Genomic DNA, 57671 nt, shown 5'->3' on the forward strand with positions numbered 1-57671 from the left:
GCTACGGTGAAATGCCAGTAGGTCGCGCAGATTCAAATCTGAGACACCATCTCCCCAGGTCAACATGAAGGTTTCATTATTCATGTAGGGAATTAACCGCTTGATACGACCACCTGTGTTGGTATGTAGTCCCGTTTCAATGAGTTCAACATTCCAATCGGGTTTGTTGTCACCACCATGCATATCAACTCTACCACTGCGGAGATTAATCGTTAGATTACTGTTGAGGGAACAGTAATCAACCATATATTTCTTAATGACTTCGGCTTTATAGCCTAGGGCAATGACAAAGTCTTGCAAGCCATAGTGATAGTAATGTCTCATGATGTGCCAAAGGATAGGCTGTCCGCCAACTTCCACCATGGGTTTTGGCTTACTTTCTGTTTCTTCGGCTAGGCGGGTCCCCAAACCACCGGCAAGCAGTCCAACCTTCATAATTTAATCCTCCTAAACTTTGTTTTTTGGGATCGTTGACTGTAAGTAGAAAACACCTGAAACCCTCTACTCAACTTTTTGGAGCTACTGGTCGTCCATTAACCGTTCTGCAATATAAGCTTTTAAGGGTGCAACCCTGTCACTTGAGAGCCAGTTAAAAACTTGATTAATGCCTGCTGGAGAAGAATCGATTCTAAGGGCATCTTGAATTAGGTAAAATGCGCTATCCAGTCTGCCGACGTCGACAGGTATCATGGCTCTGTCCAAACACCACTTATTGTGAAATCTGCGAGAATTCTTGGTGATTTCGTCGCGCCAATCAGCAGGAAGATAGCCTTCGGAAATTTCTATCGCGCGCTGATGTCCAGCTCCAGGAGAGCCATCTTCCTTATCCTCAATAATGAGACTTCTGGTCATGCTATTGGAATGTTGACGGTAGTGGGTGAGAATGCCAGGCTCGTACCACCAGTCATAGAATGATGCGACTCGTTTATAAAATTCCCAGTCACAGGCATAGAGAAAATCAAGGCAATATCCGCCTAATTTCTCATAGGCATCCCGTCGGATCACCATGGAAGGTGGACCTAGGGAGCAAGAAACCCCAAGTCTTTTAATCCAATCCTTCACCACACCCCGAAAATGTTTGAGATTATGCTCTTGTCTAAAGATGACTTTGCGGTTTTCATTGATATTTTCATAGCCAGTAAAGGCTGCTCCAACAGAGTCAGGGCAGGTTTCCAAACTGGTTTTTAATCGGCTATAAAAACCAGGTAAAACATAATCATCATGTTGTAAGAGATGAATCCACTGGCCTCGACAAAGAGAAACAAGAGTATTCCAATTTGGTTGCAAAGGAATTGTCTTGGGCAATCGATAGTAGCGAATAATGCCTTGTCCCAGGGCATTGACAATGTCAAACAGTGGAGGGTCACTACCATTATCCAGAACAACAATTTCCATGTCATCATGTCCGTTCCACTGAGCTAAGACGCTAGCTAGACACTCGGGAAAATATTCTGGGCGGTTTACAGCAGGAATGGCTACACTCCAAAAAGGTCGTTTGCCGGTATCCGGTGGTACTGGAGGAATGGCAGGAAACTGATGTCCGCCAATCTCAACCGGTTCAAAGGTGATCGTTGGAGGAGCAAAATCTTCAAAGTTGGGATGACTAACCTCGGCTTTTTCAGAGCAGTATTGAGCTAAATAACCTGGGTTGATCAGACTCACCGCCTGATGAAAAGCCTGTACCGCTTCGTCAATGCGCTTTTGGATTTGGTAGGTGCGGCCCATCTCCATATATGCAGTAGATTCTAGGGCACTCCCTTCCTGATCGGGCTTGAGTTTTATGGCTTTCTCAAAACAAACCAATGCCTCCTCCAGTTGACCCTGTTCATTCCGTTTAGCGATTCCCAATCCCAAGTGTGCCTCTGCCAGGTTTGGGTCGAGCACAATCGCCTGTTGAAAATAGTCAATCGCAGATTTTAGATTTTCTGCCTTTTTCTGAACAATGCCCAATTTATAATTCAGCTTGGCATAGTGTATCCATTTATCATCTGGTAGCTCTCCATTTAGATGTAGGGCGTTCGCGTGATGGACATCAATTTCTCGGGAGTTGGGTTCGAGGCTCAATGCTTGACGATAGTATTTAATTGACTCGTCTAGTTGACCATTTTGTTGCAAAACATAAGCCAGGTTATTGTAAACCGGCACTAGATCAGCGCGAAGTTCCAGAACCCGCTGATAGGCTTTGATGGCATCATCTAGCCGACCTTGCCCTTGCCAGAGATTTCCCAGAGAAAACCAGGCGGAGAATAAATCAGGTTGAACTTTAATGGCCCGATTGAATAAATCTTCGGCAATCTGCAGTTGTCCATTCTTTTGAGCAAGGGTAGCCAGTCCCACCAGTGCTCTGGGTTGATCTGGTTGTCTAGCAATCACTTGCTGATAGATTGTCTGAGCTTCAGTTGTTTTCCCTAATGCCTGTAATTTTTCGGCACGATCAAGCGCTGTCTCGATCTCTGAGCTGTTCCCTGAAGCGCTAAGTTTTTTAGATTTGTTCACCAGTTTTAACAAAAAGTCTTCGAGGCCCCTGACGGATTGCAAATCTCGATATAAACGATGCTTGTTTTGAGCAATCTGAAGGGATATGGTTTTCCGGTATTGAGGATCTTTTCCTAATCGAGCTGCGATTTCAACATAGTCTTCCTTACTGGAGGCAATTGTTGCCTCAACATCCATCATTTTGAGAATGGCATAGCTGTGACGCCCCCGCATAAACTCCTCTGGCAGTGTCACAATGGGGAGATCAAAGACTAGAGATTCCAGGGCAGAATTATGACCTGACCAACCAATGCTGTCTAGAAAAATATCAGCCAGGGATGCAGTACCAGCAAACTTTCTCGGATTCATCCGAGGTACAAATCGACAAAACTCTTGGTAATCTAGCTGAAACTGGCTGAACGCATCACGTAGACGCCCTTTAAAAATGTCCGTCACGTGCTGAGTTCCATGCTCAATAAAAACAAACCTGGCTTTGTCTAGCTGACTGGCGATTTTTGGAAAGACATCATCGTGCTTGGGTAGGTACTTAAAGAGAGACTGACAGCACCAGAACATGACATCATCATCAGTCAGATTAATCTCTTGTCTGGAAACAGGATGCGGATAATACTCCAGGGGAGTATAGTAAATAGAGAGATTGGGCAGGCGAACTAACGTCTCAGTATAATGCTCCTCCGCATTCTCAGGCTCCATCAACTCACAGCTCAAGAAATAATCGATCGTGGGCAAACCACTTGTCTCAGGGTGTCCGGCAGCAGCCAGTTGAATCGGTGCTAGTCTCAAGCTACCCAGTTCTAAAGTAGTGGGATCCATGCCAAACTCAGAAAAGATGAGCAGGTGCAGTTTGTCATCAATAATTCTCTGGCACCATTGCTTGATGTCTAGCGGCCCCTGTACAAATTTTTTGAAAGACTTTCTGGCCACCAATGTCTCTGGATCTTGTCGGCATCCGGTGTGATAACCAAACAGCTCAAATTCGCCAGCATCAAGGTTCTCAACCCAGCCTTTAAGGGGGATTTTCCAGACCGAATGTTCTCGAAAGAAGCCGGAGACAATACCGACCCGAATTTTCTCTTGGGGGCGGATCTCAGGTAAGGAAATGGGCTGACTCCACTGAGGATAGCGGGCAGCCATCAGGCGACTCATAAACTGGCCAAAATCTTGCTGGAGTTGTCGATCGTTAAACCCTTGATAAGGAAGCAGGTAAGGTTGAGAAATGCCGACTATTGCGGCAGCATCGGCCAATTCTTCCACCGATGCATCATTATAATCCTGGATAAATTGCTCCAAACATTGCTGATAATTCCGGCGATTTTCAACAATTTCTTGGGAGTTTTGATAGATGATGGGTAGTTGACAAAAAATCCGAGAGAATTTTGCTTGCACACAGTCAGGGTCAATCTCTAAAACTTTTTCGTATACTCTGGTGGCTTCTCCATATTTAGCCTGCCTTTCTAGAGTATAGCCAAGGTTGATATAGGCCTCTATTAAATCTGGCCGGAGTTCGATGGCCCGTCGATATACGTCTGCAGCCTCATCATGCTTACTGCGGTTCCTCAGGATAGTTCCTAAGCAATTGTAGATAACTGCATTATCAGGATTTAACGTCAGAGCCTGCCGACAAGCGAGCTCGGCTTCGGTAAATCGACCCCGTTGCTTGAGGGCAAGCCCTAAGTTCGTGTAGGCCCAAGCAGACTTCGGATTAAGGCCAACGGCTTCTTGAAATGCGTCAGTTGCCTCAATCAATTGATATTGCTTCATAAAAGCAATGCCAAGGGACGTCAGCACGTTTGCTCTAGTATCTGGAACCAATTCATGGGTTAGTGCCTTTCGATACAATTCAACTGCATCATCCCAACGTTGTTGGTTAACTAATAGATTTCCTAAGGTACTGAGAGCAGCTATATAATCTGGATGATCTGGTCGGATTTGTAGAATTTCCCGGTAGAGTTGCTCAACATCCCTGGGGCAATTAGATTTTCGGGCAAGATCTGTCTTTTGCTGAAGTTGTTGAACTGTTTGGAGCTGACTCACCACTGAATCTCCTATTTTTTAAATCATTTCGAGCATTTCGAGATGCACCGAAGCTCTAGAAGCCTGATGAATCAGCATGCTAAGCCCACAATCGAGCGACAATTAAAATTTGTGTTCAGATGAATGTATTTATCTTTTGAAAGATTAAGCATTAGCAACTAATAACTGTTGCCAAAATGGCAGATTCATTCGTTAAGGTTTTTAACAGATTTCTCGTTTTCTTTGAATTTCAACTCAGATGTTGCCTGCCTAAACTGCATCTGGCAGGGGTAAGTTGTTGTTTTGGAGCGCTAAAAGGTATGCATCATTAATTAATTTGCAAGGCATTGGTCTGTCACGATGGCGCTTATAGCGATGTCGGTCAATAGGTTGTACTAGTAGATAGCTTTTGAATTAGATGGATGATTCATGACAGCTGTATTCAATTAAATTGAGTGGGTTGTTATTCCTAGGATGAATTTTAGGATTGTTTCGTTTCCTCGGTTTCTTGCCAAGAGCTAACTATCTCTGAATTGATGAATTCGAGTGGGTTCTTTAAAGAGGCTTTCGGAAGCCTCAAAGACTAAGGGCATGGGACTCAGAGACTGAAATTATGTTCTTCTTCTTTTTAATGCCAGAATGGCAACACATAGACAATCAAACTAACTATATTGATATTCAACAGCCCAATAAAGGTTGTTATTCAGATGGTTTACTCTACAAACATGGAGAAATAACAATGATCATTTCTGATCTTAACTACATGGAAACTGTTGCTACTGACGTTCAAGGCGCTGGTGGCGTTACCTTTAATAGCAACATTGACAAGGATGTGAACATTGATGTTGATGTTGACTTTGACATCGATAAGGATGTTGATGTTTTTGTTAATATCAAGGGCAACCTAGCTACTGCTGAAGCTTCCGCTGATGCTTTTGGCGACAACACATTAGCTGAGACTGAAGCGTTTGCTCAGACTAGCTATAACTTCTCTGAGGCATTCTCTTCTGCTACTGCTGCTACTTACTAATAGTATTGGTAGCTAGATGTCATCTTTAGTAGTTTAAGCCTTAGGGTTTTAACAGGTCGTCTAATAAAGCCGAAAGTTGTATAAACTTTCGGCTTTTTCGGGTTGTCCTACGATAACTGTTGTCCCTTGTTAGGATGCGTTGATAATAGATGGCTTTTATTAGTTGAGCATGATCAAAGGCCAACAGTTTTAGAAACAAAGTTTACAGATGATTTTTGAAGTTCATTAAACCGACAAAATTATCAACCTAATGTAAAGAGTTCATATGACTTCTCCGTCATCTGCCAATTTGGCAGAAATAAATTTGCGAAAACAAATAACCTCACGATGTTGGCAAAATGCGGTTTTGCTTCAGGTTTATCTAGTTATTGGCAAAATACGATTTTGTTCAGGTTTATCTAGTCAGTTTATTAAAGGGTTAATTCATGGCTTTTATTCGATTACGTTTGGGCGACGATCCGTTAGTTATTGGCACTAATCAGGATGATACTATCCTTGGCCTTCGGGGTAGAGATAGGAGCACTGGTCAGCCTCTCGAGCAGAACGAGACTCTTGTTGGTCTTGGTGGAGATGATTTTATCAGAGGGTACGGTGGGGACGACCTCATCTTTGGCGATGGCGATGGGGTTAGCAACGGTGCAGATAATCTTTTTGGTGGGGATGGCAATGACACGCTCTTTGGCGGTGATGGCAATGACTTCTTGGACGGGGACGATGGTGACGATGAACTCGATGGAGAAGACGGCAATGATACCCTGATTGGCGGTCGAGGAAACGACTTGCTTTCAGGGGGTGCTGGTGATGACTTTCTGAGTGCTGGTGATGGCAGTGACACTCTAGTCGGGGGAAGTGGCAATGACGATCTGATTGGCAGCCGAGGAAATGAAACCCTTGATGGCGGCAGTGATAATGATTTCATCTCTGGTAGCGACGGCAACGACCTACTTCTTGGCGGTGATGGAGATGATGAAATGACTGGCGGTCGTGATAACGACTTCCTCTTTGGTCAAGCAGGGAATGATACAGTCCTGGGATCTACTGGAGAGGATACCCTGTTCGGGGGCTCGAACAACGGTTCTCCCAGCGGTAATGATGAGCTCAATGGTGGCGAAGGCAACGATCTCATTTTCGGTGAAGATGGCAATGACAACTTAACCGGTGGCGTTGGAGTGGATACCCTGATTGGGGGAGCCGGTAATGATACCCTGGTTGGCGGGATAGGTGGCGAAGTTGACCTCCTTATAGGTGAGGGTGGAGCAGATACCTTCGTTTTAGGAGACGCAGATAATGTCTTCTATGTCGGTTTTGGCGACAACGACTTTACTCAGATCCAAGACTTTCAATTGAACGTAGATGTCATCCGACTTAATGCAGATGACTTAGGCGGGTACGGCTTTGCCAATGATGCAGGTGGCAATGGTTTGATTTCCTTCAATGGCGATCTTATCGTTAGATTTGTCGGAGTAGATATCGGATCTGTTTTGGGTGCACCTTCCTTTGAATTCGTTTCTTAATCATTCAAAGGCATTTAAGTAGGTGGCCAAAAGTCAATATCTCAAAAATCGCCAGATAGACATCTCAATGATCTAGATCTGTGTTTATGATGGCCACCTACTTAAATGCTGTGCCAGGATGTTTTCGGCCATAAACTTAAACCGGGAAATTTCCCCAACGGTAGAAGTCAGGAGCCAGGAGCCAGAATCCAGTTCTTTTCTGACTCCTGACTTCTGACTCCTGGATTCTTACCCAGCCTTGATTTCCCGGTTTAAGTTGAACGCCATGTCTTCTATTTAGGAATTACGACTTTTTCTAAGTAGAGAGATTTGAAGACTCTCTTTGAGTCAGTAATGGAGAGTGATGTAGCTCACTTTGTGAACGCAGGATTGAGCGTCTTTGTTGTCCTTTGAATGTACGGCTCTTAATTAGTGCTGGGTTTGGAATCCAACGTGGATTTAAGTCTCATAACCAGCATCGGTGCAAGAGCTTAGTTGTAGTCTGGAACTATTTTGAAACGAGCGACCAGGAGAGAATTATGAAAATCACAGATCTTGATTATGTAAGAGACATCGATACAGTCAGCAATGGTCCCAAGGGAAGTGGTGTCACGTTCACAGAAACTTATGCTATCACCCAGGTGGATAATGACTTTGCCTTTGCTGAGGCAGGTGCCTTTGCCTTTGGTGAAAATACATTTGCTGATACCAATACAGCGGTATACGCTAAAAAGAGTAAAAGTAAAACCAAGTTCCTGACTAAAACAACGTTTGAAGGCGCAGCATACGCGGAAGCAACTGCGATCGCTACGGATAGTGATGGGAGTAGTATCAAAACCTCTAAAAGCTATTCGAAAAAATCTCACAAGGGCTACTATATCAGTGCTGGGTTCTAGAGACTTGGTTGTTATCTGTTTTCGATCGTAATCAACCAAGCATTGATGGAAAGGTCCCCTAGAAGATAGAATTCTGTTCTAGCTCTTTTGCTATGGGCGTACAATATGGGTGTAATGCCGTGATGGGATAAAAAGCATCCTAACCGACCCATTTATGAAAACCCTCTTTATTCATCAGAATTTCCCAGGGCAGTATAAACATCTAGCACCTGCTATTGCCCAACAAGGACATCAAGTATTTGCCTTGGGAGAGTCAATAAATTTAGAGACCAAAGCAGATATTCCAGGTGTCCAGCAATTTGGTTACGATCCTCCAAAAAAGTTAGATAATCCTGAAACCCATGTATATCTACGATATTTTGAGGGCCAGGTGCGGCGAGGGCAACAAGTTGCCCGAGCACTACTAAAACTGAAACGCCATAACATCATTCCAGATCTTATTTTGGGTCATCCTGGGTGGGGAGAGATTCTTTATGTCAAAGATATCTATCCAACAGTTCCCCTCATTGGACTGTTTGAATTCTACTACCGTAACAAAGGACATGATGTTGGCTTTGATACTGAGTTTTCATTAAGATCAGATCTTGCTTTGGATCAGTCATGTAGTGTTCGTACAAAAAATATTAACAATTTGCTAGCATTGGAAGCTGCCGATGCAGGCATTTGTCCAACGACCTATCAAAAATCTGTCCAACCGCCAGAATTTCAGCACAAGCTATCTGTGATCCACGATGGCATTGATACAACTGTTGCTCAGCCTAATGCGAAGGTTGAGTTAGGCTTGGATAATGACCTTGGACCACTGACGCTGAATCAACAGCATGAAGTGATTACCTTTGTTAGTCGTAATCTTGAGCCCTATCGGGGATACCACATTTTCATGCGGGCATTGCCTCAACTGTTGCAGCAGAGGCCCAATGCTCATGTCATAATTGTCGGAGGAGATCATGTCAGTTATGGTTCATCTCCTCCCAACGGAAAAAGCTGGAAAACCATCTTTTTTGAGGAAGTCAAGGACGACCTCGACTTAGATCGCATTCATATATATGATAGGCTGCCCTACAAAAAGCTCATCAAGATATTACAGCTTTCAAGCGTTCATGTTTATCTGACCTATCCATTTGTTTTATCCTGGTCTATGCTGGACGCGATGAGTTGTGGTTGCTTGGTGGTCGCCTCTAAAACTCCGCCGGTAGAAGAAGTCATTCGTCATGGTGAGAATGGACTGCTAGTTGATTTTTTTAGCCCTGATGAAATTTGTAATTGTGTTAATCAGGTGCTTGAGCATCCCACCAGGATGCAACATATGCGAGCAAAGGCGCGCCAAACAGTGATTGATAAATATGACTTAAAGCGAGTTTGTTTACCAAAACATCTGGAACTCATTCAAAAGACGTTTCAGAAATTTCAAGATATTAAAAATTCATAGCGAGTTTAGTCGTATCTATCCTTCACAGGGGCTACTGCGCTAGCGCATGTCATACAGCTACAGATCTGGATTTATAGTTTCTGCCAATTTGGCAACAGTATAAAAGTAAATTTGTATACCATTTACAAAGGTTATCGTTAGGCTGCGATCGCATTTAGGTTTTCTGCAGCTAAGTGCGTAAAGAATGCACTTGTTCATTAACTATGGGAAATTCACTATGGACAGGTCTTATTTGACACTTATGTCATTGGAAAATTCTAATTCCGCCTCATCTTTAACGGGTGCTTCTAGTTCAGCTAGCCACTCTACAGCTTCGTCTGGCGCTTCTAGTTCAGCTAGTTATTCTGCAGCTTCGTCGAGCACGTCAGGTTCGAGCAGCACTGGCAGTGCTGCATCTTCGAGTAGCGCCAGTGGGTCAGGCCAGGGGACTGCTAGCAGCGCTACAGCTACTGCCAATGCAACCTCTAGCAATACTTCAACTAATATTCCCTCAAGCCCATCGACTCCTGATAACTCTACGCCTACCACCAGCGGCGGCAGCAGCAGTAGTAGTAGTAGTTCCACTGCGTTTGTGGATGAAACAGGCGCAGGTGGTAGTAGCACAGCGACTGCCACCTCCCCCTCTGGAGAGACGAGTAGTAGTTCACAAGAGGTGTTTGAGCCCGGTGCCACGTCTAGCCAAAGTAGCGGCAGCGCTACGGCTACGACCGATGGAGCCACGACCGAGACCGACGTCGCCGTCCCGGCAAACAATGCTGACCAGAGCTCTGAACCTAGTACAGATGCAGAGACCTCAGCAGATCATTCCAATCAACTTATCTTTCAGATTGGTAGCGAGCACAACGCAGTACTCACTAGCACGAGTTACCAAGACATCATGATTGGTAGTGAGGGCTCTAATACCTTTGAGTTATCCAATACGGGTAAGGCCTCCATTCAGGAGGCCGATGTTATTACTAACTTTGATATTAATAACGATTATCTGCAGTTATCAGATGGGTTAACAGAAGAAGATCTGGTATTCGAGAACGTTGATCTCAATCATGACGGAAATCACGAATCTACAGTTATTCGCTTAGGTGAGGCTGGTGATATCCTTGCCGTTGTTCTCAATACTGTCTTAACTGATACGACTGTTCTGATTAAGGCTACCTCTGATAACACTGACGATAATGGAATCGCGACATCAGTTGAGCCTGAAAGTCTTTCTAGTAGTCAAAGTGAATCTACAGCATGGGTGAACGATGATGGTGCCGGGAGTCGTGCTGCCGCCCAAGCAACGTCTCCTTCAGGCGAAACCAGTAGCATTGAAGCTGAGACGTTTGATCCTGATGGTAATTCAAGTCAAGCCCAAGCCACGGCCATCGCAACTCCAGAGGGTGCCAGCACCAGTGCATCAACGATTCCTTCGTCAGAAAATCCTATCGATTATCTGATCGGAACGGCTAGTGCAGATATCCTAATCAGTGATGGTGGACCAGATATCTTAATAGGAGGGAGTGGGCCAGACACATTTGTAGTAGAGAAGACTACGGCGTGTGCATCTGGATGTCCTAGCTTCATCACTGATTTTAATCTGGAAGAAGGGGATAGGATTCAGCTTGGTGCCGAATTTTTTTTTATGGATGATATTGTGCTGGAACCTCATGATCTCGACAGTGACGGCATCATGGAGAGTACCGCAATTCAGCTGGCAAGTGGTGGTATTTTAGCCATTGTCCTAAGCACCGTTGATCCTCTGGGGAATACTGTCTTATCAAAGGATGCAATTACTCCCTCCCTCCCCCCCAGTCAAACACCTGCAACTCTTGACTTCTAGTAGTTATGGGGATAGTCATTTTTATCCCTGTAAGAATCCTGATTCCAATGCTTTTTTTCTGAGTCTCAGACGTGATTAGTTTTGGCAACTTAAATTTAGAGTCAGACCAGCTTATTTCTTTCCTCAAGCAAGAATTGAGGGTTAAAGATTTGTGCAGGCAAATAATTTGCCGCCAAATTGTGAATGCAGCGGCTGAGGATAAAGGCATCATCCTCAGCGAGGATGACGTCCAGGAGAAAGCGGATCAAATGCGTCACCAGATGAAGCTTGAGAGTGCAAAAGATACTTTGCAATGGTTGGAAGATCAGTGCATTACCCCCGAAGATTGGGAAACTGGTGTGCGGGAGCGGCTATTACAAGAAAAGCTGGCCGAGCATTTATTTAAACAGGAAGTCCCAGCTTATTTCACTCAAAATAAACTCAACTATGAGAAGGTCGTGCTTTACCGGTTCATGGTCCCAGAGGAACCCCTGGCACAAGAGCTTTTTTACCAAATTACTGAAGCTGAAACCAGCTTCTATCAAGCGGCTCACCAGTATGATATGAATGAACCACGACGGCTGTGTTGTGGCTATGGGGGGACCGTGTTCCGCTGGGCTTTAATACCTGACTTAGCGGCTCAGATATTTGGCAGTCAACCTCAGGAAGTTTTAGGTCCTATCCAGTTTGAGGAGGGCTATGAGCTGATGATGGTTGAAGACTTCTTGGCAGCAGAGCTCACGGATGACGTTCATAAACGGATCTTAAACCAACTATTTCAGGAATGGTTGGACCGTGAGTTAACCTATCTTATGCATAAAGACTAAATCATAGCTAAGATTTTTGATTGGGGTGGGACTATTATTCCACCCCTTTTTGCTTGCTTTTAAGCAAACATCATCTGACTACGCCCTCGCCAGTAGTTCTACATCTATGTCCCTGTCCAAAACGGCCTCGTTGTTCTCCGCTAAGTCAACGGCGACCTCGATTTCAGTTTTAACTGGAGCTGCTGTGCTCGGAGTGTCTTCTATCAGGATACCTTCTTTGACTAAACCGGCCAGCAATGGCAAGACCATGGTTTCGAGATCACAGTCAGATAGCTGTTGGGCTACGTCTCTAATGGTAAATGATTCTTGACTAAACACGTTTTTGATCAGAGTATCTATCACGCTGGGTGGTAGATCTTTGAACTTCATTGTCTTTTGTGGAGTAACTATCAAATACGTTCCTTCGTCAAGAGACTCTACCTGGATAGGTTGATACTTACGTTGTCTTAAACGTGTATCCAGCTCCTGCTCAAAAATATTAAAGCCAGCCTGGCTAGGCAAGGATATTTCTGGGACAAGGGTCATTGTCATTAATTGAGAAGTTGCGAAGTCATGGGCAAGCTCTGTTTTTTCACGCTCCCATGCAATCGATAAATCATCAAATATCTGTTGAACATGCGCTTCAAGTAGATGGGTTTGACCGTGGGGCATCAAGGGTAAATTTTGGCGCAAGCCTTCGTCTGACTGTAGTTCAGCTTGTAACTTTTTGAATAGCCAGGTCAGAGCATCTCGCCCCGTAAAGCAACGGATTCCTAACGTAACGTGTAGGGATGGTTGTTCTCTAGCAATAGCACAGTGCCAGTGCCCACGGGGTATGTAAAGCAGATCACCTGGATTGAGGACGTGGTGTATATAAGGTTCACCGTTGGGTGGGGTGTAATTATCTGAATTCTCTTCTCTAAAAGGATATTTGTGAGTATCTTCAAATACAAACCATTCCTTTTGGCCCTCAATTTGCATCACAAGTACTTCGTGGGCATCAAAGTGCTTGTGGAATCCTTGCTGGGACGGCCAGGAGCAATAAATATTGGCATGCACAGCACTATGGCCCATTTCTTGTTGAATCGCCCAGACCAAATCTGTGAGTTCTGGAATCCGATTATCAACATGGCTAAGGACTAAACTTGCGCCTGTCTGGCACTGTGTGATCCAATGTTTTGGATCACAGGTGGGTAGAACTTTGCCATTCAGAACAAAGCGGGGCTCAAGCTGGTGGAAGTTTAATAAGTGATTGAGATGTTTCCAGGAAAATAGATGCTGAAATTTATCAGAGCATTCACCAGGGATGATAATTCCCTGCTGGGCCCAGTTTTCGGATAAAAACTTTTCTAGGGAGTAAGGCCGTAAGATTGAGGTTAGGGTTGATTGCATCATTAAAGGCAATAAGTAATGAATTAGAAGCGGAAACAACCTGGGCTTGATCGCATACCCCTGAAAGGGATGATGCCAGTAACGGTCTATGGTGTTCTCAAGTGATCAAACAGCCTTGTCTCACAAGAAGTCTGTTCAATTTATAGGTACCTTTTATTCAATCCCATCTTTAAGGGGCTTTGTTGCCGATTTGGCAGATTGGGTGACTGTATCGACAGACTGCATTGCCGATGTCAATCTTAAAGTGCTGAGAATTTCAATTGATAGTAAAGTGAGAACTGAAATCGATCAGGCCTGCACCTAGACGATATTCACAGTGGGTTCTGGCCCGTTATTTTCTGCAGGATGTCTCTTTATTATCAGACTTGCGTCCCGGACCGACTGGCCCTGCCCAACTTCGCTAGAGTATTTTGCTGTTTAATTCGAGGTTGTTCAATCTAATCCTGTACAAAAGAACTGACCTAAGTTTTTGCCAGTTTGGCAACCTTCTATCCCAGGAACTTCATAGACTCTTCATATCATTGCTAATGACATGAAAAGTCTATGAATAAAACGCATCCATTTGAGTTGGCGTCTTCAGAGTTACATCTGCTCAATTTAGACTTGATTAAGTGCTTAACGCTTGTGGCATCGGGCATGGTCGCCAAAAGCCTTGTGATCGAAGCGTTCTCAACCTTCAATTTAGAAAATAATCTTGACCATGCCGATCTTCAATGTGATGCAGTGCACAAAATCAATACTCAAATAAAAACGCAGTAGCCATCTTTTTGAGATTCAAAAGCTTTGAATAACGCGGCAGATTATCTGAGTGTGGATATGTGGAAACCTTGGTGGGGCAAACGTTAGCTGTGAGGAATTATTAGGCAAGGTCTGCCTCTTCAGCCTTGTCACCTGAGTTATTACCTTCCCTCAGACTACCTATGAATATTCTGATATTAGGTGACGGTTCAGACGAAGATGCTGCCTATCTTAAGCACAAACTTGAAAATGCCGGAGCCCTTGTCGACTACTGGGATAGTCAGTTGTTTCCTGTGCACCTACAACTAACATGGCAACCCCACACCCATGACGGCTGTTTGCAGTTACCCACGGGCAAAATAATTCACCTCAACAAAGTTCACAGTATTTTCTGGCGAACTTTGTATCCCGTAGATGTGCCCTCACTTCCAGATTCCCACCAGTATCAAGTAGCGGTGACTGACTCTACCAGTATATTGCGCTCTTTGATTCGAGGCTGTTCGGCCCATTGGGTTAATTCATGGGAAGCCTATCAGTTTCATCAAGAGAAGCCCTTACAGCTCTCTACTGTTCAAGCCCTGGGGGTGACTATTCCAAAAACCTTGGTAAGCAACAATGCTGACCATATTCAAGAATTTGCAGCCGCTGTTCCACAACTTATCTTTAAACCAGTCTATCGCGGTGCTCATGCCAAATTATTGCAAAGTTCTCATCTTAAGCAAGAACGATTGCATCAGGTTCTCCGACTGTCCCCTGTTACCTTGCAAGAATATATACCCGGAACTAATATTCGATGCTATGTGATTGGCCAACAAGTTTATGCTGCGGAGATTCGTAGTTCTTACCTGGACTTTCGAGAGGACAGACAAGCGCGATTAATTCCAGCTATCTTGCCAGAAGCGGTTCAAACAACTTGCCTCAAAGTTTCCCAAGCTTTATTTCTAGAGTGGACAGCGATTGATTGGCGTTTGTCACCCCAGGGGGAATTCATTTTTCTAAAGGCTGACCCTAGTCCAATGTTTAAGTATTTTGAACAAGTAACTGGTTTTCCTCTTGCTGAAAAATTAGTTCAGCTGCTGCTGAACTAATCGTAAGGTGTTTCTACGCTACATATACAAGTGTCAGCCGCGTGGGAACAGTTCTTTTGCTGGTGCGGGTCATTTCTCTAAAAAAAAATACTTCTCTACTAAAAATACACAGAATTTTTAGTAGAGAAGTATTAAAACGATTCATAATAAAGAACCATATATTTATCCTGTTTTGCATATATCTGCTGCATGATGCATATATGTAAATGTGTAGCTCGCTTCTGCCCTAAGTAGTGATGTTAGCTCCCTTACCTAATTGCCCTGGCTGTGGTTCAACCTGTGTTGTCAAAAATGGCAAGAGTCATAATGGCAAGCAGAACCATAAATGTCGTAACTGCGGACGACAATTCGTCGCTGAGCCAACCAACACTTTTGTTTCTGATGAGACGAAGGTACTCGTTGACAAGCTTTTGTCTGAAGCAATCCCTGTAGCCAGTATTTCTCGAATTACAGGTGTGTCAGAGACCTGGCTGTATAACTATCTTAAATCTAAACTGAGGTCCCATCATCCCCTGATTGAAGATAAACAGCACGATGAAGCGTCTTGATCATTGGCGATCAGAGCTAAATTTCTAGGTGGAGATTTAGAGCTGATATTTGAAGGGGGAAGGGTATTACCCCTCCCCCTTCACCTTTTTCAGTAGGTTTGTTTTGACAAACACAATGGGAATGCAGTTCTCATTGATTAGAGTAGTCTCTAACGGTTACTACATCATATATATAGTAACCATTGGGTTCATACTGACGATCCTGATGTTTTATTTGAATATTTTATAACTACACTTCTCCGTGTGATCCTGGATAGGTTTAGGGCTCAAAAGCATCCTTACTTGTTTAGAAGATTTCCTGCTGAAACTAAAATTATGGATTGCGATCGCAAAATAGAAACCACTGATCACACTCTAACAGAAGGATTCTTGGCGATTTTCAATATCATTACCAATGGTTTTTTCAGGTAAGGATTCTACCAAAAAAAAATACTCAAAATGATTTTTTTTGCCAGGTATTCGCATGTAACGGATTTATAAACAGCTTTGCAGTATGTAAGATTCGATCGTATAACTAAAGATGTTTGAAAGTACACGCGAAGTATTGAGATCCAGCGATATTTTCCAATGTAGTAAGTTATCCTTAGTATCGGAATTCTGGGAAAGGCTTCTAACGTACTTAAGTTTTTTAATTTAAATTGAGATTTCCCTCTAAATATAAGAGGGAGTTTTTACTAGCCCCCTTTAAAACTTTGAACAATGCTCTTACCTTTTAGAACAGCAAAAAATAAAAAAGGCTACAAAAGAGATAGATCTACTTTTTCAAGGCGAAGGCTAGCTTAAGTGTCGAAAAAGATGAAGGCTTAGGCGATTTAGCAGACGTTAATCTCAGCTGTCTGAGCTGGTGTTGCTCTAGCCAATGATCTAGAAGTTGCAAGATTAGCGCTTGTGATGTTGTGCCGACGACAGACATCCACACAGATTTTGCCTAGTATTACTTCTAACTAGCCCCTTGATTGCAAGCTGCAATATCAATCGGGGTACTAAGCGTTTCTGTCCTTGAAAAGGATTTTCCTTCGCCTAGAATCTGTTAAGTAATGCAGAGCAAGTTAGTTCCTGTTTCGTTAAAAATATTGTTGTCCAAACGCTTCAATAGGGTAATTTTTTAACCTGTTAGACCTGTAAGCATTGGATTTCTATTGTTCCAATCTGTATGGCTGCGCTTAAATAAGTTAGTCTTCTTCTACAAAAGTCAGTACTGCTACTTTACGAGACTTAGGTGGTTATGAATGAAGGACTCAAGGTGCTGAATGGTCAATCTTTAAAAAAATCCGATAGCTTACAGACCGATATATCCAAATTACTCTGGTATCGGATTCCAGCTAATTTAGATTCGACCGTTTTCTCTACTCTTATCTCTAATGCCAATTTTATAGATTATCGATTGGGTGATGAGATTATCAATACATTACCGGCTAACTCGTCTGATTTCTGTAATCAAATTGGCAATTCAGGCGATATCTCAAGCCTATATTTTGTCTGCCAGGGTCAGGTCAGATTGCTTTGTTTTCTGTCTGGGCAAGTCCGCCCAATAACTGCGCAGTTAGTCTCCGCAGGAGAGACATTTGGTGCAGATAATTACTTTATCAACAACAGCTCGGCCTATCGTGCAGTTGCTGCCAGCGATGTCCAAGTTGCTCAGATTCCTCTATCTGCGCTTGATACCTTGTTGGAAACTTGCCCTCCCCTAAGACAGCAGTGGACCAAAGAAGCTCAGCAGCGAGAGCGGCTTATCTTTTTTAGAACGATGACTTCACTGAGGTCTATCCCTGCTCATCAGTTGCGAGCTTGGGTCCCTTATCTTGAGGAAACGTGGGTCGAAGCCGGAACTCATCTTTACTTTTGTCAGGAGATGTTCTCCTCGGAAGCAGGGCGATTTTGGCTAAAGCAAGGTGAAATTGAAACTCAGCAGGGCTCAAGTCAGCTTGTGGAGATCGGTACCAGTTGGGGTTACCCTGGCGAAACCCCTGCTGATTGGGCTGCCCGTACAAGTTTACAAGTTTACTGTTTGCCAAAGAGTGCCTGGGAAATTTCGAAAACGTTACTACCGGAGTTGGAAACTAATTTCTCCCGTGAGTATCTGCCTGCGCCAGACAAGGTCTCACCCAATGGTAATGGGCATGCACCTTTCTCTGACTCTAAAACCAAAGATCGACCAGCTCAGGTACCAAAAACAGAGTTGTTGACATCGGAGCTGGCCAGTTCGCCTGACGATCAGTCCCAAACTCGGGTCATTATTTTACCTAAACCAGTCAAACGTCTTTTACTTGACTGGGTGCACCATTATCCATGGATAGAGCAACAGAGTTCTTCTGATTGTGGGGCAGCTTGTTTGTCAATGCTCGCTCGTTACTGGGGGAAGCGATTTCCAATGCATGCTCTGCGAGAGCGCGCCAATGTAGGTGTTTCAGGGGCTTCGCTTAAAGGATTGGCAACCGCTGCCGAAAGTTTGGGTTTCCACGCTCGACCAGTCAGGGCTAGTTTTGGCCGTATGGTTGATCAAAAAAATCCCTGGATTGCTCATTGGGAGGGCAATCACTTTGTCGTGGTGTATGCAACTCAAACTGCTCAGGTCACGATTGCCGATCCGGCCATGGGTGTGAGAACAGTTTCTAGCCAGGAGTTTTCACATCGATGGACCGGCTATGCTCTTTTAGTAGAGCCGACTGATCGTTTACGCGAGACAGACATAAAGCAGAAAACCTCGCTTTGGCGATACTTTCATGCGCTAATACCCTACCGATCGCTGATTTTTCAAATCATCGTGGTCTCTTTTTTGATTCAGGTCTTTGGCTTATTCTCGCCCCTATTTACTCAGATCATCATGGATCAGGTGGTGGTGCAGAAAAGTGTTAGTACCCTGAATATGGTTGCTATAGGCATGCTTCTGTTTGGCCTATGGAAAATTTGCATGTCATCGGCCCGCTCATACCTACTCGGCTATTTTTCAAACCGCCTAAACTTGACGCTGATAACCGGCTTTATCAGTCATACTGTGAGCCTGCCACTAAACTTTTTCGAGTCAAGACGGGTTGGCGATATTCTTACTCGGGTCCAAGAAAACTCTAAAATCACTCGATTCCTAATTGGTCAGATAGTATTAGCCTGGCTCAATTTACTGACGGGTGTGGTCTATCTCGGACTGATGCTCTATTACAACTGGCAACTAACGTTGCTTGTATTGGGATTAATTCCACCCATAGTCATCCTAACATTGGGATCAACCCCTTTTCTTCGGAAGATTTCTAGAGAGATTTTCAAAGAGGCTGCCGACCAAAACTCTTCTCTAGTGGAAATGATCAATGGCATCGCCACGGTTAAGTCAACAGCCACTGAGCGAGAGGTGCGGTGGCTGTGGGAAGATCGAGCAACTAGACTGACCAACGTCTCCTTTAAGGGGCGAAAGTTTTCGATTGGCCTAGGAGCCTTAAATGGTTTGATCAACTCTATTGGTGGAGTGGTTTTACTTTGGGCAGGGGCCTATATGGTGATCCAAGATCAGTTAACCATTGGTCAATTAGTGGCCTTTAATATGATGATTGGCCATGTCATCAGCCCGGTCCTGGCGATGGCCAACTTGTGGGATGAACTGCAGGAAGTTTTAATTTCCGTAGAGCGTTTAAATGACGTATTTGAGACGGCTCCCGAAGAGTCCCCTCAGCATCCCCTATTACTGCTTTCAGCCATTCAGGGAGCCGTAACATTTGAAGATGTTACATTCAACTACAACACAGATGAAGAGAGAAACACTCTGCAAAATTTAGACTTTCATACAGAGGCTGGTCAGACTATTGCCATTGTTGGTCGCAGTGGTTCGGGTAAGTCTACGTTAGTTAAACTTTTGGAAGGTCTTTATCATCCAAACAGAGGTCGGGTACTGGTTGATGGCCACGATATTAGCCATATATCCCCCCAATCTTTGCGGACTCAACTAGGGGTGGTTCCCCAGGAATGTTTTTTATTTTCGGGCACGATTTTAGAAAATATTACCCTGTTTCGCAATGAGTTTACCCTAGAGCAGGCCGTTGCAGCAGCTAAACTGGCTGAAGCCCATGCCTTTATTCAATCCATGGCTTTGGGCTACTACACTAAGGTGGGTGAACAGGGCTCAACCCTATCGGGGGGGCAGCGTCAACGAATTGCCATTGCTAGAGCTTTATTAGGTGAGCCCCGGATTTTAATCCTGGACGAAGCGACAAGCTCTCTAGATACAGAATCTGAGCGTCGATTTCAACAAAATCTGACGCAAATAAGTCGAGATCGTACCACCTTTATTATTGCTCACCGACTTTCTACTGTTCGTAATGCTGACCGTATCTTGGTTTTAGATCACGGTGTACTTGTAGAACAGGGAACTCACGCAGAGTTAATGGCGGCTGAAGGTTTGTATCATCATCTCGCACAGCAACAACTTGACCTGTAGATGGAGCAAAAAAATGTTAGAGCAATCAAATACAACTCAATTATCTGATAAAAAATCCTCTAATCAAACCCAGTCTACAGCCCTGTTGCATGAATGGCAGGCTTCAGCTGAAAAATCTCAAATCAAGCCAGCCAGTGATCAAATCACTGGTAACCACAACAAGTATACATCCCAAGAGATTCAGCCAGTTTCCGCCAGGAATGCAACAGTTCCCGCTACGGCCCCAGACACCTCTAACTGGAGCGATGCCCTCCAAACAACGCTGGATCATCCGCCTGCCGCCTTGCCCAGATATATGATCCTGGTTGGTTTTCTTTTTGCCTGTATGTTTGGCACTTGGGCTTGGTTTGGGACGATGCAGGAGGTCAGCCAAGCCCAAGGGCAGTTGCTCCCAGAAGGAGATACCTATAAAATCCAGCCAATTGTCACTGGTGAAATTTCTAAGATTTGGGTGAAAGAAGGAGACACGATTCAATCAGGACAGGTCGCCATAGAACTCGACACTGAGGTCTTAGAATCAGAGGTTGAGCGCTTATCTCAAAGTCTCAAAGCCTTAACCACTCAGCTTCAAAAAACCCAAGTACTGATTGCCCAAACACAGTATGAAGCGGCAGCCCAGCAGACTATTGCAGATGCTGAAATTCAGACTCAAGAAGCAGCCATCATTGAATCTCAAGCTAATATTAGCACCAACCAAGATTTAGTCTTTCAGCTGACCACCGATCTTGAGGCAAATCAGGTCCGATTAGAGCGACTGGGATCTCTTCTCGATGAAGGGGCAATTTCGAAAGAATATTTGTTTGATGTAGAACAAACATTGAGAGATCGCCACCGAGCCATGACTGAACGTCAGGGACAAGTGCAGCAAGCCCTGGCTCAATCAGAGCAGCTGAATGCCCAGCTAGATCTAAGACGGGCTGAGGCTACGAAACGTGAACTTGAAGCTCAAGAAAAATTGAAAAGATTGCAAATTGAAGCTGATGACCTAGAGGCAAAACTGGCTGAGACTAATACGCTTTTAAAGGCCGCCCAAACCAACTTAGACCAAATGTTCCTGTATGCTCCAGTCAACGGAACAGTGGCATCGGTTAATATTAGTAATATTGGTGAAATCATCCAGCCTGGACAGACAATTATCGAAATAGCACCAGCAGAAACGCCTTTAGTACTATCTGCACTGATACCCAATAGAGAAGTGGGACTGGTTGAGACAGGAATGCCGGTCCAAATGAAGTTTGACGCATTTCCATATCAGCAGTATGGCATTGTCTCAGGTAAGGTTACATCCATTTCACCAGACTCGAAACTAGATGAGACGATGGGAGCTGTCTATGAAGTGGAGATTGCGTTGAATCGCGATCATGTCATCCATGAAAAGAAAGTAATCCCCCTCAAAGCCGGGCAAACAGCCAGTGCAGAAATTGTCATTCGAAAACGTCGCGTTATCGATTTTCTACTTGATCCTATTCGGCAACTGAAAGAAGGCAGCCTCAATGTTTAATGAGCTTTTCAAAAAGTTGAAGCTCAGATCCTAGAACCCACCTGAATCACAACATATATATAAAGGAAAGATAACATCATGGTGTGTAATACCGAAATACTAAAGGCCTCTATGAGTGAGGACGAATTAGCCATCATTATTGATGCAATCTTAAATGGGAAATATTCCTGGGCCTGTGTCCTAATCCTTAAAAATGCTGGCTATGAGCCTGGACATTACATCCCCTATCGAACCCTTAACAGGTTAATTAAGGAAAATGGTTTTCCTAATTGCGCATCTTCAAATCAAGGCCAGGATAGAAAATCGCATCCCCGTCGGTCAACCAAGCGGGAGGCTAATCATGCTTCTGCTAGAAGAATCAGAGACCTAAACTACATGGATCTTTCTGTAAATGATGCCAAGAAGGTTAAGGGAGGTCACTTTGCTGCATGGACTAATACCCAAGCTGAAATTGATTCTATGAGCGGCCGTTCAGCATGGGCATTTTAGTTATTGCAGAATGCAAATGAAGCGAAAACTAACCATAGAGCTTAGCCTCCTATTGGGTTAAGCTTTATGGTTAGTCAGTGGGCAATTCTATAATTGATACAATAAAACCGATATATACCTAGGTGAGCGGCTTAATTTTGCCACTTCTTTATTAGACATATCCAGTTATTTACAATCAATTTACTCTTCTGAGTATTGAAAGAATTAGGATAATTATAGTACAGATATAGATCGAGATAACTTCTAAAAATCAGGGCATTACTTTGTGAAACCCATATGGATAAAGTAGTCGATTTTGCGATGGCTACTTGTCATCTGCCCCTGCTGTCATCTACCCCTGCTGTATGAGTGTCAAGATATCTCTTGCCCCTAGGGTGTTTGATTCGTGTGTTTTCCTGACAAGAGATTTCTAGCGTATTAATTTGTTCATCGTCAACCCATTAGAGTTAAGTCAGTGGGAGGTTTCTAGACGATAGAAACTCTCCACAGCCCAGGCTAACAATGTAGTCATCCTCAGTATATAGACTTGTTGTTAGTCAGTGAGGGTGTCTAAATCCAGGTGTTTTACCTATTCCAAGTTTTTTGTTGGGTTAAAAATAGGTGAAATAGGTACCTATTGGCTTGTTGATATTTTAGCACGTCTACATGCTGGCACCCCTGAAGAGTTCTCTCTTTAGGTTGGTGAAACTTTGCCTTACTAAATTTCAAATGCCACGTGGACAAAGTTGTTCCATGAAAACCATGAAAAATTTTTCAAAGCTAACTATAGCCGTTTCATCGAGTCTTTTCGGTGCCCTGACGGTAATGCTTCCGAGTGAAGCAGCTACATTTGCATCCTCAAGTAGTTCATTCTTTTTTAGTGATTTTTCTCAATCACCTGATGCTGTCTTAACAGATACTGATTCAGATGTTTCTGTAACTTCTTCTGGAGAAGGAACAGCATTTACTGATACAGATGCAGAAGCTTTCTTCAGCCAAGATCCAGATTCAGCCTTTGCTTTCAATGAGGTTTTTAGTGAAGTCTTTGGAGAAGGGGCAAATTACTCAGGTACGGCTGAAAGTGAGGCTTCTGTTCTAGGCCAATTTGAGGTCTCGGCAAATACGATTTTTAGTTTTGATTTTCTCGCGTCTCTGGATCTATTGACTTTTGTTGACGATCCTGCTTCTGAACAAGCACAAGCCACTGGTGGTATTATCTTTGCCTTACTGGATGAAGCTGAAACTGTTTTAACAAGCTTTGAATTGTTTGGCAATCTAGACACACCTGGTGATGAAGATGTGTTATTAGTTGACTCCACACCTGATGTTGATTGGACCATCGATGATTCCATTTTCCTCAGTGGTCCAGATGAATTAGAGGAAACTGCATCTATTGTTGTGTCAGGAGGCTTTAGTAAGTCTTTTACAACTCCCCAACAGCTAACTCTAGTAGAGTTTAAGACAAGTGACACATTTGTATCGCAGGAACCTGCTGACCCAAATCCTGCCCAAACACCTGAACCTGGCAGCTTAATTGCCCTGGCGGCCCTTGGCGGCGTAGCGTTTTCACGGAAACGGGTCAAAGCTAAGACTGCTTGATAGAAACAGACTATACAAGTAACAGAAAATAATAGCTTTGCATTGGAAATACAGGTTAATGTGTTCCTAATGCAAAGTTTTTTAGGTTAATCGCATCGAGTAAGAATCTGATACTGATGTCGAAGTTCAGCCAAACGCTCAGCCTGAACTGTACGGGTACCCAGGGTGAATTCACCAATTAGCCCATAGTAGACCATTTGCATATGGTGTTACCAAGGTTTCAAGGCATTAAAGCACTCTACTATGCAGTATTAAGAAAATCTGTCGTTTCTTCACACTGCATAGCTAAGAGCCATCATGGTAGATAGTGTTGCCAATCGATAGAGGTGCCGCTCTGGCAAAATTACCATGGTCTATGTCTGTGAACTCAATCCTGGTCACCATATCTATTTAGATAATCAGGGAAATCAAACTATTGTTACGACAACGCTAGGTATGCCGGGGCAACAGCAGCAGGCCAGCAACAGCATGACCACCGGTCCATGGACAGCGCCACCAGAAGCCTACCAAACCGCTGACGGTGCTGTATTGAAACTGTTTACAGCCCAGGGAGAAATCTGCATTTATATCCAGAACAACAATGTGAGCTTGATGGGGGAGGTACCCTCTATGGCTGGGGCACAGCGGCTATCAGTGCAGCAAACAACTACTGTACCAACGGCGACCATGCCCCCTATGCAGCCCATGCAGCCCATGCAGCCCATGACCATGGGCAATATGCAAATGACGATGAATCCAATGGAAATGCGGATGGGAAATATGGAGCTGAAAATGGAGTCTACTGGCCAGACTCCCCAACCTGCAGCAACGCGACAATTCTGCAGTCAGTGTGGTAATAAGGTCGCTCCTGAAGATCGCTTTTGCTCTAGCTGTGGCCATGCTCTGAGCTAATTGATTAATAAGGTATTAATTTTTTGTCATATGTATGGACTTTTACAATTCACGGTCCCGATAACAGCTACTTAGTGTAATAGAACACACTTTGGGAATGTGACCAGTGTTTAACACCTACGACCCCGGCGACTTTTATGATGAACTGTTTGTCAGTCGTGGCGTGCCTCGGCCAGAAGCAGAACTGTTGGTGAAGCGTATTAGTAACATTTCCATTGATGAGCTGATGCTACGGCAGCAGATGGCTCAAAATATGTTGTTTAAGCTCGGGGTAACATTTAACGTTTACAGTGATAACCAAGGAACAGAGCGGATCTTTCCGTTTGATGTGGTGCCCCGTGTGGTGCCCAGTGATGAGTGGCGGTGGTTGGAACGGGGGCTGAAACAACGGATTGAGGCGCTAAATTGTTTCTTGGATGATATCTATAACGACCAAAAGATTATCCAGGATGGGATTATTTCCCGAGAGGTGATTGAGTCTGCCACTGGTTTTCTAGAACCCTGTGTGGGATTAAAACCGCCCAAGGGAATTTGGTGTCATATTACGGGTACCGATCTGGTGCGCGATCGCAACGGCAATTGGTACGTGCTTGAAGACAATCTCCGCTGTCCCTCTGGAGTCTCCTATGTCTTAGAAAACAGACGAGTGATGAAGGGCGCGTTTCCAGCTCTGTTTGAGGCCCTCAACATAAATCCGGTAGATGCCTATCCCAGTCAGCTGTTGGCCTCTCTACTACATTTAGCTCCAGACGGTGTGCCCGAGCCACAGGTGGTGCTGTTATCCCCTGGCATTTACAACTCTGCCTATTTTGAGCATTCATTCCTGGCACAGCAAATGGGGATTGAGTTGGTGGAAGGTCGAGATTTGGTGGTGGCCGACGGATACCTGCAAATGAAGACCACCAAAGGTCTGCAGCGAGTGGATGTGATCTACCGTCGCATTGACGATGATTTTCTAGATCCGCTTACATTCCGCGCTGATTCACTCCTGGGGGTGCCGGGACTGATGGGGGTATATCGCCAGGGACGAGTTGCGATCGCAAATGCCCCCGGTACCGGTGTCGCCGATGACAAAATGATCTACAGCTATGTCCCCGACATGGTGCGCTACTACCTGGACGAAGAGCAGATCATTCCCAATGTCCCCACCTACCTCTGTGAAAACTCCCAGCAGCAAGACTACGTACTCGGGCATTTAGACGAGCTAGTGGTCAAAGCCACCAATGCCTCCGGTGGTTATGGCATGCTGGTGGGTCCCCATGCTAGTGCTCCAGAGCGCGATGCCTTTGCTGACCAGATTAAGGCAAACCCTAGGGGCTATATTGCCCAGCCTACGCTCTGTCTCTCGCGGGTACCGGCGTTGATTAACAGTGAGTTTCAAGGCTGTCATGTGGATCTGCGGCCATTTATTTTGAATGGAGAAGACATCTATGTAAATCCGGGTGGGTTGACGCGGGTGGCCTTAAGGAAAGGATCCTTGGTGGTGAACTCATCCCAGGGAGGGGGGAGTAAGGATACCTGGGTTGTGGCGGCAGCGAATTAAGCAAGAATTTTGCACCATGGATTTCTTTACAGACTTTGAGTTTAGACATGTGATAGTCTCTGTCCCCCTTGGGAAGGGGGACTATAGGGGGTCTTCGACCGATGGCGCTATCGGTTCAGACCCCTCCGCCTCCGGCACCTCCGCCTTCGGCACCTTCCCTTCTAAAGGTGAGGATAGATATACAATCCCTTCCTAGTAAAGAATCTATTTCTCTTGTTTGCTCAAAACTACTTTAAAGAACTTGCCCCATGCTAAGCCGCGTTGCCAATTCAATTTACTGGATTAACCGCTATGTCGAACGAGCCGAAAACGTATCTCGATTCGTAGAAGTAAACTTACATCTGTTGCTGGATGCCCCTGTGGGCACGATGCAACAGTGGGAGCCGTTGGTGGTTACCACAGGCGATCAGAAGATCTTCCAAGATCGCTATGGCGAAGCCACCGCTGAGAATGTGTTGAAGTTTCTCACCTTTGACTCAGATTATCCCAATTCTATTCGCTCCTGTGTAAAGGCGGCCAGGGAGAATGCCCGTTCAGTCCGGGAGATTATCTCGTCAGAAATGTGGGAACAGCTAAATGAGTTTTACCTCAGAGTAGAAGATGCCGCTAAGTCTACCGATATTACTAATCTCTATGCGTTTTACCCTGAAGTGAAAACAGCGAGTCATCTGTTTGCTGGGGTGATGGATGCCACCATGTCCCACAATGAAGGTTGGCATTTTGGTCGGTTAGGACGTTTTTTGGAACGGGCGGACAAAACAGCACGGATTTTGGATGTAAAGTACTTTATTCTGCTACCGTCAGCGGCGGCGGTGGGCAGTCCCTTGGACAATCTGCAGTGGATTGCTCTGTTGCGTTCTGCCAGTGCCTATGAGATGTATCGCAAGTGTGAGCATATGCTTAATCCTAGGGGTGTGGTGGACTTTCTGGTGCTGCATCCAGAGTTTCCTCGCTCAATTCGCTGTTGCATTTTGCAGGCGGAGCAGTCGCTACACAAAATCTCGGGCACCCCTGGGGGGAGCTGGCGGTTGAGTAGTGAGCGGCGGTTGGGTAAGTTGCGATCGCACCTCGAATACATCACCCTAGAAGAGATTTTTGAAACCGGTCTCCATGAATTTTTAGACGGTCTCCAGGATGACCTCAACCATGTCGGTAGCGCCATCACCGAAAACTTCTTCGGGCTACCGGTACCGGCCTAATTGTTCTTAGGTAGGTACAAGACCAGCCCCTTCCGCCTTCCGCCTTCTGCCCATCCCCCCATCCCCCCTTCCTGCCGTGCGCTACTGCATTGTCCATCACACCCGATATCAATATGCTGAACCTGTTCAGCTAGGGACCCATATACTCAGACTGCAACCTCGTGTAGACGGTAGTCAACGACTGCATTACTTTGCCTGTGAGATTTCGCCCACCCCCCGCAAATCCATTGATTGGCTAGACCTGGAGGGAAACGTCTGTCGTCAGGTATGGTTTCCTGACACCGATGTCACCACCTTGACCATGGCCACCCAGTGCGATGTAGAAACCCTACGTTCCAATCCCTTTGACTATTTGTCTCCTGAGTGGGCCATTACAGCCCCATTGGACTATCCTCAATCAGTGCAGCGGTTGGTGACCCCTTATTTAAACTCTCTCCATGCTGACAGCCCGGCGGTGATCGACTGGGCGCAACAACTGTTGCACCAGGCTGACGGTAATGTGGGTATGTTTCTGACCAGTCTTAACCAGGCCATTTATAAAGGCTATACCTATGAAGTCCGTCACCATGGCCCACCGTGGTCCGCTGGGGTAGTGCTAGCTGAACAGCGAGGCACCTGCCGCGATTTTACGGTACTGTTTATGGCGGCTTGTCGATCGGTGGGACTAGCAGCACGGTTTGTGAGTGGTTATCAGCGGGGGGATGCGGACCAGACCAGCCATGAACTGCATGCCTGGCCTGAGGTGTATGTGCCTGGTGGTGGCTGGCGTGGGTTTGATCCGACGTTGGGGTTGGCGGTGGCGGATGGTCATATTGCCTTGGCGGCGACGGTGGATCCGGTGCAGGCGGCGGCGGTGACTGGTAAGTTGCAGGTGGGGCATTTTAGCCAGAGTATGCTGGAGGCAGATATTCAGTTAAAAGTGTTGGAAGAGTAGTTTTTGGAGTAATCCACCCCGCAGAGGTTCCGAGGTGCAGGGTTGTTTCGTGTTTACCAGAGAAAATCTGTAAGACTTATTACTTCGTTCATACTTAATTGAGATATGATCGGAGGGAACCAAAACCGGTTGCTTGGGGTCCCTCCGAGTTCCCCAAACCCCCATGGCTAGGGCCGGGAGGCCGCCCTAGGACCCAGCCTACTGGGTTGTCCCCAATTGCATAAATAGGGGGTACGGCGGGGTCGATTAATCAGGTTATCGCGTTGTTGTTTGGCACGGCCCATCTCCACGTAGAGCATGCCTTTTCTCGAATGAGCTTTCAATGCCTTCAGATTTTCTGTCCACACAATGAAACAGCCCTGCGTAGAGGCTCCGAGGTGGGGATCAGTTATCGAATTGAATTTACCATTCCACATATAGAATTTCGGACATCCAGGGTAGTTTAACAACCCGAATACTCCAGGGTAGTTGATCGAGCAGGATATCATGGGTCTCCCGCTCGGCCTGTAGTAGCCAGTTGTGATTGTGGCGTCTAAGAATACCGGCTCTTTGTAAAAAGCCTCGTCTCAATCCGTCAGGTGTGGTACTTTTCAGTGCTGACCAATTGTGAATCACAGCTGCGAGCAGACTATTACACTCAGTTTGTTCTAGTTCAGTCATGTCTAAATGAGCTGCAATGGGGTCCAGGAGGTCCAATCCACAAAGCAGTTTGTTAAGAGGTAGCAAATGCTCAGGATTTGCGGTGGAATCATCAGCTAAATATTGGAGTAAGAGAACAGCTCGTTCGGCGGCCTGAGGATCAATAAATTGATTGGATTGAACTAGATTGAGGGTTTCAAAAAGACGAGTGAGAAAAGGCCAGAGTAAGATTAAACCAGCATTTTGGATATAGAGTTCTTCGGAGTCACTGAAGGGAGTAATGGGATCATTGAAGGGGACAGATGGGTGAGAGGATGCAGAGGGGACAGAGGGGGCAAAGGTTTTGGCTGAGAGGGGTTGGGGCGAGATGGATTGTAAAAATGATTTGATTTGATTGATTAAGGGGCGATAGGTAAAGGATGCCTGGGTCTCTAGTTCAGTGACTAGGGTGGTTATGTCAGTGAGTGAATTTGTAGAGGGGGTATCTGAAGGGGCTGAACGTAGGTCGTTGAATTGATCTAAGAGAGCATCGAGTTTCTCTTGTAGGGATGACGAGATGGATGATTTGTTGTTGAGAGATTTTAGCTTATTTAAGAGGTTGTACAGATTTTCGATGGCTGCATGGGTAATAATAGGGGGTACAGCTGTTTGGAGATGGGCTTCGAGTACAGCTGGTAACTCACTCTCCAAGCGAACGTCATCATCGCGCAGACGCTCCATCCCCTGTCGCAATTGTTGAAAGAATGTTGGCACATTGATGTGAAAACTGATGGCTAACTGTAGCAGATGATTCCGAATGGCTACATTTGCATTGATGCCAGTGTTAGGACTTAGAGATAGCGTCCCAAAGATCTCTTGCCAAAGCTTGAGGCGAAATTGTCGGGGAGGAATCTCTCGTAGGTGATTTACTTGAGACCTTAAAGTCTGCAGGTCTCGGCAATAAGGCTGGATCCATGTAAAACCACCAGGAACCATTAAGTCTACGATGTTGACCAGCGTTTTATCAGTAAACTGATAGATTAGGCGTTGCAGTGGTTTGGCCTGCTTGAGTTGAGCCTGAAGTAACGCTTTGAGGGCAACAGGGGATGTCCTGCGCAGCTGTTCGTAGCAATCTTCCAGGGCCACTGAGCTTAAGCTGTTGCACCACCAGGGTAAAAGCCCGGTTTGCAAGAAGTAGCTGAGTAGTTCAAGTTGAGCTGTGGTGGGATTTGTAGGCGGTGGTGGTTTAGCCTGTTGCATCCTAGCGTTAGGTGGGATGCTGGCTCTGTGGACAGCTGGAGTGGGTGCCGCTGGAGTGGATGCCGGATAGCGACTCAGTTGTTGAGCTAATTGTTGAGCCAATTGTTGAGTCAATTGCTCTTTAACTTTCTCGATAAAGTCTGTTTCAAGGGTTTGTCGGTCAATCTCACCCAGATCAATGTGGAGGGTATCGATGCGGAGTAGGGTATCGGGAGTACTAATCTGGTTACAATAAGCTTCGATCAGAGGAATGATTTTGCTGCGATAGAGACTGCTGAGCTGGTTTTGCAACTCAAACGTTGGTATCTTAGACTGGACTTGCAAGTCCAGAATTTGCTGTTTGATAATGTGGCGTTGTTGAGCCATAGCGGTTGGACCACATTAAAATACGACATTAAAATACAACAAAGTCATCTCCGATGGCCATATAGCCCAACATGGCGGGAAAGTCTGGGATGGTACTGGTGCCTAACTGCAAGAGATTGAGTAGTCGATAGGTCACATCTCGACTGCCTATACCGGCTATAGCCGTGCCCGAGAGTTCCTGTAGTCGGAGATTGTAGGTGCTTTGAAACTCTTGCATGGTAGGAGCATCCAGCCAATGTAGGTGGATTGTAATGTGGGCTGGAGTTTCAGAAATGATGGTGTCGTGGAGCAACTGTCTGAAGTTTTTGTCTTGAAAGTGTTTGGGCCAGTCGGGGATGACTATACTAATCTGAAACGAGAAGGGATCTGTCGGTTGCTGACTACGGACCCAGCTACCGGTATCTGGGCCTGCGTCTGGATCGTCTTCTACATAGTCTGCCACGATATCAAAGGTGTCGGTGGTGGTGGCCGTCACCCGATAGTTGCCACTGTAATGGCTAGAGTAAAAAATAGTAATTGTTTCCCCAATCTTCAAACCATGGCTTGGTGGTGTGTGGTTGAAGCTAGTGGTGATTTTTTGTACCAGGTCACTTTTGGTTTGTTCAGGAATGGGGGCACGGGTTGCCGCTTGCGCCTCTGTGATAAATCCAGCCGTTTCTAATTCTTGTACCAGGATGGCATCGGGGGCAAAGCCATGGTTGTCAGCAACATTGACGGTGTCAACAACTTTGTTCCCAGTTCGGTTAAAAATACGGGCATAGTAGGTATCGTCAATCTGAGCGACTACCACTAGGTTTGTCCCCGTGCTGGGGAGGTCATCGGTACTGTCCAGGGATAACAGGCTGAGGTCATAGGCCGGTGAAAAGCAGGTGACCCGGCCCTCAACGCTAGATGGGCTAAATGCCGTAATTGGCTGGGCGAAGCTTAAAAAGCCAGGTGTCTCATCTGGAGCATTACTAGTTTTGGGACGCAGTAGGATATGTTCCAGAATGAAAAAGCCTTCTTGCTGATCTGTGGAGAGAAATTGTTGGCTAGGGGGTAATCCGAGCAGGCGGCTAATGCGCCGCTTTAGGCCTGAAACATTGTCGGTGTTATCAGGCTTGGATGCGATCGCAACATTCACTGCCCGGCCCCGTCCCGCACTAATGGTCAGATAATCACTCAGAAAATCAACCTTTTTTTGAATCGTCGTCGCTGACAGTGCCGCTTCTGAAAACAGTAGAGAATCCCCTGGTGATTTCTCACTATAGTGGGCCATCAAATGGTTCAGTAGCCGGTTTTTACGCTCTAGAGCCGACGATTCATCTTCGTGGAGGCTCTCTAGACTTTGGGCATAGTCTGCCGCTAAAATTGCCTCTGCCCCAGGGTGGTGAGCAATGCTCTGGGCAAAGTAGGTGGTCAGGGCCGGATTATGAAAAGAGAACAGATCTTTGACATGGTCTAGCTGGGCAAAGGCATTGGCCAACAGCTGATCAAAAACCATCAAATAGGCCTGTAACTGTTTCGCCTGGGCTTTGCGCTCAGTATTGGCAGAGGGAGGTAACCCAATATCACCAATGCCATAGGTAAGAGGGAAATCATTTTGAATCGACTCATAGTCTGCCAGCTCGCGGTCTTCTCCTTTGGGAATCGGTAGGTCTAACGGCTGGTCAGTCTTGGAGGTAGTGGCACGATTTGCCTGGGATACAACCTTTAAGGCTCTTTTGACCCGTGCTTCGTTGAGAGTATAGGTGATTTGACCGTTATAGAAGGTAAAGTCCTGCAGAACCTTTTCGATGGACTTGATGCGGGGCGTCAGGTTGGGGTCTAGATCAAGCGCCCAAGCCTGGGGGGCAGGGGATTGATTACTGGCAATGGTGATTTGCCTTACGGCTTTGACATCGGCAATATCTAGAATGACATGGATAAAATCAGAAACATGGAGCTCTGTTTTGCGGTCAAACTGTTCCAGCTGCTCGGTATTGATAAATCCATGCGCTAGAGCAGGCCCTTCAAAAATGGTTTCTGGCGGTGCTCCTTGGGCCAGCAACTCCTTGAGGGAGAAAAAGTCAATGTCAGGGGAGATCAATCGATCCAACGCGACATAGATCTGTGCCATTAAGACATTAGGATCAACCCCGTCCTCAATCTCCAGTTCTGTCCGTACGGTAATTTCTTCGAGAGCTAATACTTTGATTTCAGCAAAATCTTCGCACAGGTTGCGCCGAGGATAGAGACGAGCTTTGGCGGTATCTATTAGAGATTGGGCATCGGCGTAGTTAGGGTCTTGTTCAATCAAGACACGGTACAGCCCCTTCAGCTTGACCGGCTCAGTTAAGTCTGGTGTGGCGAAACTCAACTGGGAGTGGGTAGCATCGGTATATAGGGCTGGCTCAGGATTGTCTAAGGGTTCTAACCAGGCATTTTTTACGCCGTGGATATCGATTAGTAGCTTGCGATAGTCATTGATGGTGAGGGGGTTGACCGTGAGAATCTCTCGGGCGGTAAAAAACTGCTGACGACCTTCTAAGGGAGCATCTGCCGGGTAGGCCAGCAGGTCCTCCATATCAAACGACAGACGATAGCTGAGATCGGTGATGGCATAGCACAGATTTTCCAGGATCGTAATGCCTGGATCGTGGGCATTGTAGTCGGTCCAGAGATCTCCGGCCAACTTAGCAATGTGATCAATGCCCGCTTGCCGAAGCAAGGCATAGTTCATGCCAGGATGCACTGGCGGAGCACTGGAGATAGTGGGAGATTCAACCATGGGTACTTGCTATGCGAATTGATCGTTTTCAGCGAGCCTTAGTCGTCGTCGGGGTTGACAACAACAACTCGCATGGTGGTTTTCCCTTGCTTAAGTGCAGTTCGATAGCGGTGGTGCCCATTCACGATATAAAAATTTTGGCCATGGGGTTCTACTTTAATGGGAGGTAGTTGATGCACATCTTCAACATCAAAGGTGGCTGTTTCTGATGCTTCTACCTTAGTGGGATTAACCTGGATTCTATCGATATTGACAGTTTGGATTTCACTCAGACTCATAATCTTATCTCCGTATTTGCCATTGTTAACTCAACAAGACCTCTCTCTAAATAGGATAATTTCTCCTACAGCTTCATAATGAAACATAGGGCATACCATTTCGGTCTGTTGAGACCTGAACTCGAACCACTATCAAACTGAGCAATATCCACTTTCCCACTATGGCTATGATTGCCTGATGATTGAGTTGTTGAAGTATCTATATTTTCACTTTTTACATCAATTCCAGTTTTATTACCGCTATCCAGGCTGCGATTGTACCAAGCATCAGGAAATTTATGGGTATGTGCTCCCGCATTGTTAATACTCAAGTTTGTACTCGGAGGGTTTACTTTATGGGTATGGGTATCTGGGTTGCCGTTATCACCAGGAGCATACGTTTTACTACCTGCTGCCACAACAAATCTATCTAGCAAGTTGGGTGTACCGTTCTTACCATTACACAATGCCCAACCATCTGGAATAGCATTTGTCGCACCATGCCACATCATAATTACCCCAGTGGGTATGGGGCTACCTTTGGTAGACGAAGACTTTTTACTGAGGATGGTGCCAGTGCCCAGCTTAACTGTGTCGTTATCATCATTCACCACGGCAACCAAGATCCAGTTACTAGGAGCCAAGAAACTTTGGGTATACTGAACAATTTGAAAGTCAACAGCATTTTCATTGCCCCCCACAGTATGAACGGCGTAGATCGCTTCCCAAACTTTCAACACAACTCCCTCTGCTGTCACTGAACGAGCTTTGCCATCATAGACATTGTCTTTGGGGATATCTTCTGTCGGCTGATAAATATTGAGATGTCCGCTGGAGAAGGATGTTGATCTTTCCATGGAAATGGCAATAAAACGCTGTGTCCATTTCAAGCGCCCGTTCGGTCCCCCCCAGGTAACCGTACCACCACCGCTTAGGGCAAATTGAGCTTTCATATAATCATTGGCTGCCCCAGTCATCACTCCTGTACCTGTATCCAAGGCTGAGCGAGGATCGTTGGTACCAATGCCAACATTGCCAGAAACAGTCAGCGTGCCCTCACCTTGACTAGAGGGAGCATAGCCAATGCCTAACTTATAGATAGCACTGCCTTTTGAGCCACCTGCTGTAAGCTGGCCCTTGACGATCAAATTGCTCTCTGCTGCTACATTTTGATAGTTCTTGGCACTAGCTTCACCCACTGTTAACGACTTACTGATTACGGTATCCCCCGCTAACGACAGTTTGCCTGTCCCTTTTGGGATAAATTGAATATCTTGATTTTCATTGCTACCAATCGCTGCGATGTGGGCATATCCAATGCCAATACCCTGGGTTTGGTTGTTGGCATAGAACGCGCCAATGTCTGGTGTTGTCTGATTGTGGCTTGACCTGACCCTAAGTTCACCCTGCTCTACTTGCAGTTTCCGTTCTGGAATATCAAGGCCAATGCCCACCTTGCCATCGGCATCAATCACCAGAGGAGTGGCATCGTTCACCTCATCGTCAATGCGCAAGGCTGCCTGGCTACCATCCTGGAGAATATGAAGTTTGGCTCTGGGGTTGTTGGTGCTGATGCCAACATTCCCTGTACCGCTGGCTACAAAGAGTTTACTAAGGCCTCCCGTGGAAAAATTTAAACCTGGATCAACGTCGGTAGGTTTTTGATTAATGCGCCAGGTGTGGGTATCATCCGCATAAAAATCCAACAGATTTTCCTCAGTCCCTTGGGCCATGATTTTCAGAGGAACATCTGCACCAGTGGGCTTTTCGATACCGTCATCATTGATATTGAGGACAGAATCGATAAAGTCTTGGAAGTTTTCACCCGAGGGTTTTGCCCCTGATTGAAATAGGGCATGGAGTTGGGTTCTGTTTTTTTTACCTGCCACTGTGACGCCTCCGATGACTTTTAATGGGTGTTTTTAATTACGAGGTTTGAATGAAATGAGAGGCATCTGCAGGGACTAAGTCGTCTGTTGAAAGATCTGCCGTGCCATTGGATAGAAGCTCATCAGCCTTGGTTAACTCTTCTTCTAACACCTGAATGGCTCCCTGAATACGGAGCAGGGTATTTTGCAGATTGGCCTGTTTGGCTTCAAGTTCTGTCAATACTTTTTGGCCCGATGTGTACTCGGTTCTAAGTTCTTGAAGGCGTTGTTTGAGTTGTTCTTTCATAGCTAGGTTCGAGACTAGGGTGATCGGGGTTAACTAGGGCCAGTGGCCAGACGATATCATCAACTTTTCAGTTGCTGTATTTGTTTTTTGAGTGCAGCTATTTCAGCATCCATCTTGTCTTTAAGTTCAGTTATTTCAGAATCTTTTTCAAGTTTTAATTCCTTTAAACCGCCTATGGCTAATGCACCAAATTCGGCATATTTTAAGGTCAGAGTAGACTGGTTATCTTGTGGATCTTTTATTTCACCTACCAGTGTAGGAAATAGGGGTTGAATGTCCTGGGCTACAAAACCAATTTTCTTTGCTTTAGATCCAGGATTATCTTTCCAGCGATAATTTTTTACCTCTAACTGCATAATACGATTGAGAATATTTACCTCATTATCAATGTCAGTCTTTAAACGCATATCTGATACAGCATCCCAGTTGGTATCCCCATCCCATCGGATCGTTTTGTTAGTTCCGTGTTTTGTCTTCTGAAGATAAAAATATAGATTTTCTCCGTCCATATACATCCTGAATTGATTGGTGCCTGTGGTAAGTCCAAAATCACCGTTTACAGTTAGTTTTCGATTAGGAGATGTAGTTCCAATACCAACTTTGTTCCCTAGGGCATTAATACATAAGGGTTTGCCAGCATGGGATTGTATCCAACTATAGTTTGCGTGGTATCCCAACCGTAGGTGAGATGAGTTAGTTGGACCTAAGATTAGGGTGTTACCATCAGCACCTTGTTGTGTATTAATAACGTGTAGTTTTGCTCCTGGATCAGTCGTCCCAATGCCAACTTTGCCATCACTACCTCGGACAAAGAGTTCCTTTCCATTCCGGCCAATTAAAACATTTGATTTGTCACCAGAATCTCGATTCAGGTAAAGGTGCTTACCATTAGTCTTGGCATTGATATTCCAACCGCTGGGCCAGCCAATAAATTGTAATTGCCCCATACCACTGTTACTAAATGCAAAATCTGCAAAATCAGTAGCAGAATTGGCAACTTTAAATCTGGCAGCACCAACATCTGTAGTCCCGACGCTGAGTCTCCCAGCAAATGATGAATTACCTGCTCCTTTCACAGCCAACCCACCATTGGCTGCTGTAGTCAGCAGCATTCTTTCGTTAGCCCCCCCACTATCTCGCCAGGAATGTTTACCATTGGCTGCATAAAATAACGTACTGTTATTGATACCTAGACCATAACCATCCCACAGTTGAAGCTTGAGATTGTTACTCGTATTACCGTCTTCAAATATGATTTGCTGAGCACCTGGCACCTTAAGTTTGCCACTGACCTTGATACTGCCTGCAAATGTAGATTCACCAGTCCCAGCTACAGAAAGATTACTTGAGAAGGAGGCTGTACCCGTGACTGAGAGATTTGCTAAAGAAGACGTGCCAGCAACTGACAGATTCCCTGATACGGTGGTGCTGCCCTGCACTGTCAACTGGTTATTGCCTGAGGGAGCAGAACCAACACCCACCTTGCCATCTTTATCAATGACGATGCGATCGCTTAGATTGCTGTAATCCGCATCTGCACCGGATGCTATATTCAGAGAGGCTCTATTACCACCTACATCTTTGCGGTAGATCCGCCAGGTATAGGCATACCCACTATTCTGGAACAGAATTCCCTGAGAGTTTGCATTGTTTGTCACCCGTAATGCCAGTTCACCACCGTTGACTGTCAACTTGTGAGCAGGATTAGCACCATCCCCAATGCCAATAGCACCACTAAACGCTGCGTTCCCCGTCACTTTCAATTGCTCAGTACCAGGGGCCGTGCCAATGCCGACCTTCCCGCTCCCATCTATCCCAAACAACGGCTGTTGATTAATTGCATCAATCTTGAGTACCGCCTGCTGGGCAACAGACTGCTGAATATGGAGCTGAGCCACTGGCTGGGCTGTGTTGAATCCTACCTTGCCACTGCCACTTTCAACAAAGAGTCTACTGCTACCTGTATCTCCACCGGTTGAGAGATTAAATCCTAACTGAGCACTGTCCGGCTGCTGGTTAATGCGCCAGGTATGGGTATCGTCGTTATAAAAGTCCAACAAATTTTGGGTGGTCCCCTGAGCCATAACTTTAAGGGGAATGTCTTCTCCCGATGGCTTACTAATGCCGTCATCACTGCCATTGAGCACCGAATCAATGAAGGCTTTGAAGTCTTCTTCCGAGGGTTTGGCCCCTGTCTTGAATAGTTCGTAGAGGTTTTCTCTAGATTGTGTGTCTACCATGGTGATATCTCGGGAAAGGGGGAAGGGGGAAGGGACGGTTACTTGAGGATAAAATCTAGATCGATAATCATATAGTCAATGCCTTCAAAGGCTTCTTCTTCATAGTCTTCGGTGGTGATAATGTCGATAATGTGAGTTGGGGCTGAGACCAAAATTGAATCGGGGCGGCGCACTTGGGCCAGATTGGTAGTATTGACCTGGAGCGTGGCACTGTCTTGTTGGTCCTCATCGACAAAGGATTGTTCTATAAGCTTCAGATTTGTCACATAGTCAACATAGGGTCGGGTTTCCACAAAATGAATTACGGTTGAACTGTGAATGGAGCTACCAAAGGAAATGTCAGCCTGTTTTTCATAGGCCCAGGGGGATAAAAATTGGACCAGTTCTTGATTGATCTGTTGGAGGTAGTAGCCTTGTTCATATCCCTCTCTCAACCGTACGCCGATGCGGTATTTGATCTGCTCATAGCGGGGATTTTTGACTACGACATTAACAAAGGGTGAGGTGTGCGCCTGGAGGAACGTCTCAATTTCTTTTAGTAGGTAGAGGGGGGCTTTGGGCTCTAGGGGAAAGAAGGGAGCGGTATTGGAAATATCGGGGATTACCACTACGGTGACCTGGGCAGCACCGGGAACATTGTTTTGATCTGCTTGGGAGAGACATTTGGCTTTGTAAATCTGGGGAAAATTCTCTAGCACCAGATGTTCGTAATCCCAACGAGTGAGTGCTCGTTGTTTGTGGCGCAATCGCTCGCTGACGCGGGTATAAAAGGCTTCTGGGGCTTCTTGACCACGACCTTTGAAAGAGCTGTAGGGCTGTTCAATGGTTTGAATGACTGGAACTCGCTCAACCAGGGTCTGGATGGACTTGGCTGCTAAGGGTTGGTTGAAATGGTCGGGGGCATTGCCTTGATTCACAAAGGTGGCTTTGACCGCTTGGGCGCGAATATCCAGGGTGTCTGGAATGGCGGTGGCATTGTCAGCCACGGTGGCTCGGAGCCAGTGCAAACCACCGGGTAACAAATGATTGTCAGCGGTGGCTTCAGCCGGTATCTGAAACCGGAAAATGCCTGAATCTACCAGCCCGTTGGTATTATCAGATAGCACTTCAGTATCTTGGAGGGGATACCAGCGATCGCAACTCAAATAACTCCACTGGATCGGCGGATTAGACAGTTCCACATCCGCACTCCCGGCCACCATCTGGAACAACACGGTCAATAGTTGGGGAGGCTGTAAATCTCGAACACCAATAAAGAGCTCCCCTGCCAGATCATATTGGGGCAACAAAAAGAAGTGGCCATCATCATCCCCACAGGTGCGGAAAATATCCACATAGCCAAAGGGATGGAGCTGAAAAATTTGATCGAGGGCATGCTCCGGTGGCGAAGCCGACAGATCGATCTCTACAGAGGCCTTATAGTCGAGAGAGATGGCCTTAATCTCTGGAGTATAGGGCGGATACACCGCCAGGGAATTGATGGCGGTATCAGTGGACCGAGCCACTTTATTGAGTACCAACGGATAGAGATTGTGCAAAAAATCAGGGCTGCTTAGCTCCAGCTTGAAATAGCGAGGCTGCTCTAGCAGGTCATCCAGGGTGAAATTCTCTGGTGCAGTCTGGGTGTAGTTGGCAATGGCCTCAAAACTAGCTTTGCCATAGTCCAGGGTCATCTGCGGGGCCAATGGTGACGAGTCTCCACTCCCCTGGACATCATCATCCGCTAGAACAAATAAAGGCTGGGTTTTGACCTGACGCCAGCTACGATTGAGCAGCAGCTGCAGCTGGGCCTGAAAACTGTTGTTTTCAATATTGTCTGGAGCATTGGCAAGAGCAACATTACAATAGGCGCGATAATTCTCCGCTAAATCATCGGGTAGCCCCATCCAATCAATATGGAGCGACAGGTCATCAAGCTTTTTATAGGCAATTTCTGGATGGTAGAAATAAAAGCCAGCACCAGCTTTAGGGCTGGATCCAAAGGGTTCAAAGGGGCTCTTGGTGCTGAGGGTAGAGCGATCGTTGCGCAGCTGTAGGGTTTGAATATCTTTGGCGGCGACCTGCAGGTTAACCCGCTCTAAACAAAGCCCCTGGAGTGCTTCATAGTGGGCGGCAATATTGCCTTTATTTTTTGATGGCTCAGGTCCCTTCAGGGCAATTTTAACCACCGGGTAGGGGGTGGTAAAGGTACTGGCGGACTTATCTGGTGGTGGTGGCGCGATCGCCACCTGATCTGCCTCCACCGTAAAGCTAAACTTCAGACTATTGGGATAGATACCTGTAGCAGAATAGTGATGAATTGGTTCAGTCCAAACGGAGTCTTTTTGCATGGAGCCCACTTGTTTTACCTGGGCTTCGCGATCGCTAAGCGTTGCCGTAATCTGATAAATATTGCCCGTATTCCACGCCAGATAATGGCCCACATCAGCCGCAGCAAAGCGAATATCTTCATCGGCAGAAATCACTACGCTGCTCATATCCAACGCCGCTATGGTGGCCAGGGAGGTTAAGGTAATCTCATCGTATTTTTTAATGACGTTATCCACCGGTGGCAAATAGCCCCAATAGTTCACCTCCACATTGCGAGCGTTGGCATATCGGCGGATCTGGTAAATGGTGCCATCCGCCAGCATCAGAAACTTGTTGACATCATTGGCTTTAAACCGGTTGGCGGTAGTCGATACCGAGCGCCCATCGTCACTGAGGGTAAGCCCCGTGATCTCGTGATAGCTGCCGTCGATTTCTAGGGTTTGGTATTTAGCAATTTGCTCAGTCGGAGCCAGCTGCCCCACTGCTTCCAGCTTTACCTCATCTGCTGCCCGTACTTCTGTAATTTCGTAGAGAGTGCCATCTCGAAAGTGAAGATACCGCCCCTCATCCTCATCCTCAAACATCACCTCTGGCGGAGTGGTGTAAACCGGCGATAGACCATCGGGTTGATGCACCTTTAGGGGTTCTTCTAACAGAAAATCTCCCACTTGAAAGGTAAGGGCTGCCCCTGCCATGGAGAGCCATTCCTGGGCACTGCTAATGGCCACCTCAAAGGGAATCTCCCCCCGCTCCACCATGTCCGTGAGGATACCCCGGTTAAAGGTTTCTGCTTGACAGGATAGGGTGACAGTAATCTCGCGGGTGCCTTCTGACAACAATAAAACGGGGGATGTAATGGCCACTCCAATGTCTTGAGGCACCGTTGCAGGCACATCAGCCTCAGGCAGATTGGCGCTAAAGGTGTTAAACCGTTTGAGCTGGGCAAATTCTCCTGGTTCAGCCTCGGCAATACCTGCCGCAGAAATGGCCTGGATTTCCATCCGGCCAATGAGGGGATAGGTAAAGCCTCGCTTTTTGGATTGGGCCTTTTCTAACAGGCGATACACTTCCTCCCAGTCGGTCTCGGCAGCATCTTCATTAGCATTGATTTCCATAATGGTTTGGAAATCTTCAACGCTCATAAACAACTGGTCTTGAATATATTGGGCTGCAGTTTGGGGCGTAATCGGGGCAGTAGAGTCCGGTGCCAGAGCCGCTAGCAGGTTAGCCAGGGTAATCTGACCACCATCGGGTAGCAGTGGTAGGGCATCCCTGGGGTTAGGATCTCCCAAAGCTAGCTGCACCATGGCTGTAAAGGCGATGTCTGGATTGGTGTAAGTAGGGCTACGGTGTTCTGCTTTGAGGGTGAGTTTGCGATCGCGATTAATCTTTTTCCGATAGGCCTTTTCCACCAGCTCGTAAACCTGATCCCATTCTGAATCCATCGGCGGCGTCGCCTCACGATCACCCTGTTGCTTCTGAATTTCGCGATCGTGAATGTCTAAACAATATTGAAAGTCTTCAATGGATGCAAAACACAGCTGGTTGAGAATATACTGCTGCTGCGGTGCTGTCACCTGATCCAGGGTGTACCCTTTAATCGATTGAAATAGCGATCGCACATGGGCTCCATCATAGGGGATATCTTCAGGCTCCCCAGACGGATAGTTGGGCAGAGCATCTCCCTGGTTTGGAGTCCCCACCGCCCATTGCAGCATGTTTTCAAAAGCTTCACTGTTGCGATCGCCTTGCAAATGAATCGCTTTGAGATCAATATAGGCTTTATCCACCGCCAGGGTCTTTACACTGGCCACCTGGGCCTGATTGAGATAGATATCCTCATCTAGCAAATACTGTTGGTCCACGCCCTGACTATCAGGACCAGCACTTAAGCGCGTCCCTTGCTGCAGCAAATGAATTGTTTCCCCTGGGTCCAGACCAAAAATCACATGGACTTGATCAGCAATAGCGGGTCTTTCCGTCAGCCTTAAAACATCACGATAATAAAAATCTAAATACCGCTGGGTCAGCTCCTTAAACTGTTGCTGCGGATATTGAAATAATTTTAGGAAGGTTAAAAATAATGCCAAGTGAGGCGAGACCGACGGGTCGTCATCTGTAACATCGTCTGAATGCTCAAGATAATCCAGCATTTGCTGAATATCCCCTGAAAAGAAACCAGACCAATCTCCGTCCAATTGATTTGACAGATTGAAGTAGCCTAGCTGTTTAGCATAGGTTTGAGCAAACCTGAGACCATCTTCCAGGGTCCGCTCATCCACCGCCACATAGTCCGGTTGCAATGCCCTCAGCAACCGTTGACGTTGGCCAGTGCCATCTCTAAAATTGTGAGCCTTTAATTCCATCGTTTAATCAACATTAAATTCGGATACATTAAGTCCCTTTCCACTTGTCATTTGTCGTTTCAAAGGTGCCATTGCCTGGATATTGCGGATTGGGATCCGAGGCCCCTGTGGAGGGATCCACAGCCGGTTGCTGCACCTCAAGCTTTGCCGTAAACAAACTTCCCTTTAGCAATATCGGCTTGCCACCACTCTTTGTCTTAGTGGTCGTTTGATCAGCGCCTAAGCCATCAATCTTTAGGGTGCCAGTGCCCGGTGTGGTAAATGACCCCATCGTGTAAGAACAACCTGGCACAGAAACATTTGTTTCATCTCCTTCAATGCAGATAGCGCTGCCATTGAGGGTGGATTTCCCCCCCCCTGTCATTGAGCCGTCCTGGACAGACACCGTCGCCAGGGCAAAAGCAGGATTAAACTTTACCGTATCCCCATCAATCAGAATAAAATCAGCCATCGTTTTTACCGTGCTTTATGCCTTAACTGACTGCCTCATTTAAATAAAACGGATAAACAAAGTTGAACCGAGAGTTGGTAGACCGAATCGTATAGTCAATATTAATCAGCAACAAACCAGGTTCAGTCTCACTTTCAGCAATAGCAATCCGGTCAACCTTAATGCGGGGCTCATGGTAGAGCAATGCATCAGCCACAATACCGCGAATACTGGTAATCACCCCCTGTCGGACTTCTTCAAAAAGGAACTGACTCAGCTCACAGCCAAACGTGGGTTGCATAAAACGCTCCCCTGGATAGGTAGACAAGATAATATTCAAGCTTTGAGCAATATCATCTTCATCAGAAACCATCGCTACCTGAGCCGTTTCTCGATTAAATTGAGGCGGAAAGCCCCAACCTGTCCCTAAAAATGAGCTACCTGTTGCCATCACCCTTCACACTAGATAACATCGACCGCTTTGCCTTCAATCTTCACATTGCCAGATGCTTTAATATTGATATCCTTACTGCTGCTGAGCTGTATCCCGTCTTTATTCATCACCAATGTATTTCCATGTTTGTCCGTTAACTGGATACTTTCATCATCTTTCTTATCCGTTAAAACAATCTTATTTTTTCCTGGCGTCTCAAGGGTAATCGACTCTTGATCATCGGTATCATCCAATGTGACTTGGAGATTTTTCTTAGTAACAATCCCTTTCAAAAAATTATCTTCATCCACCGTCCAGGGCGGGACATTCTTCTTGCTGTACAGCGCCCCTAAAATGATGGCCTGTCGCGGATCATCATGGAGAAAACCTAGTACCACTTCATCATTTAGCTCCGGCCTAAAAAAGGTCCCCCGATTAGCGCCAGCATCTAAGGTTGCTAATCGGGCCCAGATGAGTTCACCTGCGGCATTGTCTTTGCTGGAAAGGGCTGGTACTTTCACCCTGACCCGATACTTATTCTCCTTATCCTCCTCGTACTTATCCACAATGCCAATTTGCAAACCGTTAACCACCGGCACCAGACCCGAGGCCGGCATCTCCGTAATATCTTGATTTTGGGAAAACCAATCAGCGGCCATGCCAAACTGCACATCAGTTTGCCAACCCTCTTTACTCACCTGGTGACGAATACCTGACACCAGGGTTTTGCCATTAAACCGATCGCTAACACCAGCAATTTCCACCACATCCCCAGGCTTAGTATTGGTCAAGCCCGGCACCCGGAATCGCCCCCTGAGCATGGATAAGCGAGTCTTCTCCATTTTGGCATTGGCCCAGGTTTGCATTTCACTAGGTGATAGCTCCAGACCTGTAATTAAATTGTAGTTATCGGCACCAATGGTGGCTGCTAACTCGTCAGGTTTTAGGTTACCTGGCAAGGATGTACTGTCCTTGCCAGTGACAGCCGTGGCCAATGCTTGGGTGGTTACATCCCAGGACTGACTGGAGATAGCCCCATACTGATGTTGAATATCAGCCTCCATCTCCAGGCTATAGATGGTGGTTGAGCCATATTCAGCCGTAAAAGCCACTGATTTGGCCGCCATTTCTGTCTTTGTGGGAGACATGACCGTTATCTTGCCATCATCTACGATCACCCAAAGCCCATTAGCATCTGCCCGAGCGATCATAAAATCCCAATCGGTGCAGTAGTATTGCACCATCTCCCCATGTTCAGATGTGGACTTCGAAATATCTCCCACCTCTAACTTCGCAGTCTCAATAATTTTTTGAATAATCTCACTGTCCGTAATCTTTTTATCTGGAGATTTCTTAAACACCATATTTTTTCGCTGGGTGGTCAGCTTAATGGCAGCATCCTTTAGATATAAATGTAGATAGGATTGATAAGGATTAAAGCTAGCCTCAACCGCATGCTTCACCACAATGCCTTTGAAAACAGTTTCATCCTTACTCTGTTGTTCATAGCGCAGTTGAATTTCAATTTCTTGACCTGGCGCAAAAAAGTCATTATTACTAATGGGAAACGTCTGCTCACTGGCACTCCCATCAATCAAGGTGATTTGGGCCGATGGAATCCGATTGACATCCTTAACAATGTCAACATGGACTACCCCAAACTTCGGGTCCATGGGCTTCTTACCCTGAGTCAGGTTCAAAAACGTTATCGTGACGGGGCCAGGCATCTTGTGATTTACATGTCTCCTTAGGGACTAGCTTTGATCAAGCAACAGGTTTGGTTAAGAAGAACGAACGGGTGGAAAATTCAGTTTGCTGCCCGGCTTGAGCTTCCTAAAATTGTTTAGCTTATTCGCCTGGGCAATTTGAATATAGTAATTGGGATCTCGATAAATGCGATTGGCCATTAGGGGTAGGGTATCTCCACTGATCACGGTGCGAGTGTGGGTTAAATCGGGCGAGCTTTTGCCTTCTTCCTTGAGGCGTTTTGACTCCTCAATGTCTTCAATAAAAACAGTATCAAGTTCGGCGCGAATGGCAATGCCACTACGGCTAAACAAGGTGTAATTGACGGTGACTGACGCTAAGCGACAGTCAAACTGTAGATCGCCCCACTCAATGCGTAGATACCTGGGTGCATGGATCTCACCATCCATACGGGTTGTCAGGTCTAAAAACTCTTCAACCCGATCCTTCACCGTAGTTCTGGGAAAGGGCCCCACCGACGACAGACCTGCAAACAAACCAGCCGTAGCACTAGAATCATCTATCGTGAATTTTAGAGATAAATTTCTAGAACGGGTGAGAGCATACTGGGCACTCAATCCACTGGAATTTATTCCCTGGCTGGTTTGATAGTCATTGGTATAGGTAAACGAGTAAGACTCAGGGTTAAACATGACCTCATAGGTCTTGGCGAATAACCCCTGCCGCTCAGGGTTCAGGTACGCGAGTATCTTTAATTTTTCTAAGGTTTTACCTCGGAGAGCCCCTAATACAGTCATCTTTCTCGTTTCCGTTCCAATATTTTTAAGACCTGTGCGACGCAGGCCGCAATGATGGCATCAGTTCCACCAGCACTAGGCTGAGAGCCAGCACTGTCGGACTGACCAGCATGATCAACAATCGTTGTACGAATGATTAACTCTCTGATTTCAACCGGCATGGCTAACACCTCAAATTCTTAAACTTTGCAGTCGAGCATAGTTGAGCTCCATGGAGTCAATCATGATGGCACTTTGGTCCGCATTAAGATCAGAAACTGACCATTGCACAGGAAAGGTTTCTTGAAACAGCCAGCTGGCCACCGGCGTATCTTTTGCATTGAGCAACATCACCAAAACATTGCCAGGCTGAAAGCTCATGGTACTCATCGCCAGGTTAAATTCCACATTCAGGGGGGAGCCCACCACCATGCCTCGCGTTAGCACCAGGTTGCCATAGGTCATGCGGGTGGGCAGTTTTAGAGAAAATAGATTTTCTCCCCCTTCCCTAATCTCGGTGGTTTCCATGGTGGATGAGATCCCGGATACAGATTGAAAGCGAATGTCGAGAAGATTAGGGAGAAACCCTCCGATTAAAAAGGTCACCATGAAGTAACACCCAACGGGGGGATTTTCAGTCAGGGATAGGGCTGGAATGGGAAAGGCGTTACTCATAGTGGCCTACAGAGCTGGGTTTGCGACTTCTAGACGGGTGGCCATGAGTTCCAGGCTTTCAATAGCGACTTCGCTGCTGGTGGCATTAAAGGAGGGCGCATCTAACTTTTTAGGAAAGGCATCTTTCACCGTCCAAGAGACTGTGGCTTCTCCATTTTCATTGAGAAGATCAATACGCACATCCCGCTTCTCGACGGTATTTAGCCGGATGCTGTTGATCCAATCCAGCAAATAACTGTCTGCCTTGACGATTCCCTTTTGCAGGGTCAGGTTCACTGGACTATCCAGGCCTGGCATGTGCTTAGGGCCATCGCGATAGCTCAACCCATCGCGATAGGTGATGGTTTCATACTCAATGCTGAGGCCAGAAACCTCTGAAAATGCCATGGAATCATCACCATCAATGGTGACCCGGTAATAAAAAACAGGAATGGGGTACTTGTTCTTGATGTCGTCTATGGATGTGGGCATTGATTGGCTCCTTGGTTAAGGGATTATGGTCAATAATTGGCTAGGGGCAGGGGGCAGTAGCTCAAAAAAGATTCAAAGCGTTGGGCACTGCCCACCCTACGCTTGCTGAAGCTTGTGGGAGAATCGCAAGATGATGAATTCAGCCGGACGAACCGCCGATATACCGACCTCAATAATCATGCGACCTTCCAAAATATCCAGCTCTGTCATGGTTTGACCTAACCCAACGTTGACAAAGAAAGCCTCTTGTTGAGTAGCCCCAGACAACGCACCCTGTCGCCATAGACCATCGAGATAGCTCTCGATAATGGTTTTGACCTTGAGCCAGGTAACGGCATTGTTGGATTCAAACACGACAAATGCAGTGGCCTTTTGAATGGATTCTTCAATTAGGTTAAAAAGTCGACGAACCGGGACATAGCGCCATTCATTATCATTGCCCGCTAAGGTCCTAGCCCCCCAAATCAACGTACCTTTGCCAGTAAAGCTACGAATGGCATTGATAGATTTACCAGCGGTCGCATCCACATTGAGTCTTTCTTGTTCCTCATTGGTGACTTTCACCGTAGGACCAAGGACAGAGGCTAAACTCACATTAGCTGGTGCTTTCCAAACGCCTCTTTCCCGATCGACCTTGGCATATACCCCGGCAACTGCACCACTGGGAGGAAGGGTTACCCGGATGGTACCAAGGGCAGTCTTAATGCGGTTATAAAGCTCAGTTTTCTCTGTCTTGACAGAGTCCAGGGTGGTCCCAGTAACAGTACCTCCACCACTCCCAGCGACAGGCGTTAGGGAGGTCTCTGTCACCTCGGCAGTAATTTCCGTTGTCGCTGTCCCACCGGGTGCCAAACTCAACGTATAGTTGCCGACTCCAGTAGAGGTCGCCAGAATCTGCTCAATGGTGGCACCATCACTGGGCAGTCGGATATTCAACACACCACTAGTTTCGTCAATTGCAATCGTTTGGCGACTTGTCACAGTAACTTTGAACTGAGGATTATCATCTGCCTCGCCGCTGTAGTTAATGACAAGATCTTCTAGTTCTGCTTGGAACTCACCCGTTGAAGTAACTTGTGTCGTCCCTGTGCCTGCTGAACCAGTAATACCGACCGATTCACCGGTGTAATAGTAACTGAGGGACGTTTGCAGATAAGGATAATAAGCCGCCCCATACTTAAGATATTCGTTACCAATATTATTTCTAAAAGTATCTCCAATGCCTGCAGTGGAGTCATCATCGCTAGCTAAGATATCAAAAATGGCGAAGCGATCTTTGAGAGCGTTACACTGCTTGAGCACAGCCTGACACAGACCGTAGTACTTTGCACTGTCAGCCAGGTTAACCGCATCGGTCAACAGAATTAAAGTGGGTTCATCCTCCTTACTGAGGGCCGTTAACCCAGACGTAAATGCCGCCTCATCAGGTTGCGTCCCATAGTCTCCGATTGAGATCACATAGCATGGCCCACCCCCATTATCAAAGAACAGGCGCAGCATGTAGTACATCAGGTACTCAGGGATCTTAGCTGAGCCATCTCCAGCTACAATTTCTGTAATTTGCTCACTCTCATCTAGCGTGACGGTGAAGTTTGTAGGCTGGGCTCCGCCGAAGATTGTGGTGTAGTCTAGAAGAGAGCTAATGCGAACGGGCTGGTCACGATACTTATTTTTGTCGCCTGCTTTCTCAGTACAACCAATAAAGGCCGGTATCGCCGTAGCCACTGGTACCACCGAAGGGGGTAACGTGGCGATCTCTTCAACGTAGACATTAGGGGTTTTATAGGTGGGCATAGTGTCTTCCTTGCAGTTATAAATCTTCGAGTAGGTTAATCACCTGGGTACCATGGCGATTTGACGGGTTGGGTAAATGGGGAATCCAGGGCTGGTTGTCACCTTGTTTCAACAGTTGAATATTTTGCCGACCGATGGCCTGACAGGGCACGGGTTCCTCTGACTGAAACAACACAGGTTGACTAGTAGGGAAACGATTTTGAATCAAGGTCAATACCCGATCATTAGGGTCAATGTTGACCTGGGAAAATGAGATATTAGCTGCTTTATCTTGAATTGAGAATGGGGATGATGGGCCATTTTTCGCTGCGATTAAATAGTATTTCCAAACTTGTTGTTTAACGGGGAAACGGATCTGAAACTCACTTGTTTGCCAGGGATCAGTCGACAGACTGTCATTGTTGTGAATTTCTACAATGCCAAAGACTTTGTCGGAGCCGGAAGGGTTGATATCCTTGGCCAGGGTTGCTTGCTTTAGATCGGAGCGTTGCACCAAACTGGGGGACAGGGGAGATGTCCCCGGAGATGTCAAATCACGGTTACTAAAAGTATATAGACTTTGTATGGCATCGTAATCTGCATCAAGTTGGGTCACATTAACCAGGCCCAGATTGTTGAGCCTTAAGAGAAAGGTAAACGTGAGGGAGTCTGCCAAGGGGATCATTGGCTGTTTGGCAGAGTCTACAGGCACTATCACCCATAGCCCGTTGACCATCGGCTTTACCAACAGTCGATGGCCCTGGAGTAATTTTCGACAGGCACCAGTGGGCTCAATCGTAAAATCAGGACAGATCTGATCTTGATAATAGTCATGAAAAATAGTTAGACAAAATAATCGTTGGTATTGCATAACCCTACAGCATAACCCTGATTTTACTAGCCTCTAAACTCTCTAAACCAACTATGTCCTGAGCCGATGCCTCTCTCTTACAATTGCGATGTGATTGTTTCAATGGTTCCTAGTTGCTGACCCGTCTCAATCTCATCCAGCTCTGTATCTTGAAAGACTAACATCCTAACCTTATAGAGAGCAGAAGGGCTGCAAGGCATCTCTAAGGCCCGCCAAAGCTCCCCTTGCTCCATAAAGGACAGATTGACTAGCTCTGTGGAGAGCTGAGCAATATCGGTTCCGAGGGATGGAAACTTTTGTTGATCAAATCGTCGGTAACTGCGGAAGAATTTGATCACCAGGGACAAAATTCTTAAACTTTCCACATAGTCTTTGAAATTGGCAATAAACATCAAGTGAAAGTTTAGGCAGAGATTAGGCGGACTGGCTGTCGTAGTACCATCAGCAAGGTTGCTAGCATAGGCTGCACCGGAACGAAATACTCGCTCCTCCTCCAGGTTGACTAGCAGCGCTGTAACCGCATTACTCTGCATATTCAGCTCCTTAGGCAGCTGAATCTCTGGGAACTGAACAGACTCCTCCTTTTGTCCACCAGTTTTTAGTTTTATATAGCTGTTGAGCTGGGTTTGAAAAAAGGTTAAGGCATCACCAATCATGGCATCGTCTCTTTAAAGGATCGTCTCTTTAAAGGATTAATCTCAATAAGAACAACCTTTCACAACAACGTGAATAAGGGGCAATATCCCTTATCTCAGTGAGATATGAACAAGAAACCTATATGGAGCAGCCCCGTACGAAGAAGGCTGCATGTTACTAGTAGACTTTTAATAACTCTCTAACGCTACTTTATAGTAGAAATTGCTGAATTGTTCTTGAAACAAATTGATACATCAATCAAAATAAGTTGATGTATGAATGCATGAAGGGTTTGGTGTTATGGCAGATTATGATCTCTCGGTGTGACGCTGCACCGAGAGATTGGACAGATCCTTATCCAAATAATTTAGATGACCATGCCGCTTGGTTAAAACAACAGACTGGACCAGAACCATCTCCCCAAAAAGTGACAATTCCTATATTTCTCACCTTTGTGCAGCAGCCATTTATCGCTAGCTTTTGCATTGTGGATCACTCGGATACTGAGCCTTATAAGATTATGGCTGTTACCGTTCTTTATCCCTTACCCCTGCCTCTTTACCCATTTATACCTCGTCTGGGTCAATCCCAAGCTCCCGGAGCTTGGCGGCCAACCGTTCAGCCCGCTGCTTTTCTTGCTCGGCCCGCTCATCCCCTATCAGCAGTAAGTTACCCTCACTATCCCACCAACGCAGCCAGGGAAGGGACTGATTGATGTATTCTCCTTGCCATATCCCTAACTCCACACCGAGCGGCGGTATTGGATAATGGCCACGTTCGTTTGGACTACATTTTTGGTAGTTTTGAGCTACAAGTTTGTAAACTTCGACAGCGGCTTTTTCAACCTCATAGATCGCGTAGAAAGGAATGCGAATCGCTTGTTCGTAAACCCAAAACTTACCTGCTTTCGAGTCATCATTGGCAAATGGCGAGGTGGTATCTCGCTCTTCGGAGCCATCACCGGAGACAAATTCGATGGCAATCAGCGGTGCAATGATTTCTTTCCACATTACGTAAGAACGCCGCCGTTCATCATTCAATAGGGGAGGGACGTTGGGCACATAAAACCAGTCTGGAGCCTCTGCACCCCGTTCAGGTGGCTCTGTAAGCCGCCAGTAAATGCCACAATCTTGACCAATGGCATAGTGACTATCTGGGTGCAGCGCATCGAGAATAGGACGGATCGCACTTGTCAGCAGCAGACTTTGAGGATGTTCCTGAAAATTTTTCACAAAGGTAGCGTCCGATTCCGGTAGCTGCCGATGATCGGGTAGGGAGAGTGCTGGTTTAGGTTTAGAGAGGGTCATGGGTTACACCACCGACCAGAACAAGTGTATTCTATCGTATTGTAGCTAGCGCAGGATAAGCCGGAATAATAGCTAGGATCGCACGTGATACTAACATCTGGATAGACAAAAGGGCCTTCGTCGGTGATACCAACGTTGGCATCCGAATTTCTAACTTTGCAACGTCCCCTTAGCGGTCCTCGCAGAATACTGGCAATATTGAGAGCAATATCAGCATGGGGCAATGTTCCATAAGTCATGGCAAACACTTCCCCATCGAAGTACTCATACCGCAGAGATTGCTGCTCTTCCCATACCAAATATTCCTGTGGGGTAAAACGAGAAGGCTGCTGGGTGGCAATCATGGTCAAGCCGCCTAATAGGTTAGTACACGTGTATGACTACTTTAATCCATCGAGACTTCAATCGTCGGCGTCCCAGCCTTTAATTTCTTCAGTAGTGAGGAGCTTTTCTAACTTCAGATATTCCCGTTGGGCGGCCTGTCGAATATGGGCCATGGAGACCGACTGATCGGCCTGGGCAGCGATGAAAGCAGCCTGAAGGGCAATATTGCGAATATTCCCCCCGGCCACCTTGAGCTGGCCCAGCTTGGTATAGTCCAATCCCTGGGTAGGAGTCTGCGCCGGAAAAATACGTTGCCAAATTTCTGCCCGAGCACTAGCATCCGGAAACGGAAAGACCATCATAAAGCGAATCCGACGAAGAAAAGCCTTATCCAGGGAGTCTTTCATATTGCTGGTCAAGATGGCCAACCCTCGATAGGCCTCCATCCGCTGCAGCAAATAGCTCACCTCAATATTGGCATGGCGATCGTGACTATCCTTCACCTCAGAGCGTTTACCAAACAACGCATCCGCCTCATCAAATAACAGAATTACTCCACCCGTCTCCGCCGCATCAAAAATCCGCCGCAGATTTTTCTCCGTCTCCCCAATGTATTTACTCACCACCGTACTCAAATCAATCCGGTACAGATCCAGCTGACAACTATTTGCCAGCACCTCCGCCGCCATAGTTTTACCCGTGCCACTCTCCCCATAAAACAGCGCACTGGTGCCCAAACCGCGATCGCCCTTCTTCGCAAATCCCCACTCCTGATACACCCGTGACCGATAGGTCAAATGAGTAGCAATATCCTCCAAAATCAACCGCTGCCGATCCGGCAGTACCAAATCCTCCCACGTCGCCATCGACTCAATCCGCTGCGCCAAATCATCCAAATTTGGACGAGCTTGGGCACGACACAAATCCCAGAGGTGAGTTTTGAGTTTTGTAGACGCTTGAGCGGCTTCCTGGAGGGAATTTTGGATTTTGGATTTTGAATTTTGCTCGTCTGAACCCGCAGTTACATCTAACTTGTTCCTTGTTCCTTGTTCCTCGTTAATTATTCCCTTAGCTTGCCGACACACCGACTGCACTGCCGTCGGACTCAGCCGAAACTGTGTTGCCAGCAAATCCACATGACCATCCAGGTCTGCTGCCAACGGTCCTAGATTCGCCAGCCACAGGTCTTTTTGCTCCGTGTAGTTGAGGGGCGGCACCTCAAAGGTGATCAGGGGACGACGGACCTGGGGCTTTTTATCACGACTGCACACAATCACTGGCGTACTCAGGGTTTCTAAAAAGAGGGAAATAGCCGTATCTCGACCGGGGTCGCCAGGTTGGGCGGTGTCGCAGTCCAGTAATAGGGCACTGCGGGTGAGGAGGGCCTCCCGTTCCCATTCCCGTTGGAGTTGGGTGAGGTCCTGGGGATTGGTATGGAGGACAGCAGCGGAAAGAGCCATCAGGGGCATGCCCATGGCATGGCAGGCGGCGATGGCGACATTGGTATTGGTGGTGGTGTCGGGACCATTAAGGCAGATAAGGGTAAACCCGTGGGTGGCGTCTGCTGTGGACCAGGTGGTAATCAGCTGTTGGATCAGGTCTGCATAGGAGGGGGGCAAGGTATCGGCAAGGCCCTCGGGGGAAAGAGGGGTGCCCAGGTCGATCAGGTGGGGCGGCAGGGCCGGTTCATCAAGGAGGTAGCAGAGGATACGGCGGTCGAGTTTGAGGGGGGCTTCGGTAAGGACACGACTGGGTTCGGGGTGGATCAGTTGCCAGTAGTGCAGGGGGGTTTGGGGAGAGAGGACGGACCAATCGGCCTCGGGAAAGGTGGAGAGGGCCAGCCCCAGAGTGGCGTAGGGTTTGTTGTCATTACCATGAACTTTGGCGCAGAGAGATTGGAAATTGGGTTCGAGTTCCAGACCAAGGCAGAGGAGCAGAATGGTGCGTTCAAAGAGGGAAAGATTGAAGGCATCTCCCAATCTGGCTAAAGGTAACGGCTCAGATTCAAGCACTGCTTCCAAGGCAACATGGGGAGCGTTATCGGTGTGGTGCTCTAATAGAGCCTTGAGGCCCCAGAGGCTGAGAGTCAGAGGATCATCAGGTGCTACTGTGTCCTGTTCTCTAACCTGAGGTGAGAGTTCATTCAGGATGGTATCCAGGTCACCACTGTTGGCTTCAATGGTTTGTTTTAATGCCCGAGCGATTTCTAATTGAGGTTCAATGTCCAGGACTCGGTTAAGAGAAAGGAGGGCATGGGTGGTTTGGCCCAGGCGGAGGAGAGAAATGGCCTGGTGGAGCAACGTGTGGGAGGTATCGCCATATAGCTGCAGTGAATGATCAAGATAGGCTAGGGCGGCGGTATCGTTACCTAGCTGCACAAAGACTTGCGATATGTGGAAAGGGAGATCCTGGTCTTCGCCAATCCAGTAGTACATGTCCCAGACATTGTGAAGTGTCTGTTCGATATCGGGACGCAAGATTTCAGGAGCGTTAGCAGCCTGGTTCATTAATGCAGGCCAGCAGCCTAAGAAAATGTTGTGGTCCCAACCACTGAAGCGGAGGTAGGCAAGGATTTGTCGCAGATTGAGGCTGGGGTAGAGAGGCTCAATGGTTTTCTTGAGGGCAAAGAAACTGTCAGGTCCGGTTTGTTGTGACCATTGTTGATAGGCTTGGCAGGTTTCAGCATAGTTGTTAGGAGGATCTCCAAACAAAAAGGCACAGACATTTAAGCTGCGGGGTCGATAGTTGGGCAGGAGAGTCTGGCCTCCTTGGAATTGAGTATAGAGCCCAATAGCGTGGTAGTTGACACTGAGGGAGAAACTGCCATGGAATACAAACTTGGGCCTGGAACGATTTGCTAAATCGATGTCTCGGCTGTAGCCCTTATCAGCAGTGAGAAAGATGAGGCGATCGCCTGCCAGTTGGCGCAGGTGGGCCAGGACTTGAAGGGCTGCAATCGGCAACATCAGGCTGGTGTCGTCCAGCTGTTGTTGGTAATGACTTAACAGTTGATTAAAGTCAGGATTATCATAATAATTGGGGGAGATAGGGCGATCGTCGTAGGTAATGTCCAGATACTCTAGCAATTCTGCTGGCGGGAGATCGGCATCTTTTTCAGAAATGCTTAGGCTCAGCAACGTTTCGTAAAGCTGCCCCGATTGAATCATAAACAGATCTTGGGGAATGCTGTCGAAGAAGTAATTGGCTAGAACAATTAGGGGATTGGCCAGTGTCTTTGTTGAAAGAATTTTCTTGGAATGGAGAAGCTGGATAGGGCCTTTGCTTTGGATATCAAATCGAGCGAAGTCAAGAAGCCCTTCGTCTAAGTAGTTTTGTAAAGCAGGATGGGATTGCCAAAACTCCAGATTGTTTTCGACGAAATCAGTCATCACATATTTAACCGACAGATTCTTTACCAGAGGATGACTAGACTGGCCAAAAAACTGCTTGAGGAAGTGGTAGGCAAATCGCCCAGACCCGGACCCTAACTCCAGAATGTAAAGAGGCTGATCGGGATCGAAACTGGTGGAATGAGGCTGATCAGCCTTAAGCCAGTCTTGCAAGAAACCCCTGAGGATTTGACCATAAGTCTTGGTGATAAAGGGATTGCTAGTAGCGTAGTGAGGAACATATCCAGTATTCCAAGCTTGAATACCCTGGTGCTCAAAAAACTGGCGTTGTAGGCTCCAGAGATGTGACAGAGAAAATCGCTGGTCGTTTTCTAGCGTTAGGTTGGTAGCAGCATCTACTATGACCTTCTTTTCCATAGCTAGCAAATGTAGGACAAACTACAGGCATCGGGCACATTCATGCTAAACCCAGATCCTAGGATTAAACTTGATTGCTCTGTAATACAAACTTTTACAAAATGTCTCTATATATTTCTCACGCCAAGGCTAAAGTCAAGGTAGCAAAAGCTAGGGTAGAAGATATGCATAGTGATAGTATGTAAAGCATCATTATCGTTTCTTGCTCCCTTAAATCTTCACTAACAAAAACTGGCCAGGAGCTATTGGTATGAAGACAACCATGTCCCAGGGATATTCATCCTGGAGAACAGCATCCAGGACACAGCAATGGCACAACCCATGGAGTGATAAGAAAAAAAGGGAAGAGGAGGCAACTGGTTACCAGGGCCAAGTAAAATCGAATGCGGAATCGCCTGGTCACGTTAGGATGCAAGAACAGTCGGGTGGGCAGCAACAGGTTGGATTACCCAAGCGATTAAGGTCCGGAATAGAGAATTTGTCCGGTTACTCGATGGCGGATGTGCGTGTGGAGTATAACTCTTCAGTTCCGGGAAAGTACTCGGCACTTGGATATGCAAAAGGGAGGACTATTCACCTAGCCAAGGGAGCCGAGAATTATTTGCCACATGAAGCATGGCATATGGTCCAGCAAAAGCAAGGTCGTAGACCGAACACTACGGAAACGGAAGGAGGGCAGACAGTAAGTACCGACTCAAGGATGGAGAGCGAAGCAACAGAAAAAGGTCGCAAATCCATGCAAATTGGTGAGATTGGTAACCGGAATGGCTTGCGCGTAGCAGTGTCCAAGGCAACATGTGTAATGCTTGGCGGAAAGATCGGATCACCAGATTGGTGTCAGTCGATGGCTCAAGAACACATACTCGATGCTGAAGAAATTAAAATCGTCTATCAATATCTAACAAAGATTACCAAACAGAATCCCGATCAAGCTGAAGCAACGCTAAAAAATGACAACTGGAGAGAGATTGTACCAAGTACTATACAGGAGGCAAATAATAAGATAAAACAAGCCAAGAATAAGATAAAACAAGCCAAGAATAATAATAGTAAGAAGAAGAGAAAAAAAGCCAATAATAATAATAATAAGAGAAAGTATCAGAGTAATAGCAAATACGAAGAGGAAAAAAGGGAAAACCCCAATTACAAAAAACGATTAAACCAATACCAAAGGAACCAGCCGGGCAAACATCAGAAAAGCCGGGATGACCAGCTTAGTGAGATGACCCAAAGTGTAAAGTCGCTCGGTACGTACTCTGTTGTATATGCTCAAGCACTCATCAAAGTCAAAAAAACACCGCAACAGAACAAACAGAAGCGCATCAGGAGCGCTGTCAAAAAGTATGGTACGTTAAGTTTTATGCAAGAGCAGACATCGTACAAGACGCGTGCATATCCGAGCGGCTTTTGGGCAAACAATACACCTAAGAATTATGCTGTGCAGGCACAGGGGCACGCAAAAGCAGCGAAACAAAAACACGCGCATCGAGACGGCGATGCTGAACCAAAGGCCCTCGCAGCGGTCCAGTGCTTCCTGGATGCAATGTACACAAATTCCAACAAACCAGATGACGTGAAGGGCACCCTAAAAATCGTTACATCGCAAGGCCCGTGCCCAGTTTGCCGTGAGCTTATAGACTACTACGCAACCACTTACCCAAAACTCGATGTAAATGTTAAATACAAAGAAAACACTGCGTCCCGGAAGGTGAAGAGTGTCGGCTTTTATGGATACGAGTTTGGAAAGCAAAGCGATAAATACAAAGGGTTTTGGGAAATGGATGTGCTGCCGAAAAGGCTCGCGCAGCACGACAGAAAGAAATTCTACAAATAAGCCTCTCAGGGAAGCCAGTTGCCAACGCACCGCTTTCAGTG

General features: G+C 46.4%; 42 protein-coding genes and 1 pseudogene (1 of these 43 cut by a window edge). 18 read left to right on the forward strand and 25 right to left on the reverse strand.

The features are described 5' to 3' along the window. Nucleotides 1-435 carry the 5' portion of a glucose-1-phosphate cytidylyltransferase gene (gene rfbF / locus IXB50_RS03325; protein WP_215607516.1) on the reverse strand. The gene continues 423 nt to the left of window position 1, outside the view, so the window shows 435 of its 858 coding nt (coding positions 1-435); the start codon lies at nucleotides 433-435; its stop codon lies beyond the left edge, outside the window. Between the two features lie 84 nt (nucleotides 436-519). Then, nucleotides 520-4530 (reverse strand): tetratricopeptide repeat protein, encoded by a 4011-nt coding sequence (locus IXB50_RS03330; protein WP_215607517.1) that lies wholly within the window; start codon nucleotides 4528-4530, stop codon nucleotides 520-522. Nucleotides 4531-5122: 592 nt separating this feature from the next. On the opposite strand from IXB50_RS03330, the gene IXB50_RS03335 reads away from it, so the two are divergent. From IXB50_RS03335 to IXB50_RS03350, 4 genes are all read left to right on the forward strand, one after another. Continuing rightward, on the forward strand, nucleotides 5123-5539 hold the full coding sequence (locus tag IXB50_RS03335) for a hypothetical protein (RefSeq protein ID WP_215607518.1): 417 nt from the start codon (nucleotides 5123-5125) through the stop codon (nucleotides 5537-5539). Nucleotides 5540-5964: 425 nt separating this feature from the next. Continuing rightward, nucleotides 5965-7053, forward strand: a complete 1089-nt coding sequence (locus tag IXB50_RS03340) for a calcium-binding protein (protein WP_215607519.1) — start codon at nucleotides 5965-5967, stop codon at nucleotides 7051-7053. A gap of 518 nt (nucleotides 7054-7571) precedes the next feature. Next, on the forward strand, nucleotides 7572-7928 hold the full coding sequence (locus IXB50_RS03345) for a hypothetical protein (protein WP_215607520.1): 357 nt from the start codon (nucleotides 7572-7574) through the stop codon (nucleotides 7926-7928). Between the two features lie 154 nt (nucleotides 7929-8082). Further along, complete coding sequence (locus IXB50_RS03350; RefSeq protein WP_215607521.1) at nucleotides 8083-9357, forward strand: glycosyltransferase family 4 protein; 1275 nt, start codon at nucleotides 8083-8085, stop codon at nucleotides 9355-9357. Between the two features lie 339 nt (nucleotides 9358-9696). Here the strand turns inward: IXB50_RS03350 and IXB50_RS03355 are convergent, their stop codons facing one another. Further along, nucleotides 9697-9921: a hypothetical protein gene (locus IXB50_RS03355; RefSeq protein WP_215607522.1), complete on the reverse strand. Its 225-nt coding sequence runs from the start codon at nucleotides 9919-9921 to the stop codon at nucleotides 9697-9699. A gap of 7 nt (nucleotides 9922-9928) precedes the next feature. Here IXB50_RS03355 and IXB50_RS03360 point away from each other — a divergent pair, with 7 nt between their 5' ends. Both IXB50_RS03360 and IXB50_RS22585 read left to right on the forward strand, forming a co-directional pair. Next, the gene (locus tag IXB50_RS03360) at nucleotides 9929-11176 is read left to right on the forward strand and encodes a calcium-binding protein (protein ID WP_215607523.1); all 1248 of its coding nucleotides are present in this window, start codon (nucleotides 9929-9931) and stop codon (nucleotides 11174-11176) included. Nucleotides 11177-11355: 179 nt separating this feature from the next. After that, nucleotides 11356-11982, forward strand: a complete 627-nt coding sequence (locus tag IXB50_RS22585) for a peptidylprolyl isomerase (RefSeq protein WP_215607524.1) — start codon at nucleotides 11356-11358, stop codon at nucleotides 11980-11982. Nucleotides 11983-12060: 78 nt separating this feature from the next. Here the strand turns inward: IXB50_RS22585 and IXB50_RS03370 are convergent, their stop codons facing one another. Continuing rightward, the gene (locus IXB50_RS03370; RefSeq protein ID WP_215607525.1) at nucleotides 12061-13356 is read right to left on the reverse strand and encodes a cupin domain-containing protein; all 1296 of its coding nucleotides are present in this window, start codon (nucleotides 13354-13356) and stop codon (nucleotides 12061-12063) included. Nucleotides 13357-13896: 540 nt separating this feature from the next. Between IXB50_RS03370 and IXB50_RS03375 the strand changes: the two genes are divergently transcribed. The 11 genes from IXB50_RS03375 to IXB50_RS03425 all read left to right on the forward strand — a co-directional run bounded on the left by IXB50_RS03375 (nucleotide 13897) and on the right by IXB50_RS03425 (nucleotide 28285). Then, nucleotides 13897-14112 (forward strand): hypothetical protein, encoded by a 216-nt coding sequence (locus IXB50_RS03375; protein ID WP_215607526.1) that lies wholly within the window; start codon nucleotides 13897-13899, stop codon nucleotides 14110-14112. 161 nt (nucleotides 14113-14273) lie between these two features. Next, nucleotides 14274-15179 (forward strand): ATP-grasp domain-containing protein, encoded by a 906-nt coding sequence (locus tag IXB50_RS03380; RefSeq protein WP_215607527.1) that lies wholly within the window; start codon nucleotides 14274-14276, stop codon nucleotides 15177-15179. Between the two features lie 236 nt (nucleotides 15180-15415). After that, complete coding sequence (locus IXB50_RS03385) at nucleotides 15416-15727, forward strand: IS1/IS1595 family N-terminal zinc-binding domain-containing protein (protein ID WP_215607528.1); 312 nt, start codon at nucleotides 15416-15418, stop codon at nucleotides 15725-15727. 1225 nt (nucleotides 15728-16952) lie between these two features. Further along, on the forward strand, nucleotides 16953-20150 hold the full coding sequence (locus IXB50_RS03390) for an ABC transporter transmembrane domain-containing protein (RefSeq protein WP_215607529.1): 3198 nt from the start codon (nucleotides 16953-16955) through the stop codon (nucleotides 20148-20150). A gap of 13 nt (nucleotides 20151-20163) precedes the next feature. Then, nucleotides 20164-21651, forward strand: a complete 1488-nt coding sequence (locus IXB50_RS03395) for an HlyD family type I secretion periplasmic adaptor subunit (RefSeq protein ID WP_215607530.1) — start codon at nucleotides 20164-20166, stop codon at nucleotides 21649-21651. A gap of 111 nt (nucleotides 21652-21762) precedes the next feature. Next, the gene (locus IXB50_RS03400; RefSeq protein ID WP_246564061.1) at nucleotides 21763-22140 is read left to right on the forward strand and encodes a HetP family heterocyst commitment protein; all 378 of its coding nucleotides are present in this window, start codon (nucleotides 21763-21765) and stop codon (nucleotides 22138-22140) included. 741 nt (nucleotides 22141-22881) lie between these two features. Continuing rightward, complete coding sequence (locus tag IXB50_RS03405; protein WP_215607532.1) at nucleotides 22882-23718, forward strand: PEP-CTERM sorting domain-containing protein; 837 nt, start codon at nucleotides 22882-22884, stop codon at nucleotides 23716-23718. Between the two features lie 348 nt (nucleotides 23719-24066). Next, a complete protein-coding gene (locus IXB50_RS03410) occupies nucleotides 24067-24609 on the forward strand; it encodes a zinc ribbon domain-containing protein (protein ID WP_215607533.1) in 543 nt (180 codons plus the stop codon). 106 nt (nucleotides 24610-24715) lie between these two features. Next, nucleotides 24716-26152 carry a circularly permuted type 2 ATP-grasp protein gene (locus tag IXB50_RS03415; protein ID WP_215607534.1) on the forward strand — a complete coding sequence of 479 codons (1437 nt, stop codon included), beginning with the start codon at nucleotides 24716-24718 and terminating at the stop codon, nucleotides 26150-26152. Between the two features lie 248 nt (nucleotides 26153-26400). Next, nucleotides 26401-27351 carry an alpha-E domain-containing protein gene (locus IXB50_RS03420; RefSeq protein ID WP_215607535.1) on the forward strand — a complete coding sequence of 317 codons (951 nt, stop codon included), beginning with the start codon at nucleotides 26401-26403 and terminating at the stop codon, nucleotides 27349-27351. Between the two features lie 76 nt (nucleotides 27352-27427). Further along, the gene (locus IXB50_RS03425) at nucleotides 27428-28285 is read left to right on the forward strand and encodes a transglutaminase family protein (protein ID WP_215607536.1); all 858 of its coding nucleotides are present in this window, start codon (nucleotides 27428-27430) and stop codon (nucleotides 28283-28285) included. A 402-nt stretch (nucleotides 28286-28687) separates the two neighbouring features. Here the strand turns inward: IXB50_RS03425 and IXB50_RS03430 are convergent, their stop codons facing one another. The 21 genes and pseudogenes from IXB50_RS03430 to IXB50_RS22725 form a co-directional block, all read right to left on the reverse strand. Continuing rightward, on the reverse strand, nucleotides 28688-30529 hold the full coding sequence (locus IXB50_RS03430; RefSeq protein ID WP_215607537.1) for a contractile injection system tape measure protein: 1842 nt from the start codon (nucleotides 30527-30529) through the stop codon (nucleotides 28688-28690). Between the two features lie 28 nt (nucleotides 30530-30557). Further along, complete coding sequence (locus IXB50_RS03435) at nucleotides 30558-33278, reverse strand: hypothetical protein (RefSeq protein ID WP_215607538.1); 2721 nt, start codon at nucleotides 33276-33278, stop codon at nucleotides 30558-30560. 38 nt (nucleotides 33279-33316) lie between these two features. Further along, nucleotides 33317-33556 carry a ParB/RepB/Spo0J family partition protein gene (locus tag IXB50_RS03440; RefSeq protein ID WP_215607539.1) on the reverse strand — a complete coding sequence of 80 codons (240 nt, stop codon included), beginning with the start codon at nucleotides 33554-33556 and terminating at the stop codon, nucleotides 33317-33319. Between the two features lie 65 nt (nucleotides 33557-33621). Next, complete coding sequence (locus IXB50_RS03445) at nucleotides 33622-35424, reverse strand: phage tail protein (protein ID WP_215607540.1); 1803 nt, start codon at nucleotides 35422-35424, stop codon at nucleotides 33622-33624. A gap of 37 nt (nucleotides 35425-35461) precedes the next feature. Beyond that, on the reverse strand, nucleotides 35462-35710 hold the full coding sequence (locus IXB50_RS03450) for a hypothetical protein (RefSeq protein WP_215607541.1): 249 nt from the start codon (nucleotides 35708-35710) through the stop codon (nucleotides 35462-35464). A 59-nt stretch (nucleotides 35711-35769) separates the two neighbouring features. Then, the gene (locus IXB50_RS03455) at nucleotides 35770-37950 is read right to left on the reverse strand and encodes a tail fiber domain-containing protein (protein WP_215607542.1); all 2181 of its coding nucleotides are present in this window, start codon (nucleotides 37948-37950) and stop codon (nucleotides 35770-35772) included. A gap of 38 nt (nucleotides 37951-37988) precedes the next feature. Then, on the reverse strand, nucleotides 37989-42626 hold the full coding sequence (locus IXB50_RS03460) for a baseplate J/gp47 family protein (RefSeq protein ID WP_215607543.1): 4638 nt from the start codon (nucleotides 42624-42626) through the stop codon (nucleotides 37989-37991). Nucleotides 42627-42654: 28 nt separating this feature from the next. Further along, a complete protein-coding gene (locus IXB50_RS03465; RefSeq protein ID WP_215607544.1) occupies nucleotides 42655-43077 on the reverse strand; it encodes a hypothetical protein in 423 nt (140 codons plus the stop codon). 22 nt (nucleotides 43078-43099) lie between these two features. Further along, nucleotides 43100-43507 carry a GPW/gp25 family protein gene (locus IXB50_RS03470; RefSeq protein ID WP_215607545.1) on the reverse strand — a complete coding sequence of 136 codons (408 nt, stop codon included), beginning with the start codon at nucleotides 43505-43507 and terminating at the stop codon, nucleotides 43100-43102. An 11-nt stretch (nucleotides 43508-43518) separates the two neighbouring features. Next, nucleotides 43519-45162, reverse strand: a complete 1644-nt coding sequence (gene vgrG / locus IXB50_RS03475) for a type VI secretion system tip protein VgrG (protein ID WP_215607546.1) — start codon at nucleotides 45160-45162, stop codon at nucleotides 43519-43521. A gap of 108 nt (nucleotides 45163-45270) precedes the next feature. Beyond that, nucleotides 45271-45993: a CIS tube protein gene (locus tag IXB50_RS03480; RefSeq protein WP_215607547.1), complete on the reverse strand. Its 723-nt coding sequence runs from the start codon at nucleotides 45991-45993 to the stop codon at nucleotides 45271-45273. After that, nucleotides 45990-46154, reverse strand: a complete 165-nt coding sequence (locus IXB50_RS03485) for a DUF5908 family protein (protein ID WP_215607548.1) — start codon at nucleotides 46152-46154, stop codon at nucleotides 45990-45992. Before IXB50_RS03485 ends, IXB50_RS03480 begins: the two co-directional genes overlap by 4 nt. A gap of 10 nt (nucleotides 46155-46164) precedes the next feature. After that, the gene (locus IXB50_RS03490; protein WP_215607549.1) at nucleotides 46165-46647 is read right to left on the reverse strand and encodes a phage tail protein; all 483 of its coding nucleotides are present in this window, start codon (nucleotides 46645-46647) and stop codon (nucleotides 46165-46167) included. A 6-nt stretch (nucleotides 46648-46653) separates the two neighbouring features. After that, on the reverse strand, nucleotides 46654-47118 hold the full coding sequence (locus tag IXB50_RS03495; RefSeq protein ID WP_215607550.1) for a phage tail protein: 465 nt from the start codon (nucleotides 47116-47118) through the stop codon (nucleotides 46654-46656). Nucleotides 47119-47214: 96 nt separating this feature from the next. After that, complete coding sequence (locus IXB50_RS03500; RefSeq protein ID WP_246564062.1) at nucleotides 47215-48912, reverse strand: phage tail sheath family protein; 1698 nt, start codon at nucleotides 48910-48912, stop codon at nucleotides 47215-47217. A 16-nt stretch (nucleotides 48913-48928) separates the two neighbouring features. Continuing rightward, nucleotides 48929-49762, reverse strand: coding sequence for a hypothetical protein (locus tag IXB50_RS03505; protein WP_215607551.1), 834 nt, complete (start codon nucleotides 49760-49762; stop codon nucleotides 48929-48931). A 77-nt stretch (nucleotides 49763-49839) separates the two neighbouring features. Further along, nucleotides 49840-50418 carry a DUF4255 domain-containing protein gene (locus IXB50_RS03510; RefSeq protein WP_215607552.1) on the reverse strand — a complete coding sequence of 193 codons (579 nt, stop codon included), beginning with the start codon at nucleotides 50416-50418 and terminating at the stop codon, nucleotides 49840-49842. Between the two features lie 546 nt (nucleotides 50419-50964). Further along, nucleotides 50965-51705: a Uma2 family endonuclease gene (locus tag IXB50_RS03515; RefSeq protein ID WP_215607553.1), complete on the reverse strand. Its 741-nt coding sequence runs from the start codon at nucleotides 51703-51705 to the stop codon at nucleotides 50965-50967. Further along, complete coding sequence (locus IXB50_RS03520; protein WP_215607554.1) at nucleotides 51702-52049, reverse strand: Uma2 family endonuclease; 348 nt, start codon at nucleotides 52047-52049, stop codon at nucleotides 51702-51704. Before IXB50_RS03520 ends, IXB50_RS03515 begins: the two co-directional genes overlap by 4 nt. A gap of 57 nt (nucleotides 52050-52106) precedes the next feature. Continuing rightward, nucleotides 52107-54188, reverse strand: coding sequence for an ATP-binding protein (locus tag IXB50_RS22720; protein ID WP_407658786.1), 2082 nt, complete (start codon nucleotides 54186-54188; stop codon nucleotides 52107-52109). Between the two features lie 726 nt (nucleotides 54189-54914). Then, nucleotides 54915-55796: pseudogene (locus tag IXB50_RS22725) on the reverse strand (SAM-dependent methyltransferase); the annotation flags it as partial. Between the two features lie 250 nt (nucleotides 55797-56046). On the opposite strand from IXB50_RS22725, the gene IXB50_RS03530 reads away from it, so the two are divergent. Further along, complete coding sequence (locus IXB50_RS03530; protein ID WP_215607556.1) at nucleotides 56047-57630, forward strand: hypothetical protein; 1584 nt, start codon at nucleotides 56047-56049, stop codon at nucleotides 57628-57630. The last annotated feature ends 41 nt before the right edge of the window (nucleotides 57631-57671 follow it).

The sequence above is a fragment of the Leptothoe spongobia TAU-MAC 1115 genome (assembly GCF_018739885.1).
GTDB classification, from domain to species: domain Bacteria; phylum Cyanobacteriota; class Cyanobacteriia; order Phormidesmidales; family Phormidesmidaceae; genus Leptothoe; species Leptothoe spongobia.

Excerpts from the sequence above, each read along its gene's own strand:
- IXB50_RS03335 (WP_215607518.1), top strand. The coding sequence starts at position 5,123 with ATGTTCTTCTTCTTTTTAATGCCAGAATGGCAACACATAGACAATCAA.
- IXB50_RS03340 (WP_215607519.1), top strand. The coding sequence starts at position 5,965 with ATGGCTTTTATTCGATTACGTTTGGGCGACGATCCGTTAGTTATTGGC.
- IXB50_RS03345 (WP_215607520.1), top strand. The coding sequence starts at position 7,572 with ATGAAAATCACAGATCTTGATTATGTAAGAGACATCGATACAGTCAGC.
- IXB50_RS03350 (WP_215607521.1), top strand. The coding sequence starts at position 8,083 with ATGAAAACCCTCTTTATTCATCAGAATTTCCCAGGGCAGTATAAACAT.
- IXB50_RS03370 (WP_215607525.1), bottom strand. The coding sequence starts at position 13,356 with ATGATGCAATCAACCCTAACCTCAATCTTACGGCCTTACTCCCTAGAA.
- IXB50_RS03375 (WP_215607526.1), top strand. The coding sequence starts at position 13,897 with ATGAATAAAACGCATCCATTTGAGTTGGCGTCTTCAGAGTTACATCTG.
- IXB50_RS03380 (WP_215607527.1), top strand. The coding sequence starts at position 14,274 with ATGAATATTCTGATATTAGGTGACGGTTCAGACGAAGATGCTGCCTAT.
- IXB50_RS03385 (WP_215607528.1), top strand. The coding sequence starts at position 15,416 with ATGTTAGCTCCCTTACCTAATTGCCCTGGCTGTGGTTCAACCTGTGTT.
- IXB50_RS03390 (WP_215607529.1), top strand. The coding sequence starts at position 16,953 with ATGAATGAAGGACTCAAGGTGCTGAATGGTCAATCTTTAAAAAAATCC.
- IXB50_RS03395 (WP_215607530.1), top strand. The coding sequence starts at position 20,164 with ATGTTAGAGCAATCAAATACAACTCAATTATCTGATAAAAAATCCTCT.
- IXB50_RS03400 (WP_246564061.1), top strand. The coding sequence starts at position 21,763 with ATGAGTGAGGACGAATTAGCCATCATTATTGATGCAATCTTAAATGGG.
- IXB50_RS03405 (WP_215607532.1), top strand. The coding sequence starts at position 22,882 with ATGAAAAATTTTTCAAAGCTAACTATAGCCGTTTCATCGAGTCTTTTC.
- IXB50_RS03410 (WP_215607533.1), top strand. The coding sequence starts at position 24,067 with ATGGTCTATGTCTGTGAACTCAATCCTGGTCACCATATCTATTTAGAT.
- IXB50_RS03420 (WP_215607535.1), top strand. The coding sequence starts at position 26,401 with ATGCTAAGCCGCGTTGCCAATTCAATTTACTGGATTAACCGCTATGTC.
- IXB50_RS03430 (WP_215607537.1), bottom strand. The coding sequence starts at position 30,529 with ATGGCTCAACAACGCCACATTATCAAACAGCAAATTCTGGACTTGCAA.
- IXB50_RS03435 (WP_215607538.1), bottom strand. The coding sequence starts at position 33,278 with ATGGTTGAATCTCCCACTATCTCCAGTGCTCCGCCAGTGCATCCTGGC.
- IXB50_RS03440 (WP_215607539.1), bottom strand. The coding sequence starts at position 33,556 with ATGAGTCTGAGTGAAATCCAAACTGTCAATATCGATAGAATCCAGGTT.
- IXB50_RS03450 (WP_215607541.1), bottom strand. The coding sequence starts at position 35,710 with ATGAAAGAACAACTCAAACAACGCCTTCAAGAACTTAGAACCGAGTAC.
- IXB50_RS03455 (WP_215607542.1), bottom strand. The coding sequence starts at position 37,950 with ATGGTAGACACACAATCTAGAGAAAACCTCTACGAACTATTCAAGACA.
- IXB50_RS03460 (WP_215607543.1), bottom strand. The coding sequence starts at position 42,626 with ATGGAATTAAAGGCTCACAATTTTAGAGATGGCACTGGCCAACGTCAA.
- IXB50_RS03465 (WP_215607544.1), bottom strand. The coding sequence starts at position 43,077 with ATGGCTGATTTTATTCTGATTGATGGGGATACGGTAAAGTTTAATCCT.
- IXB50_RS03470 (WP_215607545.1), bottom strand. The coding sequence starts at position 43,507 with ATGGCAACAGGTAGCTCATTTTTAGGGACAGGTTGGGGCTTTCCGCCT.
- vgrG (WP_215607546.1), bottom strand. The coding sequence starts at position 45,162 with ATGGACCCGAAGTTTGGGGTAGTCCATGTTGACATTGTTAAGGATGTC.
- IXB50_RS03480 (WP_215607547.1), bottom strand. The coding sequence starts at position 45,993 with ATGACTGTATTAGGGGCTCTCCGAGGTAAAACCTTAGAAAAATTAAAG.
- IXB50_RS03485 (WP_215607548.1), bottom strand. The coding sequence starts at position 46,154 with ATGCCGGTTGAAATCAGAGAGTTAATCATTCGTACAACGATTGTTGAT.
- IXB50_RS03490 (WP_215607549.1), bottom strand. The coding sequence starts at position 46,647 with ATGAGTAACGCCTTTCCCATTCCAGCCCTATCCCTGACTGAAAATCCC.
- IXB50_RS03495 (WP_215607550.1), bottom strand. The coding sequence starts at position 47,118 with ATGCCCACATCCATAGACGACATCAAGAACAAGTACCCCATTCCTGTT.
- IXB50_RS03500 (WP_246564062.1), bottom strand. The coding sequence starts at position 48,912 with ATGCCCACCTATAAAACCCCTAATGTCTACGTTGAAGAGATCGCCACG.
- IXB50_RS03505 (WP_215607551.1), bottom strand. The coding sequence starts at position 49,762 with ATGCAATACCAACGATTATTTTGTCTAACTATTTTTCATGACTATTAT.
- IXB50_RS03510 (WP_215607552.1), bottom strand. The coding sequence starts at position 50,418 with ATGATTGGTGATGCCTTAACCTTTTTTCAAACCCAGCTCAACAGCTAT.
- IXB50_RS03515 (WP_215607553.1), bottom strand. The coding sequence starts at position 51,705 with ATGACCCTCTCTAAACCTAAACCAGCACTCTCCCTACCCGATCATCGG.
- IXB50_RS03520 (WP_215607554.1), bottom strand. The coding sequence starts at position 52,049 with ATGATTGCCACCCAGCAGCCTTCTCGTTTTACCCCACAGGAATATTTG.
- IXB50_RS03530 (WP_215607556.1), top strand. The coding sequence starts at position 56,047 with ATGAAGACAACCATGTCCCAGGGATATTCATCCTGGAGAACAGCATCC.